General features: G+C 43.9%; 47 protein-coding genes and 1 pseudogene. 16 read left to right on the top strand and 32 right to left on the bottom strand.

The features are described 5' to 3' along the window. Positions 1-308 precede the first annotated feature (308 nt). Positions 309-3,146, top strand: coding sequence for a TonB-dependent receptor domain-containing protein (locus CXF82_RS04095; protein WP_102043711.1), 2,838 nt, complete (start codon positions 309-311; stop codon positions 3,144-3,146). 78 nt (positions 3,147-3,224) lie between these two features. On the opposite strand, the gene CXF82_RS04090 is transcribed toward CXF82_RS04095, so the two are convergent. The 4 genes from CXF82_RS04090 to CXF82_RS04075 all read right to left on the bottom strand — a co-directional run bounded on the left by CXF82_RS04090 (position 3,225) and on the right by CXF82_RS04075 (position 6,960). Further along, complete coding sequence (locus tag CXF82_RS04090) at positions 3,225-3,758, bottom strand: YgjV family protein (RefSeq protein WP_102043710.1); 534 nt, start codon at positions 3,756-3,758, stop codon at positions 3,225-3,227. Between the two features lie 110 nt (positions 3,759-3,868). Beyond that, positions 3,869-4,468: a Crp/Fnr family transcriptional regulator gene (locus CXF82_RS04085; RefSeq protein WP_145991653.1), complete on the bottom strand. Its 600-nt coding sequence runs from the start codon at positions 4,466-4,468 to the stop codon at positions 3,869-3,871. A 405-nt stretch (positions 4,469-4,873) separates the two neighbouring features. After that, positions 4,874-5,572 (bottom strand): DUF3313 family protein, encoded by a 699-nt coding sequence (locus CXF82_RS04080; protein ID WP_102043709.1) that lies wholly within the window; start codon positions 5,570-5,572, stop codon positions 4,874-4,876. 143 nt (positions 5,573-5,715) lie between these two features. Next, positions 5,716-6,960, bottom strand: coding sequence for an MFS transporter (locus CXF82_RS04075; protein ID WP_101091398.1), 1,245 nt, complete (start codon positions 6,958-6,960; stop codon positions 5,716-5,718). A gap of 186 nt (positions 6,961-7,146) precedes the next feature. On the opposite strand from CXF82_RS04075, the gene CXF82_RS04070 reads away from it, so the two are divergent. Further along, a complete protein-coding gene (locus CXF82_RS04070) occupies positions 7,147-7,863 on the top strand; it encodes an AraC family transcriptional regulator (protein ID WP_180961166.1) in 717 nt (238 codons plus the stop codon). Between the two features lie 29 nt (positions 7,864-7,892). Here the strand turns inward: CXF82_RS04070 and CXF82_RS04065 are convergent, their stop codons facing one another. Both CXF82_RS04065 and CXF82_RS04060 read right to left on the bottom strand, forming a co-directional pair. After that, positions 7,893-8,234, bottom strand: a complete 342-nt coding sequence (locus tag CXF82_RS04065; protein WP_102043708.1) for a DUF6482 family protein — start codon at positions 8,232-8,234, stop codon at positions 7,893-7,895. A gap of 231 nt (positions 8,235-8,465) precedes the next feature. Further along, positions 8,466-12,599 (bottom strand): collagenase, encoded by a 4,134-nt coding sequence (locus CXF82_RS04060; RefSeq protein ID WP_102043707.1) that lies wholly within the window; start codon positions 12,597-12,599, stop codon positions 8,466-8,468. Between the two features lie 416 nt (positions 12,600-13,015). Between CXF82_RS04060 and CXF82_RS22535 the strand changes: the two are divergent. Then, positions 13,016-13,270: pseudogene (locus CXF82_RS22535) on the top strand (hypothetical protein); the annotation flags it as partial. A 68-nt stretch (positions 13,271-13,338) separates the two neighbouring features. Here the strand turns inward: CXF82_RS22535 and CXF82_RS04050 are convergent. Continuing rightward, on the bottom strand, positions 13,339-13,860 hold the full coding sequence (locus CXF82_RS04050; protein WP_102043706.1) for a hypothetical protein: 522 nt from the start codon (positions 13,858-13,860) through the stop codon (positions 13,339-13,341). Positions 13,861-14,360: 500 nt separating this feature from the next. On the opposite strand from CXF82_RS04050, the gene CXF82_RS04045 reads away from it, so the two are divergent. Further along, on the top strand, positions 14,361-15,662 hold the full coding sequence (locus CXF82_RS04045; protein WP_102043705.1) for an NAD(P)/FAD-dependent oxidoreductase: 1,302 nt from the start codon (positions 14,361-14,363) through the stop codon (positions 15,660-15,662). Positions 15,663-15,764: 102 nt separating this feature from the next. Then, positions 15,765-17,246, top strand: coding sequence for a protein adenylyltransferase SelO (locus CXF82_RS04040; RefSeq protein WP_102043704.1), 1,482 nt, complete (start codon positions 15,765-15,767; stop codon positions 17,244-17,246). 89 nt (positions 17,247-17,335) lie between these two features. Here CXF82_RS04040 and CXF82_RS04035 read toward each other — a convergent pair whose 3' ends face one another. Together CXF82_RS04035 and CXF82_RS04030 are read right to left on the bottom strand one after the other, a co-directional pair. Beyond that, positions 17,336-17,830 carry a hypothetical protein gene (locus tag CXF82_RS04035; protein ID WP_101091403.1) on the bottom strand — a complete coding sequence of 165 codons (495 nt, stop codon included), beginning with the start codon at positions 17,828-17,830 and terminating at the stop codon, positions 17,336-17,338. A 17-nt stretch (positions 17,831-17,847) separates the two neighbouring features. After that, complete coding sequence (locus CXF82_RS04030) at positions 17,848-18,657, bottom strand: cytochrome c3 family protein (RefSeq protein ID WP_101091404.1); 810 nt, start codon at positions 18,655-18,657, stop codon at positions 17,848-17,850. 658 nt (positions 18,658-19,315) lie between these two features. Between CXF82_RS04030 and CXF82_RS04020 the strand changes: the two genes are divergently transcribed. The 3 genes from CXF82_RS04020 to CXF82_RS04010 all read left to right on the top strand — a co-directional run bounded on the left by CXF82_RS04020 (position 19,316) and on the right by CXF82_RS04010 (position 21,187). Beyond that, positions 19,316-20,065, top strand: coding sequence for a winged helix-turn-helix domain-containing protein (locus tag CXF82_RS04020; protein WP_157822918.1), 750 nt, complete (start codon positions 19,316-19,318; stop codon positions 20,063-20,065). After that, complete coding sequence (locus tag CXF82_RS04015) at positions 20,058-20,582, top strand: hypothetical protein (protein ID WP_101091407.1); 525 nt, start codon at positions 20,058-20,060, stop codon at positions 20,580-20,582. Before CXF82_RS04020 ends, CXF82_RS04015 begins: the two co-directional genes overlap by 8 nt. A gap of 398 nt (positions 20,583-20,980) precedes the next feature. Then, positions 20,981-21,187 (top strand): AbrB/MazE/SpoVT family DNA-binding domain-containing protein, encoded by a 207-nt coding sequence (locus CXF82_RS04010; RefSeq protein ID WP_101091408.1) that lies wholly within the window; start codon positions 20,981-20,983, stop codon positions 21,185-21,187. 567 nt (positions 21,188-21,754) lie between these two features. On the opposite strand, the gene CXF82_RS04005 is transcribed toward CXF82_RS04010, so the two are convergent. The 3 genes from CXF82_RS04005 to CXF82_RS03995 all read right to left on the bottom strand — a co-directional run bounded on the left by CXF82_RS04005 (position 21,755) and on the right by CXF82_RS03995 (position 24,486). Further along, positions 21,755-22,234, bottom strand: coding sequence for a YbaK/EbsC family protein (locus tag CXF82_RS04005; RefSeq protein ID WP_102043703.1), 480 nt, complete (start codon positions 22,232-22,234; stop codon positions 21,755-21,757). 169 nt (positions 22,235-22,403) lie between these two features. After that, positions 22,404-23,801: an ATP-binding protein gene (locus tag CXF82_RS04000; RefSeq protein WP_102043702.1), complete on the bottom strand. Its 1,398-nt coding sequence runs from the start codon at positions 23,799-23,801 to the stop codon at positions 22,404-22,406. Beyond that, positions 23,794-24,486 (bottom strand): response regulator, encoded by a 693-nt coding sequence (locus tag CXF82_RS03995; RefSeq protein ID WP_257982723.1) that lies wholly within the window; start codon positions 24,484-24,486, stop codon positions 23,794-23,796. Before CXF82_RS03995 ends, CXF82_RS04000 begins: the two co-directional genes overlap by 8 nt. Positions 24,487-24,683: 197 nt before the next feature. Here CXF82_RS03995 and CXF82_RS03990 point away from each other — a divergent pair, with 197 nt between their 5' ends. Next, entirely contained in the window at positions 24,684-25,910 is a 1,227-nt protein-coding gene (locus tag CXF82_RS03990) for a hypothetical protein (protein ID WP_257982722.1), read from the top strand. Positions 25,911-26,091: 181 nt separating this feature from the next. Beyond that, on the top strand, positions 26,092-26,769 hold the full coding sequence (locus tag CXF82_RS03985) for a 2OG-Fe(II) oxygenase (RefSeq protein ID WP_101091411.1): 678 nt from the start codon (positions 26,092-26,094) through the stop codon (positions 26,767-26,769). Positions 26,770-27,003: 234 nt separating this feature from the next. Here CXF82_RS03985 and CXF82_RS03980 read toward each other — a convergent pair whose 3' ends face one another. The 13 genes from CXF82_RS03980 to CXF82_RS03920 form a co-directional block, all read right to left on the bottom strand. Continuing rightward, a complete protein-coding gene (locus CXF82_RS03980; RefSeq protein WP_101091412.1) occupies positions 27,004-27,348 on the bottom strand; it encodes a TM2 domain-containing protein in 345 nt (114 codons plus the stop codon). A gap of 375 nt (positions 27,349-27,723) precedes the next feature. Further along, positions 27,724-27,969: an HP1242/YdcH family protein gene (locus CXF82_RS03975; RefSeq protein ID WP_101091413.1), complete on the bottom strand. Its 246-nt coding sequence runs from the start codon at positions 27,967-27,969 to the stop codon at positions 27,724-27,726. 240 nt (positions 27,970-28,209) lie between these two features. After that, a complete protein-coding gene (locus CXF82_RS03970) occupies positions 28,210-28,509 on the bottom strand; it encodes a carotenoid oxygenase family protein (RefSeq protein WP_257982725.1) in 300 nt (99 codons plus the stop codon). Positions 28,510-28,713: 204 nt separating this feature from the next. After that, positions 28,714-29,346, bottom strand: a complete 633-nt coding sequence (gene catB / locus CXF82_RS03965; protein ID WP_101091417.1) for a type B chloramphenicol O-acetyltransferase — start codon at positions 29,344-29,346, stop codon at positions 28,714-28,716. A 59-nt stretch (positions 29,347-29,405) separates the two neighbouring features. Continuing rightward, complete coding sequence (locus tag CXF82_RS03960) at positions 29,406-29,945, bottom strand: type II secretion system protein (protein WP_269801702.1); 540 nt, start codon at positions 29,943-29,945, stop codon at positions 29,406-29,408. A gap of 101 nt (positions 29,946-30,046) precedes the next feature. Then, entirely contained in the window at positions 30,047-30,349 is a 303-nt protein-coding gene (locus CXF82_RS03955; RefSeq protein ID WP_102043701.1) for a hypothetical protein, read from the bottom strand. Between the two features lie 235 nt (positions 30,350-30,584). Next, positions 30,585-31,238: a molecular chaperone TorD gene (gene torD, locus CXF82_RS03950; RefSeq protein ID WP_102043700.1), complete on the bottom strand. Its 654-nt coding sequence runs from the start codon at positions 31,236-31,238 to the stop codon at positions 30,585-30,587. Next, a complete protein-coding gene (torA, locus tag CXF82_RS03945) occupies positions 31,235-33,727 on the bottom strand; it encodes a trimethylamine-N-oxide reductase TorA (RefSeq protein ID WP_102043699.1) in 2,493 nt (830 codons plus the stop codon). The genes torD and torA overlap by 4 nt, the downstream gene beginning before the upstream one ends. Before the next feature lie 14 nt (positions 33,728-33,741). Further along, positions 33,742-34,920: a pentaheme c-type cytochrome TorC gene (gene torC, locus CXF82_RS03940; protein ID WP_101091421.1), complete on the bottom strand. Its 1,179-nt coding sequence runs from the start codon at positions 34,918-34,920 to the stop codon at positions 33,742-33,744. Between the two features lie 41 nt (positions 34,921-34,961). After that, positions 34,962-35,132: a trimethylamine N-oxide reductase system protein TorE gene (gene torE, locus CXF82_RS03935; RefSeq protein ID WP_101091422.1), complete on the bottom strand. Its 171-nt coding sequence runs from the start codon at positions 35,130-35,132 to the stop codon at positions 34,962-34,964. 312 nt (positions 35,133-35,444) lie between these two features. Continuing rightward, entirely contained in the window at positions 35,445-35,774 is a 330-nt protein-coding gene (locus tag CXF82_RS03930; protein WP_102038350.1) for a DUF2956 domain-containing protein, read from the bottom strand. Between the two features lie 60 nt (positions 35,775-35,834). Beyond that, positions 35,835-37,187, bottom strand: coding sequence for a heme anaerobic degradation radical SAM methyltransferase ChuW/HutW (gene hutW, locus CXF82_RS03925; protein ID WP_257982721.1), 1,353 nt, complete (start codon positions 37,185-37,187; stop codon positions 35,835-35,837). Between the two features lie 131 nt (positions 37,188-37,318). After that, positions 37,319-37,852, bottom strand: coding sequence for a dihydrofolate reductase family protein (locus CXF82_RS03920; RefSeq protein ID WP_102043697.1), 534 nt, complete (start codon positions 37,850-37,852; stop codon positions 37,319-37,321). A gap of 366 nt (positions 37,853-38,218) precedes the next feature. Here CXF82_RS03920 and CXF82_RS03915 point away from each other — a divergent pair, with 366 nt between their 5' ends. Continuing rightward, the gene (locus tag CXF82_RS03915) at positions 38,219-39,163 is read left to right on the top strand and encodes a carbon-nitrogen hydrolase family protein (protein WP_102043696.1); all 945 of its coding nucleotides are present in this window, start codon (positions 38,219-38,221) and stop codon (positions 39,161-39,163) included. Positions 39,164-39,326: 163 nt separating this feature from the next. On the opposite strand, the gene CXF82_RS03910 is transcribed toward CXF82_RS03915, so the two are convergent. From CXF82_RS03910 to CXF82_RS03880, 7 genes are all read right to left on the bottom strand, one after another. After that, entirely contained in the window at positions 39,327-39,833 is a 507-nt protein-coding gene (locus tag CXF82_RS03910; RefSeq protein ID WP_102043714.1) for a GNAT family N-acetyltransferase, read from the bottom strand. Between the two features lie 194 nt (positions 39,834-40,027). Then, on the bottom strand, positions 40,028-40,861 hold the full coding sequence (locus CXF82_RS03905) for a heme ABC transporter ATP-binding protein (protein ID WP_102043695.1): 834 nt from the start codon (positions 40,859-40,861) through the stop codon (positions 40,028-40,030). Continuing rightward, the gene (locus CXF82_RS03900; protein ID WP_102043694.1) at positions 40,862-41,878 is read right to left on the bottom strand and encodes a FecCD family ABC transporter permease; all 1,017 of its coding nucleotides are present in this window, start codon (positions 41,876-41,878) and stop codon (positions 40,862-40,864) included. Positions 41,879-41,916: 38 nt separating this feature from the next. Beyond that, positions 41,917-42,873, bottom strand: a complete 957-nt coding sequence (locus tag CXF82_RS03895; protein ID WP_102043693.1) for a heme/hemin ABC transporter substrate-binding protein — start codon at positions 42,871-42,873, stop codon at positions 41,917-41,919. Positions 42,874-42,937: 64 nt separating this feature from the next. Beyond that, entirely contained in the window at positions 42,938-43,351 is a 414-nt protein-coding gene (locus CXF82_RS03890) for an ExbD/TolR family protein (RefSeq protein WP_102043692.1), read from the bottom strand. Beyond that, positions 43,351-44,124 (bottom strand): MotA/TolQ/ExbB proton channel family protein, encoded by a 774-nt coding sequence (locus CXF82_RS03885; RefSeq protein WP_374702352.1) that lies wholly within the window; start codon positions 44,122-44,124, stop codon positions 43,351-43,353. Before CXF82_RS03885 ends, CXF82_RS03890 begins: the two co-directional genes overlap by 1 nt. 186 nt (positions 44,125-44,310) lie before the next feature. Next, entirely contained in the window at positions 44,311-45,015 is a 705-nt protein-coding gene (locus tag CXF82_RS03880) for an energy transducer TonB (RefSeq protein WP_102043691.1), read from the bottom strand. A 331-nt stretch (positions 45,016-45,346) separates the two neighbouring features. Between CXF82_RS03880 and CXF82_RS03875 the strand changes: the two genes are divergently transcribed. From CXF82_RS03875 to CXF82_RS03855, 5 genes are all read left to right on the top strand, one after another. Next, complete coding sequence (locus CXF82_RS03875; RefSeq protein ID WP_374702353.1) at positions 45,347-47,371, top strand: TonB-dependent hemoglobin/transferrin/lactoferrin family receptor; 2,025 nt, start codon at positions 45,347-45,349, stop codon at positions 47,369-47,371. 77 nt (positions 47,372-47,448) lie between these two features. After that, on the top strand, positions 47,449-47,961 hold the full coding sequence (gene hutX / locus CXF82_RS03870) for a heme utilization cystosolic carrier protein HutX (protein WP_101091433.1): 513 nt from the start codon (positions 47,449-47,451) through the stop codon (positions 47,959-47,961). A 76-nt stretch (positions 47,962-48,037) separates the two neighbouring features. Then, positions 48,038-48,586 (top strand): heme utilization protein HutZ, encoded by a 549-nt coding sequence (hutZ, locus tag CXF82_RS03865; protein WP_101091434.1) that lies wholly within the window; start codon positions 48,038-48,040, stop codon positions 48,584-48,586. 214 nt (positions 48,587-48,800) lie between these two features. Beyond that, positions 48,801-50,615 (top strand): ABC transporter transmembrane domain-containing protein, encoded by a 1,815-nt coding sequence (locus CXF82_RS03860; RefSeq protein ID WP_257982724.1) that lies wholly within the window; start codon positions 48,801-48,803, stop codon positions 50,613-50,615. Between the two features lie 123 nt (positions 50,616-50,738). After that, a complete protein-coding gene (locus CXF82_RS03855; protein WP_102043712.1) occupies positions 50,739-51,299 on the top strand; it encodes a lipocalin family protein in 561 nt (186 codons plus the stop codon). The last annotated feature ends 200 nt before the right edge of the window (positions 51,300-51,499 follow it).

Raw genomic sequence — 51,499 nt, 5'->3', positions numbered from 1 at the left:
TTTTGCGTTATAACATTTAAATGAAGCGCGAGCCTATCCCTACGGTTGTTAAGTAGAGTTCACTAAATGTACACCATTGCTGGATACGCCTCACTTTAGATGTTGATTTTTTGTTGCATTCCGAGTCCCCTTTGCTGGAAATTTAACTTTACTCACGTTTATTTAATTAAAGTCGCACTTATTGTTGACTAAATGTGTTGAGCATGTAAATTGATGGCTGTAAATGTTGAAGGTTTCACATTAAAAAATTATAAAACTCAATAAGATTAAAAAAATTGAGTACATAACTAACAAAGGGAATGTTGAATATGACATCAATAAGCAGTTTAACTAATGCAGTACGAGTTGCGTTACTTGCAACTACGAGTGCAGCGTTACTTGCAAGCACGGCAGTTTATGCTGAAGAGCAAGATGAAAACAAAATAGAACGAATTGAAGTAACAGGTTCAAAAATTAAGCGTATTGGTCAATTGTCTCCAACTCCAGTAACTATCATTACTGGTGCGGATATGATGGATATGGGTATCACTAACGTTGCCGATATCTTGAATAAACTTCCGTCATCGACTGTTGGTATCTCTCCTGAAACATCAAATAATACGATTTTTGCAAACGGGCTGAACCAAACAAACCTACGTGGTTTAGGCTCTGACCGTACTCTAGTATTAGTTAACGGTCGTCGCTTTGTTGCAGGTTCAAATGGTAGCTCAGCTGTCGATTTAAACACTATTCCAACAGCAATGGTTGCAAGAATCGAAGTGATTACCGGTGGTGCATCTGCGGTATATGGTTCTGATGCCATAGCGGGTGTTATTAACATTATTACTCGTACCGACGTAGAAGGCATTGAGCTTGATGCTTCTTATATTCAGCCAGAGCAAAGCGGCGGTGAAGAAAGCCAGTTCTCTCTTACAGCGGGCGGCAGCTTCATTGATGATAAGCTTTCTACGGTATTTAACTTTACCTATGCAGAGCAACAAGAGCTACGTAAATCAGATAGAGATTTCTTAGATAACCCAGTTAATAGTATTTATAATCCAGACACATCTGATGGTGCTCCAGCACGTATTGCTTATGAGGGGCGTAAGCCGCTATCTTGGATTAATGAAGCGGGTACTTTCTTTGCTGATGACGGTGGTCAATACACCTTCGATAAAAATGGCAATATGAAGGTATTTGATTACGGCGAAGGTCTAATTGAAGGTCCGGGTAACAATGGTAATTACTGTGGCCCAAGCTGTGAAGGTTATGATCCTGTAAACTACGGTTTAGTACGTACACCGCTAGAGCGCATGGTGTTTACGTTAAATACTGATTATGAAATCAATGACGATCATAAGATCTTCACTGAGATTACTTATGTTGATTATCAATCTAACGGTGAAAGTTCACCAGTATTCCATACTAACAACCCTATCGCAGCAGATAATGCTTTCCTTCCTGATGATACGCGTCAGCTAATGACTGACACAGGAATGACTGGCTTTAACCTTTATCGTATGGATAGAGAGTTTGGTAACCGTACTTATAACCAAGATCGCGAAACAATGCGATTCCTAATCGGTATCGAAGGTGTTATCAGCGATGATTGGGATTACTCTTTTCATGCTCAACGTGGTCAGCTAGATGAAACCACTGTATGGGGTGGTGAGATTTGGGATGCCCGTTATAACCAAGCTAAAGATTCAGTCCTTGCAGCTGATGGCAGTATCGTTTGTCGCGATACCGATGCACAAGCGGCAGGCTGTGTTCCTTTAAATCTTTTTGGTGAAAACCAAGCAAGCCAAGCAGCTATCGACTGGGTTAGTACTAGCGCAGGCCAAACTGCTAAAACAACCCAAACAACTGCTGGTTTAGTGGTTAGTGGTGCGTTATTTGATTTACCCGCGGGTTATGTTAGTGCTGCGTTCAGTGCTGATTACCGTAAGGAAGAGTCAGAAACAAACCCAGATCAAGCGTTAGTCGATGGTACTATTTTTGGTAACAATGCTAACCCTATGAAGGGTGAATATGATGTAACCGAGTTTGCAGCTGAATTTAGTATTCCACTATTGTCTGATATGTTCCTTGCACATGACTTAGGAATTGACCTTGCTTATCGCTGGATGGATTACAGCACAGCGGGTAATGACGATGCTTGGAAAGTCGGTTTAAACTGGGCACCAATTGAAGATCTTCGTATTCGTGCAACAAAGTCAAAATCTGTGCGCGCACCAAACATTGGTGAGCTATTTAGTCCTGCTGGACAGACATTTGAAAGCTTTACTGACGTTTGTGACAAAATCAACGTCGAGTTAGGTCCAAATGACAATCGTAAAGCAAACTGTCAGGCTAGTGGCTTACCAGAAGGTTGGAATCCAAGTGATTCGTTTTACCAGAGTAATACCCCTGGTAGTAATGCAGGTAACGCTGATCTAAAAGCCGAAACTTCAAACGATTACACAGTCGGTGCTGTTTATACGCCTAGCTATCTTGAAGGTTTCTCTATCACAGTTGATTACTGGGCTTTTGAAATTTCAGATGCAATTGAATATATCGACGTAGATGTGGCAGTTCGTTATTGCTACGACTCTGAGTCGTTAGATAATGTTTATTGCAGCCGATTTACCCGTGATGGTTCGACTGGCGATATCGTTGATTTCGTCCAGAGCCCTGTAAACTCAGCTTCGTTTGATGTTAAAGGTGTTGATATTGAAAGTCAGTACGATATCCCAACTGACAGCTTTGGTGACTTTAAAGTTCACGTTATCGCAACGTATCTAGAAGAGTGGCAAACTAACCCGACTGGTTTTGCTGAAGATTTACAGGTTGATGTTGGTGAGTATACCGACCCTCGCTGGAAAGCGATGTTTAGCCTTGGTTGGAACTTAGATGTACTTAATCTAGAAGCAAGAGCAAACTATCGTCATTCATCAGTTGCTAGTAATGATTGGCAGCCAGAGAACAACAACTATAACGATATTCCATCGTCTACAGTTTGGGACTTTACTGGTTCGTATGCTTTCACTGATTCATTGTCTGTACGCTTTGGTGTGAAGAATGCGTTCGACTTAGCGCCACCACGTAACCCATATGTTTATGATGGTGCTGGTTTGTATGACACTACCGGTCGTGCTTTCTTCCTAGGTGCTAACTATAAGATTTAGTAGTAACTTAAGATAGCAATGTCCTAAATGGACATTGCGAATTAATTGAAAGCCAGTAGTTAATCACTACTGGCTTTTTTATGTTTTATCACGAACTTTGCTCAATCTTTTTTTATTTTTAACAATCAAACCATAATAGCGATGGTAAGCAATAAGATTACTCCCAATAAAGAGCAACTCCATTAACACTGCAGCGGGTGAACCAACGAGCATATTATTGATAAGCCATATACTGGTACCTATGAGCATAAGTTGCCGCAGACGTTGATCGCTTTGACAAAAAGCTGCCATGGTTTGAATTGAGCTGCCGGCAAAGCTCAGTAAGCTCAACATTCCGGAAAAAGTTAGCATCATTACGAGTGTGTTTAAAGATAGAAAAATATACATTAAGCGTTTTGAGTGGCTAAAAATAGTGACGAAATATCTGATGGTTGCGAGTAACATTAACGCTGTGGCCGTCCATTGTTCAAGTAGTGCAAAATGGCTGGTTATGAGTACGCCGGAAACAGATAAACAGGCCACTATTTTTTGTTTTTGTTTAAATTGAAATGAAAGAATATCGAACACAATTGCGATAGCAATTAAGCATTGTGACAGCATAAAAGCAGACATACTGCAGCCTTAATATTATAAGGCTTACGGGTTGTAAGCCTTTCATTTTTTTAAGACTATATTGAATCGCAGCGACAGTAATTAACCTAAGTTCATTAGGGGGATTAAACTTAGCTTTGCTCGAAAAGTCGTGACTTTAACCGAGATAAACTCACAGGACTGATACCAATGTAGCTGGCTAACTGAATATTATTGAGTTTTTTAACCCAAATAGGCCGATGTTCGATTAAGAATTGATAACGCTGCTCAGGGGTATTAAGTAACAAGAAAGCTTCTTTTTGTTCTTTATAAATTAGTTGCTGGCTAAGTAATGCTATTTTACCGGTTTGCCATTGTGGTTGAGACAGCAAACTTAAAGGTATTTGCAGTAGTTGTGCGGTTTCTACTACTTCTATTTGATATTCAGCTACATGTCCGGTTAACCAACAGGCGTAAAGGAAGCAAAGCTCATGCGTAAAATAGAACTCCTTAGATAAGTCAGCGCCACTCCCACTATAATGACAAGCTTTAAGGATCCCAGAAACGATAAAGTAGGCGTTATTCTGTGGTTGACCTTGGCGTAATAAAATCTGGCCACTACTGGCATTAAAACACTGACATTGAAGTAACGTTTCATCAATAGCGCTTTGATCGAGGCCCAATGTGTTTAACGCGGTGGAGAGCACCTTTAGACAGTTATCAACTTGGATAGATTTTGAATCGATATTCATAGCGTTCATCAATTAATTATTACACTCACTCTAGCCAAGCTTCTCATTGTTTTATATGTCTTGAAAGCGCTTCCGATCAAAAAGCGTACTAGGCAAGCGCCAAGGTTACATGGCCAATATCTCCGAAGCTACTCCCACTAAATGGTATTGAGAGAATTAAGTCTCAACGTCAGTGATACGAATCAAAATGTATCTTCAACAAGCCAGCAGTGCACGTCATTAAAGCTTGGAAATAGTGCCATAAGATTGTGAAGGTGATCCAGTGTTAAATCCTAAGGCGCGATTTTAGCTTGGATAACGCTCAATGACCCAGAGAATGGCAGTGATCAGACCCAAATGGGCCCAAATGATGGTAACTCTGACTCTCACTGTTCATTTATTTTTAGCAACAACCATTTACCATCGTTAATGGGCAGGCGCTTGGCGTGCTTCATAGGCCGCAGACTGAATAAAAGTACGGATTTCACCTTCTAGTCTGGCGACATTGTATTGGATTTGATTGTAATTAAGCTCAGCATAGTCACCTTTTATCGCCCCAGTGGCTTCGATGATTGAGATCCGCTCCGCTAATAGCTCTTTTGAAACACTGTCTTTAATCTTGGCTTCAATGATGATTTTAGCTGTTTTACTCTCATTTCCTGTAACGCCTTTTAACAAGGTAAGTGCAGCGCCAACTGGCATTAGTTGTCTGAGTTTTAGATCGGCATTGACCACTGTGGCACGACTCACTCTGATTGATAACACTGCGACATGTTCACCGGCTTTATCGACCACATCAATCGATGGCGATATGTAATCACCTAGTTTACTGGTGACGTTAATCGCTAAATCATTGAGTACCGACAGCGGGATCTGCGCGTCATAATGGGTATCAGGTGTTAGCTCAACTCGGGACACTATAAGTGAGTGGTAGTAATGAGGCTCTATTTTGTTAGAGACCCACTGCACCCCTTTATTACTATTTCCATAATTAACTTCATGAAACTGGCGGTTAGTCGGTAAATCTGCAGTGGAATAATCTGGCGAAATTGGGGCATTGCTAGCGCATGCGCTCAGTAGTAATACTAAACTTGTGCACAGTATATGAGCGGGAGAAAAATTCATCAGTCGTTACCTTTAAGAAAGAAAGCGCTAAACACGAGTGTGCTTAGCTTCAGTCTCTGCAGTGTATTGATTTAAAGGAGCGGCGTTATCAAATCGAGATAAGCTTTATATAAACGATATATATTTAGCGTTATATAGGCTGATTATTTACTCATGACTCGCGGTGCTAAAGGCAATGTTGCTGAGGTGATCAGCTTGCTCTTAGAGGCGAGAACGGAGAATGTACTCCAAACAAGCGCCACGGCTGCACAGACGATTAATGGTTGCTGCCAACTGCCAGTGTCCTCATGAATAGCACCCATTATAATGGGACCCGTTGCTGCAAAAAGATAACCCAGAAACTGTGCCATTCCTGACAATGTAGCCGCTTGATGAGCGCTAGAGGTACGCAAACTGATCAGCGCTAATGCGACAATGAAACCACCGCCAGCGCCAAAACCAAACATCATTCCCCAAATCATTGCGTGGGCGGGCGCAAGGATCAAGCCTAAGATCCCAATAAACGCCATGAGGGTTAAGCCGAAACTCAAGAGTCGCTTATCGTCGATTTTAGCCATTAACGGGATAAGTAGTACGGCGGGCACTGCGGTGAACAGCTGTAACGTGCCATGAATAACGCCCGCTTCATGGTGGCTGTAGCCCTGTTCGACCAAGATTGTTGGTAACCAGCTGATGAAGATGTACATCAAAAATGAGTTCATGGCTAAAAATAGGGTGATGTGCCAAGCGTCAGCATTACGCCAAAGGTAACTATGGCTATCAAGTTCCATTGCATCTTTTGTTGGAGCTGTATGGTTACGCAATTGCGGCAGCCATACCAACATCGCAATGATGGGAAACAAAACTAGACTGACTAACGAAAAGGCCCAATTGGGGATAAAACTAATAGAGAGTGAATCTGCGAACTCAGCCAGTGGTATTGCCGAACCAGCACTGAGGGCCGAACCTGCCCCCATCATCAATACGTAGATTGAAGTCATGGTGGCAATTTTATTAGGGAAATCTCGTTTCATCAAGCTTGGTAACAGCACATTGGCAATGGCAATGCCGGCACCTATGATTACCGTGCCACTAAAGAGGCCTAATGTATTGCCCAATGAGCGGATAACCAGGCCTAACGTGATTAATAACAGCGATAACATCAGTGCTTGTTCAAGCCCGCGTTTGCGCCCAAGTCTTGCCGCTATAGGGGAGAAAAAGGCAAATGCAAGCAGTGGTAAGGTCGTGAGCATACCTGCTTGAGTGGCGGATAGATTGAGCTCAGCGCGAATGGCGTCGAGTAAAGGGCCTATTCCTGTAATGGGGCTGCGTAAACTCACTGAGATCAGTAAAACACCCAGCATTAAAAAGGCGCTGCTGGCCAGAAAAGGAGATTTGAGCTTTGCCATTGTGTGTCCTCGAGCAAAAAAGATAACTGCTTTACAGTAAAGTGCGCAGCTTACGCTTCATTATGCTTACTGAATTGAGCTATAGTGACTTTTTATTGCTTAAAACGGTCAAGTATTTTGTTGAACATTCATTCTTTCCCGGTATTTGATTCTGATGCTTTCCCACAGAAAGTGGTGGCTTTGAAAATGACGGGCGGGGAACGCGACGCAGAAACCCCGCAGCACCAGCACCATAAGTGCCAGTTGGTGATGGCGTTAAGTGGTTACATTAAGTGTAAGATTGCGGATGCGATTTGGATGGTGCCGCCTAACTGTGCGGTATGGATCCCAAGCCAGGAGTTACATGGTAATTTGATCTCTAGTAACGCCAATGTATGTATGCTGTTTATTGATCCTGACGTTCAAGGTATGCCTGAAAAAAGTTGTACCTTATCAATCTCTCCACTGATAAGAGAGCTAACAGTACATTTGACCAGCTTAGAGCAAAATTATCTGCCTAATACTGCCACCGCGAGGTTAGTAGAAGTGTTAATTGACCTGCTCAAACAGATGCCGACACAGCATTATGATTTCCCGACACCAGTGGAGCCGCGTTTAAAGGCGATAGCTTCGCAATTGCTGTTAACGCCAGATGATAGACGGTCGATAGCCACGTGGGCCAAGGATTATGCCATGAGTGAGCGAACACTAACGCGATTGGTTAAGCACGAAGTGGGGCTTACTTTTGGCCGTTGGCGCGGTCAGTTGCATATTGTTTTAGCGTTGCAAAAGCTAGCCAGTGGTACCTCGGTACAGCGCATTGCAGAAGAACTCGGTTATGAATCGGCGAGCGCTTTTATCACCTTTTTCAAGAAGACCTTAGGTAAGTCACCCAAGCAGTATATTCAGCAACATGATCTGTAGCTAAATCCTTAGAATTTAGAGTTTAGAGTTTAGAGCTTAATCGTTTCATGATAATTACCACAGCTCGACAGTCCACACATCTCATCGTATGCCGTCTGGTATTCGAGTTGCGCGACCCGGTAGTGATGATTGCGCAGTAGCTGTTTTGCTTGTGCTAAAGAACTTACACAAACAATGCAGCTCTCTTCAGTGAGCTCGATAAAGTTGTTGTTAGCATCGCTAGCGCCTACCAAATAGTGGGTTGAATCAGCTACGCCAATAATTTTAGGTAAGTATGGCTGTCGTTGCTGAGTGATATTGTTGTCCACTATATCCAGATTGTTCGTGCTTTCAATTGCCGCAATAGTGGCAACTTTATTAGATGTACCCATAGCAGAATGCTCCCTTTGATTACTTTCCATTACGTTCAAAGAGGCGAAAGAGTTCACTGTTTTACTTTGCCAATGGCATTTGCGGCTGAGCTCAAGCCATGTGCGCTTGGTGTTGCCAAAATGCCGGTTGATTTAGTCTGTTTGATATAACAGGAAAAAGGCAAACCTGATGGTTTGCCTTTTTTAGTTCTATGCCAGTGTTAGTGCTGGTTTAGCTTACGACTAACACACTTACTTAAGTGTCACTTTTAAGGTGACGTCCTCACTGCTAGGTGTACTTTGAACTGTGATGTAGTACCAACCTGAGTTTGGCTGCTGTACGGTCACTTTTTCCTGAGTACCAAGGTTTGTCGAGATACCAGTATTGTCGTCTGCGTTAGGCCAACTCTCACCGGTATAAAGTGCTAATTCACCGCTGCCATGACCCGTTTCAGCGGTTAAGCTTTGGGTGCCAGCAGGCACATTGATATAGAAAGACGAACGACCATTCTTTACACAGATGGGCACACCATTGCTAATGCTGCCGTAATCTTGAGGCAATGTGCTATCACACATATTGCTCAATGCTGATGGAACTCCGGGTTCAACTGGCTCAACCGTTGAGCCGTCGGTTAAACTCACGGTCATCGACACGCCATTGTAGCTCGTGCTCGAATTGATGCTAATGTAGCGCCAGCCCCGATTTGCAACGACATGCAATTGCTCGCGATTGCCACTTGCTTCTGACTTAGATTGTGCATTGGTCGAAGACGCCCAAGTATCGGCATTGAAATAGATATTCGCATCTCCATCGCCCCCTTGAGTCGAGATGTATAGGTCGGTGTTGTCTGCGTCAACCCACACATAGTAGCTGCCTTTTCCACCGCTAATACACTCTTCTTTTTCTAAGGTTAACTTGCCAGAACTGATGGTTGCTGCGCCGCAGCTGATGATCACGCTATTGTCGGGGTCTGTTGGGTAAGCATCGCTATTGTCGCCAATGCCGTCGCCATCAGTATCAACCGTTTCAGTTGCATCAAATGGGAATGCATCGCCATTATTACCGACTCCATCACCGTCACTATCCATTGATTCGGTACTATTAAATGGGAAGGCATCGCTATTGTCACCCACACCATCGCCATCACTGTCTAGGGTTTCAGTGGCATCATTTGGAAATGCATCTTCGCTATCGATAACACCATCGCCGTCTGAATCAATGGGTGAGGTATCGCCACTATTAACTAACTCGTCGGTGATTAGATAATCGTTGATATCATTTTCTTGTGACATCACCGCGACACCTAAACACTGGTTGTTTACGTCGGTAATTGCTGCGCGGCGATGACCAAACCACTTCCAGGTTGTTGCACTATCGTAGGTTTCACCATTCTCTAGAGTAGTAAAGCCAAAGCTTTCACTTAGCTCTCCCGTTTCATTGTCGACACGGTGAACTCGTACAGCGGTGTTACTGTTGTTGGTAAAAGAAAAATCAGCTTCAAATGGGCCGGTTAGATGTTTACCCTTAAGATCGCAGCTTCCAATGGTATTAGCTTCTGGAATAATCTCAGGCTGTGCAGCATTGGCAATGGTTGACTCATCAATCGTAAAGTTAGCCGTTGGATTGTTTAGTACACCAACGCTTAAGCAGTTGAGGCGTGCATCGGTAACCACAAAACGACGGTCTCCATACCAGATGTCAGCGCTATAGCTTTCGCCTTTATTCAAGGTACCGTAGCCAAAATCGAAACCAGTGGCAGCACTTGCGTATTTAGGCTTGCCTGTTAGATTATCAATACGGAATAAACGTACTGGGTAGTCAGTTGTGTTGGTAATGGTAAACTCATGGGACTCATCTTTTATTAGGTGAGGTCTTACAAGTTCACAGCTACCCAGCATGTCTTGTGCTGGCAATACTTCAGGTACTACATCTTTGACAAGCTCTTCATCGATAGTAAAGCTATTACTGTCGTCGGTCATGACGCTAACACCGAGGCAGTTCATGGCATTATCGCTTAACATCAATCGATCGCCCTGACTCCAATTCGTTGATGTATAGCTATCACCCAGATTTAGTGTTTTGTAGTTCTTAGCAAAATTGGCAGTTCCCTTGTTATTGTCTATCCAAAATAGTGATACTGGGACATCGGTGGTATTGGTAATGGTGAAGTCAATTTTTGCTGCATCAATATGGCGAGCGTATTGCTGAGTTAGCGTGCATTCACCAATAACATTGGTATCAGGAATGGTTGCTGCTGGTGGTGCTATTACATCGGCATTCGCCAATACAAAAGCTTCAAATCCTGCTTCTGTGCGTGCCGCAACACCTTTTAGTACCTCTGTGTAGGCATCTTTATCACCCACTTGCAGTGCTTGAGTTATCTTGACGATTTCATCGTTATGTTCTTCTGACAGATAACGCATCGCATAATAGCTCCATGGATAAAGTTCATCATATCCATAAGCCATAAATAACAAATTGTATAACGGCGGAATGGTTTTACCTTCCAGCGTATTATTGGTTCTTGTATGATCGTTACCATTGGCCATGTACTCAGCCATCCCCTCTGACCAAGAGACGTTGTAATCGAATGAACCGTATGAACCTTTCTTGATATAGCGACCATCTAAATAGTGAACGAATTCGTGTCTTAAGTTGTAAATTTGATCTTCATATTGACAAGAGTTACCCACCCAAGCGTCAGGGCACTGCATTGCAATAAATCGTGGTTGATTACCAACAACTTCTGGAGAACCTTCAAGGTACATCCCCCCATTATCAGTGCTTATCCCAAAGAACTCTGGTGCGTATTTTTCATAATCTTCAGGCGAAGCAAATGAGACCACCTCAAGAACGTCGTTAACATCGCCTTGAACAGGAATAGAATTGGTGTTGAAAAAAGCGTGGAACTCGGTTTCTTGCAGTGATAAATCAGCACAAGATTGGTCGAGTGTCGCTTGCGAAATACTGCTTTGAGCACGAATGATGAGCTTATCGGTACACTCATGGCGAACGGTTAAAATGTCTTCCTCTTTTGGCGGTACAATACAGTGACCATAAAGCGGATCACTCGCCTCACACTGTCGCCCCGCAGACTCCAAGTAATTCTTTGTCACAATGGTTTCAGTGGTTTCAATTGATATGTCATTAACTAACTTATCGCGGGCTTCAATAATAGTGCTATCAAAGCGTGCTTTAGCTTCGTCGGTAGCAATAGATGAAATTTTACCTAGCGCGATAAAGCTATGGGGGATAATCCATTTTTTATCAGCTTCAGTAGACCAGCGCATATCAAGTGACGTTTCGCCTAGATAGGCAAACGAGCGCATCACAGATAAGACATCCAACATATTAGCGTTATAAGCCGCTTTAGTCGCGGAGTCTCCATAATACGCGGCTGAACCCACGGCTTTAAGTAACGCCATGGTCGCGTCGCCGGCATTGTTACCTGCAAATGGATCTGTTTGCTCTGAATAGTATTGAATAGTCGCTAATAGGTGCGGCAATAAATCTTTAAAGTACGCGGCGCCGGCGCCACGCTCAAAATTATTAAGTGCACCTGCGTAACCTTCTTGAATCACTCCGCCAGCATCGCCGATAAAACCGGTCATTTGAGTCACTGCCTGTAGTGCAATACTGAGGTTTAGTGCTTCAGGCTCCGTCATCGCTGCGGCGTAATATTTATAAGAGGCAAGAAAATACAATAGTTGGTTTAAATCTGGGTCATCTAAATCATCGGTGCTAGCAAGGTAATGCAGTGCGTCGGAAACGTCAGCGATGGGGTCCTGGCTTGCAGCCGCAATGGATTCAAAGTCGCTGTAACTTGCAGCGAGAATAGTCGCAATAGTAGCGCCGTACTCAGACTTTGAAGAAATAGCGGGAGCAGGGACCGTGACATTGATATTGGTATCGAAAACAATGTAATCGCCCATAGGTGGTGGTATGTCCCCGCCAGTAATATTGACTCTTAAGTTGGTTTCTTGGATATTGCCATTGATTTTGAAGTAACGTTTACCTGCTCGAGAAATAAATGAAATACTCTCATCGTTAGTACCTGCTGTATTACTGACAAGCTGTTGATTTCCACTCCAGTCATCACCGTCATATAAGATGATATCTGCGTCGGTGCCGGTATAACTTCCACCGGAAGTGGTAATTGTGACATCACTGTTTTCATAGGGGACATTGATATAAAGATAGTGACCGTAATCAGTAATGCAATGGTCTTGGTTAGCGGAAACTTCTCCTTGCCTATCTAAGGTTTTTTCACCACACATTTCAGCGGCTTGTACAGCTCCTACATTTAACGAAGCTAGAATTGCGATTGTTAGAACTGATTTGCGTGAAATGACACAGGGTAAACTATTTTTAATCTTTTTTATCATATTGTGTAGCCTCAATGGGGGAGGGGGTATTGAAGCTAGGCTGCGACCGCCATCACTCCTTCCTCTATTTATTTCTACTTAAATAAACTCAATTACTCGGCAATGCTCTGTTGCGAGAATGTTAAACTTGGAGTTATTTTTACAATATAATGTATGCAATGTCAAAGTGCTGTTGGTTTTTTTACGAGTATTGGGGAAGGGGAAAAAGAATTTTTATCTAAATATTATAGCTTTGGATCAAGCTTGGTAGTTTGTTATCCTTCTGATATAAATGGCTAAAAATAGGAATTAGTTGTTAATTTGCAGGAAGATTAAATATATTTAAAAGTTTAGAAGGAAGTCTCTGGATATACTATTGGCTTAGCTCACTCGCTAGTAGTTTGCTGGAGGAACAATATGTTGTAGTCCCTACGGTTATGTTATTTGGGCTAAGTGGTTGCGGTTATTTCGGTGGTGATGAGAAGCAGAAATTGGAGTAAGCATGGCTAGCCAAAGATGAGCAATTGCTATTACAACAAATTGTCGAGCAGATCCGTAGTCAAGGTATTGAAGCGGTAGCTAAAGGCACCGATGTTGACAGCGTTAGCGCATGTGTGGCGGAAAAGCTAAAGACGGATCCCCTCGTTGAATTGGTTAACGTTGAGGGGGCATTGGCTGAATCCGCCCAAATTAACGCTGATGTAACAGATGAAAGACCACTGTTAACAGGCCTTTCATTATTGACTTTTATACTAATGAATCACTCAAGATCAATGGTGATGACGTTGGTGACACCAGAAGCCAGTTGCAGCATACCAGTGGTGTAGAAATCGCCACTTTGAGCGTGTGCTTTCAGGTAATATTGACCGCTATTTAGCATTTTTGTTCTGGTATCAAGCGTAAGGATTGATTTCTTGTTCATCCAACCGTTTTCATCCATTGAATATAAATATTGGTTACTCTCTAATGCCGCACCGCTATCGAGATGAAAGGCAACAAAACGCACCATAGTCATGCCTTTAGGGTTTTTTTCTGAAGAAATCGAACGGATAACACCGTAGTCTCTATTGGTTTTCCCTGTGCGATGAGCGTTAATATTCTCAGATTCATTGGAATATTGTGGCTTATTATGAGTGTAATCAGTACTCGGTGAGTTAGTGGTCGTTGTCGTTGATGAGCCTATACTGGCTATATCTGAAACCGAGCTTGTGATATTGCGTATGTCAGTGCTTTTACATGCACAAAGGCTTAATAGTGCTGCGCATAGGAGTACTTTTTTCATTTTTTAGTCCATTAATTTGAGCTTCAATCCATGACCAAAATCATAGTTAAATAAGGTTGCTAGTTTGTTACAGTGCTAAAATACCAATCACTTGGATTAGAGTCAACTTAGCTATCTTTATGAGCTAAATTATTTATATCGTTCTATAAAAGACTCTAATAGAGATTGCAGGGGTAAAACCTATTAATTAATCAAATCCGATTCCGCAGTATTTGTGTTGCTAGCGCAGCCTCGGCTTATTTTCATCTAATGATGCTTCTTAGGCTAAATGGGAACCTTGTGCCAGGGGGTAACTCTTAATGTTATGGTTTTTAATGGTTGCATTCACTATTAAATACAATAATTACAGCTTAATTAACTGCCTTTACTGTTAAGTCTGATTGTAATCACCATGACTTTATTTTTTGTTTCAGTCACTATAGAAGACGCTAAATAAGCGCTTTTGAATTAAATGCTTATTTACAGTAACGGTAAATTCAATCAAGCGCTAAGGGGAAGTTGTGATGTTATCATGTCCAAAAATTGTGATTGTCGGTGGAGGAGCGGGTGGACTAGAGCTTGCAACTCAGTTAGGTCGTAAGTTAGGTAAAAAAAACTTAGCACACATCATACTTGTTGATAGAAACCGCACTCATATTTGGAAACCGCTACTGCACGAAGTCGCAACGGGCTCGTTGGATTCGGATCTTGACGGCGTTGTCTATTCAGCCCACGCGGCAAAGCAGGGCTACCAATTTCAGCTAGGGACTTTTTGTGGGCTTAACAGTGACGAGAAGTCGATATCAGTCGCGCCAATAACCGATGATATGGGTAAGGTGTTGCTTCCCGAACGTCAAATACAGTACGACAAATTGGTGATTGCTATTGGCAGTGTCAGTAATGACTTTAATACGCCAGGCGTTCAGGAAAACTGCTTTTTTCTCGATTCACACCAGCAGGCAAATCGTTTTCATAATGCATTGCTTGATAGTTTCACTCGGGTGCATCAATCGGACTCTATCAATGAACTCAATATCGCCATAGTGGGCGGCGGTGCCACTGGCGTGGAGTTGTCAGCCGAGCTTTACCATGTGACCGATCTATTAAAAGTGTATGGCTTAAGTAAGATGACAGCAGACAAACTCAATATTCATCTAATAGAGGCCGGTCCACGGATCTTACCTGCATTAACTGAGCGTATCGCATCATCGGCTCGACACGAGCTGAGCCAGCTAGGTGTGTCGGTGATGGAAAATACCCGAATTAGTGAAGCGACAGCAGCAGGTTTTGTGACCTCAGAAGGTCAGCTTATCGCAGCGAACTTAATGTTATGGGCTGCTGGGGTAAAAGCGGCAGACTTTATTAAAGAACTGCAGTTTTTTGAGCTCAATCGAGCCAATCAAATCAAGGTTCAAGCTAATCTTAAAAGTACCGTTAACAATGATATTTATGTCATTGGTGATTGCTGTGCGTTTGAGCAAGCCGATGGTAGCTTTGTGCCACCAAGAGCTCAGTCTGCTCATCAAATGGCGCAGTGCGCCGAGAAGAATATTATTAAAGAGATGAATGCTGAACCGTTGGTCGATTATGTTTATGTGGACCATGGCTCGCTGGTTAATCTATCTCGTTACAGCACTGTGGGTAGCTTGATGGGTAATTTGACCAAAAGTAGCATGTTTGTTGAAGGCAAAATTGCCCGTTTTGTCTATATATCGCTGTACCGAATGCATCAACAAGCAATTCATGGCACCTTCAAAACGATAGCACTGTGGCTAGCTGAAAAACTGATGCGAGTAGTGCGTCCGAGAATGAAGCTGCATTAGCATTGACGCATCAAGGCGCAGCAGGATTATCGTTCTATAGTCGACTAAGGTAAAGTAAGCACAATAGGAATTTGTTATTTTTCGCAACCAGATGGATATTCGATGAGCAGCACTGAGATTGACTTAGGCGTAAGTTTCGACAACAGCTACGCAAATGAACTCAAAGGGTTTTACGTCTCCGCTAAGGGAGATAAAGCGCCAACGCCGGTGCTGGTAAAGTTCAACCAGGCATTAGCTGAGCAGCTAGGTATCAGTAATAGTAATACTGAGCAGCTGGCCGATGTCTTTTCTGGAAGTGAAGCGCCTCTTGGTTCTGCGCCATTAGCCCAAGTTTATGCCGGCCATCAGTTCGGCGGATTTAGCCCACAACTTGGTGATGGTCGTGCCTTACTATTAGGAGAGGTGCTGGATGAGTCAGGTCAACGCCTCGATATTCAACTTAAGGGGTCTGGTCGTACGCAGTTTTCTCGCGGTGGTGATGGTAAAGCGGTTCTCGGCGCTATTTTACGTGAATATATACTGTGCGAAGCGATGCATGCCCTTGGCATTGCCACTACGCGTGCGTTGGCTGTCGTCACCACTGGCGAGCCCATCTACAGAACGCGATATTTGCCGGGCGCGGTATTAACCCGAGTGGCCACAAGCCATTTACGGGTGGGAACTTTTCAATATTTTGCCGCTCAGGGTGAAGAAGACAAACTCAAACAGCTGGCCGACTATGCGATTGCACGTCATTACCCTGAGCTAAAGCAAAGCCAACAACCTTACTTAGATCTCATCTGTGCAGTACGAGATAAGCAAGCCGAATTAGTCGCCAAATGGATGTTAGCCGGTTTTGTGCATGGCGTGATGAATACTGACAACATGACCATCAGTGGCGAGACTATCGACTACGGCCCTTGCGCGTTTATGGACAACTATGACGCCAATGCCTTGTTTAGCTCTATCGATCAAGATGGTCGTTATGCCTATAGCAATCAACCCGCAATGGCGCAGTGGGATCTAGCGCGATTAGCCGAAACACTACTGCCTTTTATCAATGAAGATTCTGATGATGCGATAACGCAAGCAACCGATGTGATAAAAGGATTTTGGGATGTATTTAAGTCTCATTGGCTGCTAGGAATGCGCGCAAAACTGGGCATGACAACTGAGGTTGAGGGTGATTATGCACTTTGCGAGCAGTTGCTTGAGTCAATGCAAGCTCAAGCAGTAGATTACACTCAGCTATTTCGTCAACTCGCGGTAGATTTAACCTCCGATAGCAGTGATGCTGAAATGCTGTTTTCTGACCCGAGTCTATTCATTCAGTGGAAAGTGCAGTGGCATGAAAGGCTGAGAAAAGAGCCGCTAGCCACAGCAGAACGTGTCACTATGATGAATGCGGTTAACCCTGTTTACATCCCGCGAAACCATCTGGTTGAAGCTGCGATTGAGGCCGCTGAAGAGCGTAGTGATTATCAGCCATTTGAGGCATTAATCTCGGTGCTTGCTAATCCTTATACGATGCAAGCAGGCAAAGAGGAGTTCAGCCTTTCTGCGCCCGCAAGTTTCGGCAAGTTCACCACTTACTGTGGAACGTAATTTACATTTTCAATAAAAAAAAACACGCAATGAATTGTCATTGCGTGGTGGTCGAGTATTGATTACCTAACTATTATTTGGGTGAGGTATCAATCTAGGAACGCTAACTCTAGGTGAGCTTTTTCACCTTTAACTTCTACTGCGACGCGATAGTTGTCGATGGCATCTTTCCATTCAATTGCATCTAACTCTAAGTTGTAGACCCCAGGTTCAGCTTCAGTGACAGCCAGAGTGCACTCTTCATCTTCAATACAATTTGAATTGTTGGCCTGATGCCAAGCAAGCTTATATTTAACGGAAGAATCGCCTTCTTTTGGATAGCCCATGATGATTAAGTTAAACCCGCTAGCATCTGTCACTAGTTTGTCATCATCGCCGGTGAGGGTTAACGCAACGTTGCCACTTGCACCGTCAACTGCTTTCAAACTAACACTCAAAGTATCAGTTTCATTTATGCCAATAGTAGTGACGGGTGGCACTGGTGGCTCAATAGGCGGCTCTACCGTTTTGTTATCATCACTGCCACAACCGAATAGTAGTAACGAACCTAGGCCGAACGCGCAGTATAATTTAGAATGTTTCATAGTATTTCTCCCTGCATTTAGTGGCCAGTGTGGCAGGTATCACATGACATATTAGTCTGCACGCTTGGTGCAAATGTGGACTCTGAAGTGTGGCAAGATTGGCATCCGGCAACAGTGTCAGAAATCGGATGGTCATTTACTGTTTCACCATCAAATGCTTTATTAAGCATGACCACTAATTCATAAACGACAGAGGCGGATAGCTGCTTACAACGCATGCCTTTTTGGCTAAACGACTTGCCATTTTCTCTCGCCCAAAGGCTGATAGAGGAGTGGCATAAGATGCTGTTTGCAGAGGTAGGAGTGCCGACCTGATCTAATGTTTCGGTCATATCTGCGCCAATGCCCGTAATGAACTCAGCCGTTTGCAGCGGTAAGGCTTGGCTTTCGTAATAGCGCATTGTTGGGCTTAAAAGGGAGTTAGCAGACTCTCCGTTAATTGATAGCAAGTTAGCAAGCATGCCAGTCGCGTTAATATTACCGCAAACTGTCCCTTCACCTAACATGCCAGCATAACCGTATTTGGCCAATGCAGTAGGCACTAAGGCAAATTTCTCTGCATCTGGTGAACCTGATAACGCTAAACTTTTGATGATGCTGTCAAACACTTGGAACATACAGCCGTTGCCCGTTTCATAGGCAAGTTTAGCTACGGTCATAGGGTCTAGCTTGGCGTAAGCGAGTCTTTCATCTACTGCTAGTCTCCACTCACCAGTACTGCCGGTGACTGCCGCTAGAACTGGGTTAGCCACTAAAGCACTACCTGCGGCTACTGAGGAAATGCCAATAATACGGTGTATCGCTTGTCTTCTATTTAGTGTTTTCATCTTAATCACGTCCCATTTTTTTGTATGTCACTCAATACTTATGCTGAGTGTTTTGAATTAGCTGCATACAGTTGAAAAGTTGCCCTTATTGAAGTGCAATTCAATGCTGCAGTGGCTTGAGATAAGAATGACAGGGCTGAAAAATGCTGATGAGAGCTACTTCAAAGTAATTTTCACGCAAACCTTAGCGGTATCCTTTGGGTTATCTTTCGATGTTATTCACTGCTTTTTGATATCATATTGGAGGGTAATGCTGAGGCGTGGTTCTTGTAACAGTTATAATGCTGATTACCACTTTTTATCCACCTTATTATTACTAGCGTTTATTGATCTAGATCTAATGAATGGTTGAATCACTTATTAAATTAAATATTAGCCATTTATTTTATTGCGTGGGGCATAGAGTAAATGAACTATTTTTGACGGGATGAGTCAGCAGTGATACCGAAGTGGGCTTTATTTCGGTTTAGCGTCATACACAATAAGAGCTAGAGCTAATAAAATCATTGATATGGTCTACATTATGACTATAACATTAGATCTATTGCATGTTTGGTGATAAATAATATCGAGCATTACCAAATTGTGATTGGCTGGATGTTTGTGTTGTGTTAATTCCAGTAAAATAGTTCAACGATTTTATATGGACGCTATTGATATGCGGTTAAAAATCTTTGAATTTGATATTGCTAATAGTCAGTTATTCAATAGTGAAACTCAAAGCTCATTTCATCTAACACGCACCGAATGCCAAGTACTTGAACAGTTGGCAGCTCACCCAAACCAAGTCATGAGCAAAGGGCAGCTTGCTTGCGCGGGATCGCAAACGGCAGTGATGAGTGAATCAGCGGTGGCCAAAGCTGTTTTTACCTTGCGAAAGTACTTTGGCGAAGCTCATGCTGAGTTAATCGAGACATTTCCGCGCAAAGGTTACCGCTTAAATATTACCCCGCCGAGCGCGAGTTGGTCCCAGCAATCTAAAATACGTAAAAACTATCTTATATTAACGGTAACCGTGCTGTTTTTGAGCTGCATTGCGGTGGTGACGGCGATGCATCAATACATCTTATTTAAAGAGATTGATGCACCGATTAAAACTAACCGCAACATTGTGTTGGATAACGGCCAGAAAGTGATACTGACTTGGCTGGAGTCACCGAGGATAAGATTGCGCCAAGAAGTCCCTATTGAAGCAAGAGTTATTTCAGCGCTAAATATGTGCCCGCATTTAACATGGGAACGAGTGTACTTGGCGTTTTCAAATGATATGCAAGTGCTTAATGTTTCGATGTTAGGAAAAACGCCAAACGGGGGCACATTAATGAGAAATATAAAAACCAGTGACTTTAGGTTAAGCCCTGAATTTATTTCAGACGATTGGCTCGAGGAGGTATCACTCTGTGATTAAACAGCTAAAAATCGTGTTAAGTAGTGGGCTGCTGGCGCTAATAATCGGGATTATTGTTTATCAACACATTAAAGCCACCGAAGTGGATATCGTATTATCATGTCGCAATGAATTGGTGGCGACGAACCCCAAAACACACGTCATTGAACATCACTCTCTTATCGCTGATTTTGCCCTGCAAAAACGTTCAGCGAGTATTAGTTATCGATACTTCACATCCGACGGCATTCCAATCGCAACTCTGCATTTAAAAGGTGATGTGTTGAGTGCAAATAAAGACAAGGATATTTATATCCTCAATTTGGTCAGTAGTGAGCTTATTCGACATAACAGTGAGTTGTCATTACCCTTGCATGCCAAACATTTAGAAGCTTTCGCCAGTCGTAATATTACTAAGGAGGGAGTGCATAACTTAACGATACAAATCGCCAGCCGTAATCAAACTAAAAATACCGCACTACTGTACTTTTTACCCAGCACTAATATCTGCGCCTGTAGTCTGGTGACCATGGGGTAGTGAATAATCCAAATGACTAGCGCTAAGCTAGGGCTAGCCATTTAAGCAGGTACACTATTCTCTTACGACTAACTCTCCCTTTTGTGTTTAGTCATGGGAATGGCTATGCTGCAAATTTCATGATGAATGTAGTTCACTAAAACTGAATTTTACGTGGAGTGAAGCAAAAGCTGATTGCTGCAGCAGCAAATCATGCCGGCACCGTAAGGTTTACCATGCAGGCGGGAATGTCGCGTTATCAATAACCAACCACTATTCACTCAATCGCTTATCTATGACATTGCAACGCCTAATCCAGTGCTCGCTAAATCAACTATAATTTTAACTAATTGGTTCGCTCTTACATCTTGGTTAGTTGTACCGAAATCACAGTGTGAGACGTATGTATAGGTAGGATTATGACAGAACTTAAGGTTAAAAATGTGGGGAAAGGGCTAGGGGTTGAGTTGCCGCAAGAGATTGTTGAACAGCTGCATCTTGGTGCGGGAGATAATATTAGCTTAGAAAGGATGGCTCACGGCTGCTATCGACTCACCTCCCAAAGTGATGGGGTGTCGGAGCAGATGGCATTAATTGAAGGTTTTATGCATGAAGAAGATGCTTAACTTTTCGCTGTGTTAATTCGTTCACGTCGAGTGATACAAGTAAGGGGGAGGGGGGCTAATTTTATCCCTTAAAGCTGATGCTCTTGAACATAGGTAATGGGGTCCTAGTGGAGGTGTTAAGTTTTGGTATGGGGAATTAAGTCATTTGCTGGCTAAGCGCTATCACTTATCAGCAAAAATCCTGATAGGCTCATCTTCCCTTTGTCGGCTTTATTGTCTTTACCTTCAAATTTACATTCAGCATTTAAGTTAATTGAAAAATTGCTGATTTTAGTTTTATCAATCTTATCCCATTTTTTTTCCAGAAGTTGAATAGACGGTAATTATTGGCGCCTTACTAAAGCTATTGGGTGCAGAAATTGACTCTTTTTCAATAAATTGGCGTTAGCATTGCTAATGATGAGGGCAAGCAGTAACGCTACTATTATCAATAACGAGCTTGGACGAGAGCACTGCATAACAATATTCTTTACCGAAGAAGCTTATCACTAGCATGTACAGGTAAGCGTTCAGTGCTAAGTATCGGCATAGAGAAGCTTGAGCATGACTCAATGCTCAAGCAGGGCTTTAATGCACGCTTTGATGACTGAATCTTAAGTGCTTGGCATCTTTAATCAACTTGATAAAGTCATCTCGGTTCATGCGTACTAAGTTGCTATGATCCCCAGCCTCAAAGTAGATCTCTTTAGCTTCAACCAATAGATCATCATAAACAGCCTCTAAGTTATAAGCTGCACCTAGGGAGGGGATGGCGCCATGCTGACAATCGTCGAACATCTGATAGATCTCTTGCTCCTTAATTAAGTGAAGCTCTCGATTTAGTTTATCACCGAGCGAACGCAAACTAACTTTATGGTTAGCGGGTAATACGGCCATCACCTTGCGGCTTTCGTGATCTTCCAAGATCACGGCTTTGGCGAGTTGTGTGGGGGATATGTGCGCAGCAACAGCTGAGCTAATAGAACTTGCACTGCGAGGGTGGGGCAGGAGATCGTACTTTACGTCATTATCATCTAAATACTGATTTAATCGGCTTGAAATAGTCATAGTATTACCTCTTTTTGCGATATGACTTTAGCCTTAATTATAGTTCAATCGTATTGATCTTGTCGGTGGTTAAAGACGGTACAGCGGTCAAGTATTTAGTGAGTGTGGAGTGAATTTGATAGCGTGAAATTTAAGCCATTGGTAAAGGTAACCCAACGGCTTGGTATTCTTAGTTTTGTTGCTTGGGGTTATAGGCTAGTTGGCAGCTAAAGCTGGCACCGCCTAAGTGGCTGCGACCGACAAGCAATTTCCCCTGCATTCGTCTTGTTGCTGCTTTGGCAATAGCCAAGCCTAGTCCCAACCCTCCCGTTTGTTGGTTACGACTTTTATCTAAGCGGGAAAAAGGCAGAAAGATGGTTTCAAACTGATGGCTATCAACGCCAGGCCCATCGTCGTCAACACTGACTACAACGAGGCCTTTTCCGCAAGATTTGCGGCTAGAGCTGACTGTGATCTCAACTTGAGAACTTGCGTACATAAGTGCATTGTTAAATAGATTATCAAACATCAATCGTAAGTATGCTGGCTCACATTCAAGCTCAAGTGGCTGCAGATTTAATTTAACGGCGATAACATTATCGGTAGTTAACTGCATTATTCGGCTCTGCAAATATTCATCTAGTTTTATTCGTTGTGTGTTTTGGCTATCATCTTGGCCTGTTACTGCATTTAGCTTAGAAAAGGTGAGTACTTGGCGAGTTAACTTTTCGATATCATCGATATAGTTATCGATATTATCTAGTAATTCTAGCTCTTCATTTTGCAAACTACGTTGACGCAGTAAACCTGTTGCCAGCTGAATTCTACTCAGTGGTGTACGTATTTCATGGGGCACCGCTTGGGCAAAAATTTGATTCTCTTTTACCGTTTCAGTAATGGCATTAGCCATTCTGTTAAAGCTGTCTGCCAACTCATTAACGGGCTCAGAATAGGTCTGGCGAGCACGAATGTTGAGCTCGCCCTGACCAAACTTTTTATTTATATCAACCAGTTGGTTAATCTGTTTTTGTAGCCGCCGAACTGAAACGTATAACGTAGTACCTAAGGAAATAATCACTACAAGCAGCAGTAAATAGGGAATAAACTCAGAAGGGTCGTCACGTAATAACTCTATAAAACTGCTGCTCTGTTGTTTATTGGTTCTATCAAAAAATAAACTATTTGGCAGCCTATCTGAGATTAAGATAGTGCCATTAGTTTGGTAAAGTGGATAAATGGCTAATAGTTGCTCGTCAGATAATTGATATATTGATATTCCTCCGATATTGCTTAAAAACTCACAATCAGAGCAGTCTTGCTTAGCATTCCAATTTGCTTGCCAAGTAATATTAAATTGAAGATGTTGCCCTTGATAGCTATTAATATATTGCTCTGCAGACAAGTGCGTACGCTGCATGCCTGAGGTGGCTTCAATAAAGATTTGATAGCTATCATCATGGAAATCGACCACATCACTTTGTTCTAAATACTGCTCACTCAAGTAGAATGTTAGGATAATGCTGGCAAACAGCGCCGTAAGCAAACTCAAGTAAAGACGCGTAAAAAGAGGCGGAAGATAGTTAGCCATTGATCAACATGTATCCTTTGTTGCGTATCGTTAATATCGTTTTGTAGGGGGGCATGTCATCATTGAGTTTTCTTCTTAGCCCTGAGATCCGCATATCTACTGAACGATCATTGAAATCATAATCAATGCCTCTTAATGATCGGCAGCAACTCTCTCTAGAAACAATGCTGCCAGCATGGGAAGCTAGTAGCAGTAACATATCGTACTCAGCGGTAGTGAGCACAAGCGTAAGATCGTTATAGCTAACGATTTGCCTGCCGGTATCAATAGTGAGTTGTCCAACGTGCAATTGGTTGTAACTCGGGGTTACGGGTCGACTGCGTCTTAGTAAAGCTTCAATTCTGGCAAGCATGACATGTGGCCGCACTGGCTTAGTGAGGTAATCGTCGGCGCCAAGTTTGAGTAGACTGACTTCGCTAATATCGTCGCAGCAGGCCGTTAATACCAAGATAGGGCCTTGATAAAACTTGCGTATCTGTTTGCACACCGATACCCCATCTAACCCTGGTAGCATTAAATCAAGAATGACTAAGTCGGGCAGCTCCATCCTTACAGCGCCTACTGCTTGTAAGCCATCCGCAATCACGCGCGTACTGTAATCTTCAGCTTCAAGATACATGGCGGTTAAACGAGAGATCTCTTTATCATCTTCAATAATGAGTATATTTGCTTTACTCACAACCATTTACCTTAATATTTAGTCTACCAACGTTTGATAGAAACACCTGCTCAATCAATCTGATTTTACAGATTATTGTTACTAATAACAGTTTGCTTACACCTGCTTACATAGCATGCCGCTTGCTTACTTTCTCTTACCCTATGAATTTAATGGTCATGTTAATTTTATGGCTCAAATCAAAGAGGTTTTAGGAGCAGTATATGGTAGCTAAAGTAGTATTGGCAGGGGTTGTCGCAGTAAGTTTAATGGCCTTAACGGCCTGTAATTCTGATTCTTCAACCACGGCAGTAGCTGATAATAACAATAATCCTGGCTCTGGATTGTCAGCAGAAACAAAAGCACTCGGTATCGAGACAGTGCCTGCGTCACTGTCAACAACCTATAGCGCAGCGCTGAAGTTTAATCGCTACACGCAAATAAAAGCGCCTAATGGAAAATCTATCCATATTATTGCGCAAGACTTGATTAGCGATAACCAGATAGTGCGTGCACGCGCTATCTTGAGCCATTACTTGACCAATTTACCGGGCTCTGAATTTGGTAATGACAAATCAGCAGTGACCAATAAGATAGCGGACAATGGCGCGATCTTATTACTCCTTAATGGCAGTGACGATGGTACTAATCCTGCTACAGAATTAGGCGGGCAACCGCTGTATCAAAATGAAATTCAAGTAGAAGGTGGTGCTTGGTATATCAATCAAAACTATGAAGAACATCGCGATGCTAGTTTTGAAGAGATCCTGCATATGATGCATGACTACGGTATCGGCGTGGATCAGAATAGTGAATTCATCGGCGCCTTGCCTGGCTATCAAGCTGAAATTAGAGCGGCTCAAACCACAGCGCTAAATGATAAATTATGGGGCGGAGATCAAAGCTGGATCACTGAACTCACCGCTGAAAATAGCTTAACTCAAGAATACCTCGCGTCAGTTATCGATGCTTATTATGGTTTATGGGGCGCATGGAGTGGCAGTGAAACCCACAGTATGTGGGGCGGATATATTGCGAAAACACGTGCTGAAATGAGCACTGAAGATCCTCTCGGTGCTGAGTTGATGAATAATAAATTCTTTCATTCGTACCTGACCTATAATGCGCGCATTGATGCGAGCTTTATCGGTGACTTTAGCCTAAAGTTCAATCGTGATATTGGCTATACGCATCACTCGCAATATCTTAAGGATGTGACGTTAACTGGCAGCCTAAACAGCAATGTGGTGGTTAATCAGCTTGATAATAATATTACCGGTAACAGTGGTCAAAACGAGGTGAAGTTTAGTGGTAAGGCATCGCAATACAGCATCGAAAAGCAAGACAATGGTGCTACGATTATTACCGATATGGTGAGTAATCGAGATGGCGTTAATACCTTGACTGGGATTGAGAGTGCGGTATTTAGCGGCAGCAATGTCACACTATAAATAGCCACTAATACGTTTAACATTTAAGCTGCTTATCGAAGTAGCTTTTCTGTCACTTATTACTGCTTTTGTCGTGAATCTATATTAATGACTATATTGATTGTTATAGGTGTATGCTGGTGGTCTCTGTTTATAAAAGTAACTCATCAATGTTAATTTTAACGCCTAAGACTGGATGTAGTTGATCTTACCTCGCACCTCTCAAACAGGTGACGATTCCTCCCTTTTTGCATCAATTGCAAATGACATCGCAAACAAAGGCTACAGCATTAACCCTGCTGCTCTGCCACACGATTTAACCCATTTATTAGCCTCACATATTACCACTATGCCCGACGCTAATTTTAAGCGCGCTGGCATTGGTCGCTCAGTTGATCATAAGATTAATGACTTTGTGCGTACCGACGCGATTAGCTGGATTAATAATGACAGTGAAGCGGGCACGGCTTGGCTTGATTGGACTCAGGCGCTGCAAGTGTTCTTGAATAGAAGACTCTTTTTAGGGCTATTTTCGTTTGAAAGCCACTTTGCACATTACGCTGAAGGTGATTTTTATAAAAAGCACAAAGATGCCTTTATCGGTGAGGGGAATCGAATACTTTCTGTGGTGGTTTATCTTAACCAATCTTGGTCGAAAGACGATGGCGGAGAGCTGGTGATATATCAAAATCAACAATCAACATCTGCGATTATTGATGACCATACGGTTCGCGTTACACCCGGTTTTGGTACCGTGGTGGTCTTTTTAAGTGAAGAGTTTCCCCATGAAGTGCTAGCCGCAAAACGTGACCGTTTCTCTATCGCGGGTTGGTTTAGGCTCAATTGCAGCATTGCCAATAACATCGACCCACCAAGTTAATGTTACTTATCTAATTTTGGACTCATGGCTCAGTGAAAGAGTGATGTCTGCAGTGCCTCATGCTGCACAGAGGTCGTAGCGATCACTTAATGGCGATAGTCACGTATGCAAGCTTCATCAGCGATGAGGTGTGTCTGTAGAGCGGCATTAATGTAAATAAGCATCAACTTCTACTGCCGTGGGCGGTATATTGTCATAAAGTGTTTAACTCATTTTAAGCTAAGCTGCCTATGGCTAGACGTAGTAGTGACTCACTTTTCGACAATAACGTTGCTGAAAATTGAAGGGACTCATTTTCATGGTGCGCACCGCATCGATCCAGCCAACAATCATCGGCACTAAGGTCCAGCTAAAGATTAAGTACAAGCTGCCCTTTAGGTGTTGACCTAAATAGAACTTATGTACGCCCAGCCCACCGAATAAAAGGCTAAACCATATCGTGAGTTTTTGATTTTTAATACGAATATAAGGATCAACTCCAGAGAGTGCCTCTAACCCTTGAACGACATGGCACTGGGGGCAGGTCACCAGATTAATGTCGATTTTTTGGCTGCACTGTGGGCAATCTATTTCTTGCATCGCAAACTCCAATAGTCAATATTGCTAATGAGCCATTATGCGTACAAGCGTGCGCTGAAACATAGGTGCATAGTTCACATAATTAAAATAAACCCGAACGTTAGCGGGGCAGCCATATCATGGGAGGTGGTGAATACTCAATACTGAGTACGATTATCTCGCTTCACTGTGAAGTTAACGGAAGCATCGTTTTCCATTTGAACGGTGAGATGATTTTTAATGAAGTGCTGCAATAGCCATTTGGTTCGAGAGATTCGGCTTTTTATAAAAGAGTTAGCGAAAAGAGGAGGAGTGATGTTCTCCTGCTGAGCTCTTTTGCAAGCTGTTGGCCAGACTGAGCATACTCATGACTGGCCAGCTCGTAGTATACGATTGTTAGGCGTGGTGCTCTTTTAATTTCAGGAATAGGACGTCTTTTAAATTAGCGCGCTGTAATTTTAGCTGATGCATATGCTCGTCATCGGTGGGACTACCGTCAATTTCTAGCTGACGAATTTCATAATCTAATAAATGATACTGTTTGGACAGTTCTTGGAATGCTTCGTCTTTATGATTCAAATAAACAATGTCTTGTTTAAATTCTGGGAAGTCAAAAATAAGTGCATGATTCTCATTTAGCATAGGTACCCCTGAATGGTGAACTGAAAATTATTCTGTTTGTACTACCAACACTACAGCATTATGGATTTTAACAAAGGGGTATATCTAGGTATTTTAGCGATCTAGTTAACAAAAAATCGCAGATTCTACTTGTTTTAAGCACTGAGGGCCGAGTCAAGGTATAAAATACTAATCTGACTCTGCTCTATTTTCGATTAACACCGCAGCAGTCGCCCTCAATTTAGAGTGCCCCAGCACTGATTAATTTGCTTGAAAGTGACCATGAAAACCGAGAGGTAGATGATAGGGCAGCCAAGCCCGTGCCATGGGGCCTGAATTGATATCGTTGGCGGCAAATATGTTAAGACAAGTCCGCTTACTGGGCACATGCAACGCGGTACCAATGAGGTATCCAGTACCTTCAACTGCTTTAGGGCATACGCTAATGTGTTCTTCCACTAGATAGTCTTTGCCAAAATTGAAATGTTGCTCAGCACCGCTATTGATTGATGATACAGCGTCACTCCACAAGCTTTGCTCATTGCTCGATAAATGATACAGATAATCGTAGATTAAGTGGCTATATCAGCGAATTAGGTCAGTGTGACAGATGAGAACTTGGGCTCGCCTGTTCATTTTATGAGAAAAATAAGCCAGTCGGATAGCTAGTCAAGAGAAGCGCAGCAGACAAAGAGGGAAGCTACAGAGGGCTGGTCGTTTACATGTAAACCGAGTTCGCCCCGTAGCTGACTAAAACAATGAGTATTACTCTTGCTTCAAAGTCTGCCAGTAATCGTATAGGCCATTGATATCAGATGAGCACATTAATGCCATGGCACTTTTTAGCTGTATATCACTCCATAACCACCATTGCATCTCAAGTAGTTTAGCGATCTCTGTTTCAGGAAAACGAAAACGAATATGTTTCGCTGGATTTGAACCAACAATAGAGTAGGGCGCGACATCTTTAGTCACCACAGCACGGCTGGCGATAATGGCGCCATCACCGAGCTTAACGCCACTCATAATCATAGCTTCAGTGCCAATCCATACATCATTGCCTATAACGGTATCTCCTGAACGTTCAAAGCCATCTTTAGCGTCAGTAAAGTGTTCGTTTTCTTGGTAGAAAAATGGAAAAGTGCTCACCCAATTATTCTGGTGCCCTTGATTACCCGCCATCATAAATACTGCACCTGAACCAATTGAGCAGAAGCTACCAATAATGAGTTTATCGACATCAGTTCTATCGGGCAGCAAGTAACGGGCACAATCGTCGAAACTATGGTTGTGATAATAGCCAGAATAATAGCTGTGTTTTCCCACAATGATATTAGGGTTTGTCACTTGCTCTTGCAGTGATTTGCCGACAAAGGGGCTGTCAAAATAATTGTTCAAACTCAATATCCTCTATGAAGTACTTAACTGGTGCATGATGTTAACTCGTTGTAATTTTGCTAGCAGTCCGTCATCACTGTGGTGATTGTTGGCTCACCTGATGTTTGCCAGTGATACTGAAAATAGCAGTTAGTCGCTTTAACCTCTGCGGCACTAGGTTCACTTTTATCTAAAACACTTTTAGGTGCAGCAATAACGGCATAGCTAGTGGGTACGTAAATACGGTAAGCCCATTCGTTAACATCTAATCCAGCACCTTCAAATATTTCGGGTGGAGAGGAGTAATCAGATAAAAATCCACTTGCAGTAGCTGTTGCAGCCCATGGTTGATAGTTACTGCCTTTTACGCCAGAAAACTCGACCACATCAGTAAAAGTATTACCTGAAGTCATGGTTTTGGCTTTAAATAGCGATACTGCGGTTTTAATTGAACCCACGGCCCCTTTAATCACAGCAACGTTTGCATCTGATTTCATATTGATAAATTTGGGCAATGCCGTAACAGCCAAAACACCTAAAATAATAATAACGACAACCAACTCTATGAGGGTGAAGCCTGAATTGTGGGGAAGTGATGCATTTTGTTTATTCATATTCATTTTGAGTAACGCCTGGTTATTATTTACAAGTTTGTCGAGTAGCTGAATAGCTGAATAGCTATCATCTACTGTTGAAAGAGTGTGGCAATGCAGACGCAGCGTTAGTTGCTTTGTCTCAATGGCGACGCTGTTTTTGCGGCGAGTCTGTTAATTATGCCGTGCGCTTCTTTCAAGCTTGCACCGGTATCTTTGCGATAAAGCCTGATAGCAGTTAGTTTTTTACCGAGAGTAATGGCAGTTAATACTTCTTTAGATACATTGATGTTGTTATGAAAAAAAATACCGTTGTTTTTTAACAAGGAGTCAATTTTGTGTTCGATGACTCTCAACCGTTTGTCGGTTGACCTCTGTGTGTTGAAGCTAACAATCAGTATGAATAAGCCTATAATAAGTAATTCGTCCATGATATAAAATCTCCATTGTGGTATCGCACTCTCGTTAGAGAGAGTAAAGCAGTAAAGTGCTCTTTTATCCTTATTGATAAGGCGAGTATGTAACATTAACTTATGAGTCTACAAATTTAATGTGTTTACAACAAGTGTGCAGCCTCACATTCACGATACAAAAAAGCCGATAATGACATAATCATTATCGGCTTTTTTACGGTTGTCTTTCAGAGTACCAGTTGCTCAGTCTGTATTAGCTTTCGTTTTCAAGCCATTCAATATCTGACTCCACCCAAGCTAACGTGAGCTGCGCTAATGCGATATAGAACTTACCGGTATCGACATTGGCGACTTTAGCGACAAGCTTTGGTAACCAGTTAGCTAGGTAGTTGCGGATAAACAGCAGTTGCTCTTGGTGACGGCTATGCATACTGATATGTGCTATATAGGCCAATATCACCGCGAGATGATCTGCGGGCTCGGGGAACTCACTTTGCACCTGCAACTGACTCTGTTTTAAAAACTGTGTCATCTGCTGGTGCTGCTCACCAAAGAGTAATGGCTCATTGCCTTTTGTGACAGGTTTATCACTTGAGCTGTTATTTAAATAGAGGCTAGCGTATGGCGAGGCACTGTGCTTGGTACCGACTAAAAACAAACCACAATAATCAGCCGAAAGCTCGAGTAGCGCTTTGTCGCTATTAAGCTTTGCGAGTTCAGCTACCAGCACATCAACATCTGCTTTAAAATCGGGCTCACTAGCAAGTTGAGACCAAAATGCTTGTGCTTGAGTACAGGTCAATTCATGCAATGTTTTATGATCTACCTCTTTCGCAAACAATGATGAAAGTAGCTGATAAATCGTGCTTCTGACTTGATTTACGGGGTTAGCTGTTACTGCGCTCATAGTGTTATCTCAACGGGTCCGCTAAATGAACTTACAACAGGTACTTTACCTTTATACTTTTCAAATTCAACTAAACAAGTGTAAGCAGAGCACGCTTGAGCAAGCTTTGAAGTACCAATATCTTGCGTCAGAGTATTTGGATCCCCGTAGCTACACAGTGCGCCAATTTCTGCGCCGCCCTCTTTGCTGCCATCTTCGCCGACGGGACCATACCAAGCGCCTTCGTGGATACGAATAACCCCTTTAGGGAAGTTATTTGAAACCACTGCACCAGCAAGCAGCTGACCGCGGTCGTTAAACACCCGCACCACATCGCCTGCTTTTATGCCGCGTTGCTTGGCGTCATCAGGGTTTAAGTAGACGGGCTCACGCCCCTTAACAGTGTAAGTTTCACGGTACTCTTCTGACTCGCACATTTGTGAATGCAAACGCTTATCAGGGTGGCAAGACTGCATCCACATTGGGAATTTGTCTGAACCTGGACCGCCATGGCTGCGTTCTGATTTTTCCATCCAAGTCGGGTGACCTGGGCAGTCATCGTACTGGTACTGAGCTATTTTACGGCTGAAGATCTCAATTAAGCCAGAAGGAGTTCCTAAAGGATTGATCTCAGGGTCTTCTCTAAAGGCTGCGTGACGTGTCCAAGGTTTACCTTCACCGAAGTGAACGTAACCCTCTTTCCAGAACGCATCAAAGTCTGGCATGTCAAACTTACCCGCATTGGCATTTTTACAGTCAGTGTAAAGCTTGTTTAGCCAGTCACGTTCCGTCATACCACGGGTGTACTCTTTTTCTTTACCCATTAGGCGGGCAAAGCGAGTGAAAATTTCGAAATCTGACAAGCTGTCAAACAGCGGTTCAACCATCTTCTGCATCGCCAGTACACCGCGGTTAGCATAACTGCCGTAGACGTCGATGTCGTTACGCTCAAACGTGGTACACGCTGGCAGAACGATGTCTGAGAAGCGACAGGTCGCAGTCCAGTTCATATCGATAGTGACCACACACTCAAGCTTTTGGAACGCTTGCTTCATGCGGTTACGATCTTGGTGATGGTTCCAAGGGTTATTACCGGAAAAAACCATCATCTTGATATCTGGGAAGGTGACTTTTGAACCGTTAGAGTCAATGGTTTTGCCTGGTTCTAGAATGGCATCAATCCAACGCGCAACTGGTATGGTGCTGCTAGTGCCTTTAAAGTCATTGCTATCGAACAGTGGCTTTTGGTCTTCGTCCAAGTTACGTGGGAAAGCGCCAGGTGCTGCTGCACCTGATGATGGCACGCCAATGCTTGAGTAGTGGTGACCATAGCTAATACCGCCGCCAGGTAGACCAATTTGGCCTGTCATAGTGGCAAGTACCGCTGCCATCCAATAAGGTTGTTCGCCGTGCTGCTGGCGTTGAATACACCAGCCCATGAGCATTTGAGTGCGACCTTTAGTCATCACTTTTGCGAGATCGCGGATGATCTCAGCGGAAACTCCTGTGATCTCAGCAGCCCATTCAGGTGTCTTCTCTACACCATCAGTTTCGCCTTGGATATAGGGTAGGAATCTATCGAATCCTAAGCTGTATCCTTCAATGAATTTAGTGTCATGCAGATTTTTAGCCACCATTTCATGGGCGATACCTAGCATTAATGCCACATCAGTTTGTGGATTAACATACAGCTGCTCACAGCCTAAATACTGCTGCGTTTTGGTGACAACAGGATCGATACTGATAACGCGTATTTCACCCTTAGCCACTTTCTCTTTCAGCTGCGCAAGGTAAGCGTATGACTCATGCGTTTCAGCGTTCCAACCCACTTGTAAGTTCTTGTACGGATCGTTTGACCATAAAATAATGGTCTTAGAATTTTCAAGAATAAGCGGCCATGATGTGCCTTGGGCATACACTTCGGTTGAACCCAAGATGTAAGGCAAAATGGTTTGTCCTGCCCCTGTTGAGTAGTCGCCAACCTTTTTAACGAAGTTGCCATGCATGCCTACGGCGCGTTGCATATGGCTCGTGCTTGAGTGCAGCTGGCCTGTTGCGCGCCAGCCAGTTTGGCCAGCATGTAGCCCTGATGGACCATATTTAGTTTGTACTTCATCAAGCGAGTCTTTAAACAAAGACAGCGCTTTATCCCATGTCACTCGCACAAAGCGGAAGTCGCCTCGTTGCGTGGTATCGCTTTTGTGACCCTTGAGTAAGAAGTCTAAGCGCACCATAGGGTAGCGTACACGCGACGGGTTATAGACCAAGCCTTTAACACCGTTAATCATGTCGGTTGGATACTTGTCTCTTTCAAATGGAATGACTTGATCTATCACGCCATTTTTGCGCTTCATTTTAAAAGCACCAAAGTGCGATCCTGTGGTGAGCCAACCTTCGTTAGTCTTGGCTGCTGAAGCGGCTAACGCATTCAATGGCGCAAGGACTGACGACCCGCTAAGTACAACATAAGATGTGCCGACTAAGCCTTTTAAAAAGTCTCTTCTTTTCATAATGTGATGTCCTATTAGTGAGCCGACTTATTGAAAGTTGATGAATGCTCTTGTAAGTACTTTTGCACTAAAGCTTGAGTATCTTGGTCCATATTGACGAAGGCGATCATGCCTTGGAACATACCAGGCCATGTGTTGGCGTCAAAGTGACTCTCGTCCGGTTGGGTATGGCATACGCTACAGCTGGTGCTATATGTGCTACGCGCATAATCCCAAAGTGGCTGTAGGTCGCTGAGTAGGTAGTCGGTATCTGTCCAGATTACGGTTTCTACACGTTGCCATTTAAGGCCTGTCATTGGGTCTTCTTTCTCTTCGAAGGTGGTGATTACACCCTCTTCAAGTGCTGCATCTTTGGTTAGCTGAGCCGATAGAATATTTAAGCCAAAGTCGTAGTAGATAACGCGACCTGCACCAATTTTCTTTCTCCAACCGTTGATACCAATCTTGGCGCGGTTGCCTTTAAGTTCTAACACTTTCACTTTAGTGGCGATGTTTAATGTGCCAGCCTCAACATCGGTTTTTTCGTTGAAATAAACAGGTTTAGTCAATGCTGAAAAATAGGTTTTGTTAACCTCTAAGCCGTTAACGCCGGAACCGACTTCTGCAATTAACTCTGGTGCACGAGCGGTGCCCATATCGGGAAGCTTATGGGCGATACCTTTATGACAATCAACACAGCTTTGGTCGAGTTTAGCTGCGCGTTTCATCTGCTTTTGCGCTAGCTTAGACATGCTGTCCCATTTCATTGAGTCGTAGTTGTGGCAGTTTTTACACGCTAGAGAGTTATCACGGTCGAATCGTTTCCACTCACGGCTGGCCATTTCTAGACGTTTGTCTTCGAATTTTTCAGGTGTATTGACGGTTTGCAGTAACCAGCCCCACATATCGTGAGAGGCTTCAATTTTGCGGCCAATTTTACGGCTCCAATCATGGGGTACGTGGCAATCTGGGCAGGTTGCGCGAACGCCGGAATGATTTGACCAATGCACTGTCTCTTGCAGCTCTTTATAAGGCATGCTTTCCATGCTGTGGCAGCTAATACAAAACTCTTCAGTATTTGTTGCTTGAAGTGCAGTGTTAAAACCACCCCAAAAGATAATGCCCATAATAAAGGCTGAAACACTGACTGAGCCCAGTGTGAGGTATTGTGTCGGTTTGTTTAATGTGCGCCAGATGTTAAGCAACCATCTCATAATCGCATCCTCGTAATAAGTTTAAAAAGTGGAAAAGGGGATTAGTGAGCGACAACGCCACCAAATGCTTGGATCATCCAAATGATGAAGCCATAGGTACTAACAAAAGCGATGCTTAATGCAGGAAATAAAATAAAGATGATAAAAAATAATGCTTTAAGTTCATCCTTCTTATTACTAGTGTATTTTTTTGTGGGGTTTTGATTCGTCATGACTATTTAGCTCCAGCTAACCCTTTCTTTGATGAGGCCATTATAAGGAGAGGTTGTGAACAGCGATGTGGGTAACAATGAACAAGTTAAGACAAGTTATGACAATATATGAACAGAATTATGGTGCAGTATTTTGGTAAGTTTTTATAGTTTAATATCAGGTGTTTACTGTGTTTTTAGTCAATTGGTGTAGACCCGGTTTTGGAGGCGTGAATGTCGAAGTGCAGGTTAAAACAGGATGATGGCTCAATAATAACGCCGCGCTGAAAAGTGCGCGGCTAAACGGTGATGATTAATCGACAGTATTGTGGATTACTTGCTGATGACGATATAGCTGATAAAGCCAATCCAGCTGAGGGTTAATAATCCCCAGGGTAAGTAGGGGCTGGCCGCGCGATCTTCTATATTATCCTCGACATCATGTTCGTTTTCAGTGGTACGGGCTTTAGCACGCACTTGCTGTTTTTTCTGTTTGTCGCGAACACGTGCTTTGCCTTTTTGCTGTTTTTTATACTCCGCAATGCCTTTTTCAATTCCTAGCGCAATGAGCTTCGTTTGCTCTTTAGTTTGCCCTGGTTTTTGAATTGATTTTGCCACTTTTACGGCTTCGTTTTTAGTTTCGTCTGAGATCGGCTGTGCCATATTTTATGAATGCTTAGCTAAGAATAAGCTCACTATAACATGAGCTCATTTATCATTTACTTACTTATTTTCAGCCAAAAACTCAAACAAACCCGTTTGCATATTCACGTTCCAAAAGCGCCCTGCCAAGGTCAAAGTAAGGGCGTCGTTATTAAGTTGCGCCAGACCATTGGTTTGCCATGCATGAAAGAGTGGCTGTAACTGCTGCAGTAAGCTGGCCTCTAGTTGAGAAAATTGCAGTGTTCCACCGTCTAGGCCGCGTTTAAAAATCGCATCGAGTTCGGCTGATGGATTTGGGCTCAATGCCATTCCGGGCACTTTAGTGGGGGTTGCCTCATCTATAACGTCAGTGGGTTGTGAGTGGGCTAGGTGCCAGTTGGTTAAGCTGCGGGCATTCATTACCCCATGGCCATGGATACTGCCACCTGCACCGGCGCCAAACGGTAGTATTTCGATACCGCTTTTGGCAAGTGAGTTATAGATGCTGCGTTCACGGTTGTCGCGGCGCCAGTGGCAGCTGGATAACCGTTGCCACTGGTTTGATTCGAGTAAGTTGGCGCCATAGGCGTACATCTGCGCCCGCATTTGGCTATCGGCCTGAAATTCACTTTCGTCGGTGCCAAGTATTTTGCCTTTCTCGCTAGCCCGGTCGATGCGAGTGCCGCCGAGGCCTATCAATTGATAGAGATCGACCCCATGTACACCACTGTCGATAACGGCTTGCAGATCTTGTTGCCAAATATCTAAGGTTTGGCCGGGTAGCCCAAAAATAAGATCGATGACGATACTGGCACTCGGATGTTGGCTCAACTCATTAAGGCGGCTGAGTAAGGTGTCTTTATCATCAAAGCGTCCGGCGGCTTGGCGTACATGAGTATCGAAGCTTTGCACTCCAAACGAGAAGCGGTTAAATCCGTTATCTAACGCACTGTGCCATTTGTCATCATCAAAGCCATTGAGACGGCCTTCGAGCGACACTTCGGCATTCTTTATCAATGGGAATTTGCTTATCGCTGCGCCTAACATCGCGATCTCATCGGCCTGCATATCGGTAGGCGTGCCGCCGCCAACATAGACGGTATCAAATGGCTGACTTTGGGCTAAAGGCGTGTCTGCAGCAATCCTTAACTGTTCGCAGAGGCGGCTAACATAGCGGCTAATTCGCTCAGGATTAGTGCCATTTTCAAAGAAATTACAGAAGCTACAGCGCTTACGACAAAAGGGAATATGGATATACAGTGCCCGTTGGTTACTCTTGCTGGGTTGTTGCCACCATTGATGCCAAAGTGCCGGTGTTAAGTTGACAGGGCGACTGCCACTGCGACCGGCATGGGGAACACTTTTGACTTTAAAGGCATTTTGCAATGGTTCAGGACTTGCTATGCCAGTCATGGTCGGCGTTAGGATCATCATTACTCTCAAATCGTAAAATCAATTCAAAGGCAATGATAATCATTATCAAGTAGCACTTTGGTGCGATGGATCAATATCTGTTGCTTTGCATTGTAAATCTAAGCTTTGGATGTTGTGTTTGCGAGTAGAAGTTATCGCACTCTAATAAAACTATTTTGTACCAAGTAATCAATAAAGGGTTCTGACTTTACATGCTTAAACTTAAGTGGTGCGACCAACCCGCCAAATAATGAGATCCCGCCGCCCAAGAGTACTGGAATAGTGGTGATAATCAGCTCATCAATCAAATCTTCTTTTAAGAAGCTCTGTATGGTCAAACCGCCATCAATATAGAGGTTGTTGTAACCTTGACCGTGTATTTTCGTCATGACCTCTGTCAGTGGGCCTTTCACTAAAAACACTTTATCTTCGAGTCTTGCCGGTACCGCCTTCATGGTATTGCTGAGCACAAATACGGGTTTAGTATAGGGCCAGTCAATACCGAAGCTGAGAACGGTTTCTAGGGTATTTCGGCCGATGACTAACGCCTGTACTCGCTCGATAAAAGCGTTGTAACCGAGATCAGAATTATCAGGGTTTGGGATTTCATGGAGCCAATCGACTTTATTGTCTTTGTCTGCAATGAAACCATCGAGACTGGTGGCGATAAAAACGATATTGGTCATGGTATGTCTCCAGTATAGAAAGCTAACGCTTTGAGCTGAAAAGTATTATAGATGAAGGTAAAAATTGATGCTGTAAGAGAGTGCCATTAATGATGTTGTTCTGGTTTATGTCGTGGAAAATTCATTTTTCAGATTTCCTATGCTGGCACTTCATCGTCATGGATGATGATTTTTAGCTTAATTTGTTTTTTAAGATGAGCCACCAAAGAAACTTAAAGGCTTCTATTATTTAAGTGCACTTAATGATTGTAATGGCAATTCTCAGCGGTGTTATTTAACAATCATTAGCCAGCTAACGTTCTGGACTTACTCTTTTTTTCGAAGTTTTGAGCGCTAATTAAACGACTTGTCGAAAGGGAGTTAATGATGAAAAAAATCGCACTTATTCAAGAGTCTCCTTACGTTCTTGATAAAAAACGTACCATAGAAAAAGCTGTAGAGATCATTAATTCCGTCTCCGCCAAAGGGGCTGAACTGATTGTTTTTCCAGAGGCATTCATAGCAGGATACCCTGCTTGGATATGGCGGCTTAGACCTGGTGGTGACTGGGGGATCAGTGAAGAGCTACATGTTAGATTACTCAAAAATGCGATTGATTTAAGTTCGGACGATCTCAACCCTATGCTAGAAGCAGCCAAAGACAATAGCGTTACAGTCGTATGTGGTATTAACGAACGAGATAATGCTAATAGCCAATCCACAATATATAACTCAGTAATAACCATTGATACTCAAGGTCAAATTATCAATCATCATCGAAAACTCATGCCCACAAACCCAGAGCGAATGGTATGGGGGTTTGGAGATGGGCATGGTTTAAATGTTATTGATACTCCAGTCGGTAGAATTGGTAGCCTAATATGCTGGGAAAATTATATGCCTCTGGCAAGGTACTCTCTATATTCGCAAGGGATAGAAATATATATTGCACCAACCTATGACAGTGGTGATGCTTGGACTGGCACTATGCAGCACATTGCTCGGGAGGGTAAGTGTTGGGTTTTATCTTGTGGTGTTGCTTTAGAGCGAAAAGATTTACCTACGGACTTTCCAAATATAGATGAAATTTACCCGGCTGATGAAGAATGGATTAACCCCGGAGATTCGCTTGTGGTATCGCCTAGCGGTGAAATAGTGTCAGGGCCATTATCTAAAGAGAAAGGCTATATCATTTTGGATATTGATGTTGATTTGGCCTCAACTTCTAAGCGTGCTTTGGATGTCGCAGGGCACTACTCAAGACCTGATGTATTTAAACTGGAAGTAGACAAGACTAGACAATCACCCATTCACTTTAAAAACAGTCGTTAACAAGGTGCTGCAGCTGGACTGGCATTATTGCTACTTCATATACTTCAGTCTGTTTTATCTATTACTCGTTTTGCTAAATCTAAAACGCACCGAGTCGGTGCGTTTGGCCAGCTCAAAACTAGCCTTGCTTATCCAAGGCTACCGTTATCATTTTAAGCTCGGCTTAACGAGTTGCTGAGAAAGCGCTGTGGTAGTTTACGATGCCGCGAGGCTCTTTATCGGAGAAGGTCAGTTGCAGAAAATAGGCTGCTGGCACGCCCTCAAGTACGATTAAAGCATTTGCCGTAAAGCCAAAACGACTGTAAAAATCGGGCTCGCCTAGCAATACGCAACCGTTAGCACCGAGCTTTTTTAGTTCGCTCAATGCTTCACTTATCAAGCTTGAACCGATGGCTTTATCTTGATAGTCAGGCCTGACCGAAATAGGGCCAAGACCATACCAGCTTACGCTGCCGTCGGAGATAGTCACTGGCGACAGCGCGACATGGCCAATAATCTCGCCATTTGTTTCTGCAACTAAAGACACACTCAATGCGCTTGCTTCTCTTAGGCGACGAACAATAAAGTGCTCGGTATGTGTTGAATGCTCGACATTAATAAAAGCGAGCTGAGTTAACGTATCAATGGCGTCGATATCGGCTTCGCACTCTTTGCGATAATTGATCCGCATGACCTTTTCAGCGTTGATGTTATTGGTTGTCCGGTTAAATTTATAGAGCGTCATCATCCACCCATTTAGTTCGATATCAATAAATACCTATAAGTTGTTGATATTGATTCTAGAACAAACTCTGACATATTGTTTATACCAATTACTTTAAATACTGCTTATAAAGCGGCTTTAAACTTTTTAGGAAGCGTAGTTTAAAATAATAGTGGTGTCAGCTGCCCGGGCTCATTCACTACAATAGGATCGTATTGCCAAACCTGCCTTATGGTTACAGGGGTTAACGCCTCGTGCGGTGGCCCATCACTGACAACTTCTCCTTGTTGTAAAATCACCAATCTGTCGGCATAGCGTGATGCTTGATTAAGGTCATGAAGTACCACTACGACGGCATAATTTTGTTCATAAGCTAACGATTTTACCAGCTTTAATACTCTGTGCTGCTGGGCTAAATCCAGTGCAGAGGTGGGTTCATCCAACAGTAAAATTGGCGGCTTATCTGATTGAGCTAACTGGGTTAATACTCGGGCTAATTGCACTCGCTGTTTCTCGCCGCCCGAGAGCGTAGGGTAGCTGCGGTATTTTAAGTGGCTCAAGGCAACCTGTTCCAATTGTGCATCAATCAACTGCTCACCTTGTCGCTGGTTGAGCGTTAACGGATATAGCCCCATTTCGACTACTTGATGAACTTGAAATGGAAACGTCAGTGAGGCGTGTTGTGGCAGTACCGCTAACAATTTTGCCAGTTTTTGCCTATTCCACATCGTCAGTGGTTGCTGGTGAATGTTAATCCGGCCTGCTTCAAGCTCAATTTCCTGGCATAAGCTTTTTAGTAAGGTTGATTTACCGGCCCCATTAGGTCCTAAAAGGGCAGTGACTTCGCCGGCTTTTAATCTGAGGTTTATGTCGGTTAATACTGGTTTTTGACCAATACGCACTGAAAGATGCTCGATCTCTATGACTGTAGTTCTGCTTGCATTCGATAGATGATCCGCTATACCCGCTGGCTGTGACTGAGTTGAATAATTCATTTAGACCAACTTACTGCGTTGTTTGAGTAATAACACGATGAAGAATGGCGCGCCGATAAGCGCTGTGACCAGCCCCACGGGTAGTTCTGATGGCGCAACAATGGCGCGAGCACCGATATCGGCCAGCACGAGTAATGCAGCGCCGAGTATGGCACTGAGTGGCAGTAGCTGTTTATGATCAGGCCCCACCATCATCCTTACTAAATGCGGCACGACTAGGCCGATAAAGCCAATAATGCCAGTGGCGGCAACCGATATTCCCACGCCAATAGCGCAAAGTACGATGAGCTTGAGTTTTAACTTATCAACATCTAAGCCTAAATGACGCGCTTCAGCTTCACCCAGTAATAACGCATTAAGCGCCTTCGCTGAGCAGTTAAACTGCCAACTAACAACGGCTAAGGCGATCAAGCTTAATATGACGTAATGCCATTGCGCGCCGGCGATAGAACCGAGCTGCCACAGGGTGAGATCCCTCAATGCCATATCGTCGGCCATATAGGTGAGTAGACCTATGCCCGCGCCAGCAAGTGCTGCCACGGCTACGCCAGATAACAGCAGTAATACAACCGAAGTCCCGCTAGGGCTACTGGCTAAACGGTAAACCACTAAGGTGGTTATCAACCCGGCTAGAAAGGCACTGATTGCCACGGCGTATTCACCGCCTTGGGGAAACAGCACAATGCAGATAGCGGCGCCAAAAGCGGCACCTGACGACACCCCAATAATACCGGGATCTGCCAGTGGGTTTCTAAACAACCCCTGCATCACCGCGCCACACTGAGCCAGCACAGCCCCCACAGCTAACGCCAACAATGTGCGCGGTAGGCGGACTTGGTCGATCACTAACTGTTCGTGTGGGGCTACACTGCCTATATCAATTTGAGTCGCCCAGTTAATGACGGCACTGAAGCTCACGCTAGGGCTAATTTGCAGTGGACCTATGCTGACAGACATCAGGCTGGTGATGACCAAAGCGGTCAACAAACAGGGCCAAAGCCAATGACGATTATCCATTTACGAATCCCGTTAAATAATGGCGTAGTGAACAAGGTTTAGTAACGCTTTACGCTAATAAAATCGCTAGCAAGTTTATCTGCCGCTTCGATAGCACTAATTCCAAGGCCGCCTATCAGCGCTTGCGGGTTAAGATTTTGGATCTGCTCATTCTTGCCTGCGGGAGTATGTGCTAGCAGTGGCATTTTCTTCAGTAGCGAACGTACTGGGTTTTCAGTCTCTTTATCAGAGCGGTTTGAGATCAAAATGACGTCTGGTTGTAGTGCAAGAATGCCCTCTTGAGAGACACTCTTATAGCCAGAGAAACCAGCGATGTTGTTGCCACCAGCCAATTTGATAATGATATCGGCTGCGGTGTCATCGCCACCAACACGCGCAGGTCTGTCGGCCTGTAACAGTAGAAACAACACTTTAGGGGCATCGCCTTTGTTAGCAATCTGTTGTTGCTTACGCTCAAGGTCGGTAAATGATTGCTGTAGTTCGGTTTTAAGTTGCTTAGCTTGTGTTTCACGCTTTAGTAGCTGGCCCATAGCATCGATATTGCTAAACAGTTGAGTTTGAGTGTTGGCATGAGGCAGCTGCACGACATTAATCTTGGCTGAACTTAAAACATCTAAGGTCGCTTTAGGCCCCATAGCGTCAGAACCCAGCACTAGGCTTGGGCTAAGCGCTAAGATACCTTCAGCAGAAAGCATGCGATGGTAGCCAAGCTTGGCAATGTCTTCTTTGTCTTTAGGCAGTTGGCTGGTGGAATCGACTGCCACAAGTTCGTCACCCGCATCGAGGGCAAAAACCAGCTCGGTCATACCCGCGCCTGCGCTGATAACTCGCGGTGCTGATGATTGTTCATGCCCATTAACGTGCTCGCCATCATGGGCGTAGGCCGAAGAACTGATTAGCGCCAAGATACTGAAGATGGCTGTGGCGCCCATCTTAGAAGTCGTTTTAAAGCGGGTTGATAATTTAGTTTTTAAATGAGTTTTACAGTTGAACATTAAAAAGCTCCAAAATAATAAAAAGGAATGCCGTAAGCAAGTCGATATTGCTCGTTTAAGGTTGTTAGGGTTCCATCAAAATCTGGGTATTGCTGATCTGTTGCCGTTGCATTAGCGCTAACACATTCATCAGCGGTTGCACTGGCGCGGCTTTGTCGGCAGCAACAATGACTTTAGCTTTCGGGCTGGCTTTCAAGGCGCTAATAAATGCCACCTCAAAATCATCAAACTTCAGATAACTCACGCCATCAATCGCCCAGTGTGGCTGATCTGTCATGATATTTATCGCGACATGTTTATCTTGCGAAAGGGCATTTAAACTGGAATCTGCTTCGGTGGGAACATCCACTGGCAGGCTCAATAATTGCGTATTGGCGGTGAGTAAAAGAAATACCAGTACGATAAAAATGATGTCAATCAGCGGCGTTAGATCTAGGCCAGAAAGTGCAACGCTGTCATTCGTGTCACAACCAATCATCAGCTTGGCTCCGCCAGCGTTGTCGCTGATTGGCAGCTGGCTTCTTTACAGGTGGCCGCTTTGCTGCATAGTTGCGCGGCGGTATCGCTGCCGATACTTAAGGCTTGATCAAAGCCCTCAAGCCACAAATTAAGTAGGTTCAATACGTGAGTGATTTTATTGCAGCGTCTCTCGGCCCAAAGGGTCAATAGGTGCGCCATAGTGATCGCCGGAACCGCAATAATAAGACCAGCAGCTGTGGTGTTCATCGCTAAGCCAAGACCTGATGCAAGCTGCGATGGAGTGACTGGACCGTCCGATAACCCAAGCTGGTTGAACATCTCAATCAGCCCGAGCACCGTCCCTAACAGCCCAAGTAGCGGGGTGATAATTCCGATAACCTGTAATATTTTTAGGCCAGACAAGAGTTTACTTTTTTGCTTTACCAACCAGAGACTGACGATCTCTTCGCGCATTAGGCGGTTTTGATCGCTATGGCTTAGCAGTAGCGCGGTGCCTTTAGCCAGCATGCTGCGGCCTTGGCTTATCTGTGCCATTAATTGTTGGCGCTGCTCTGGGGTCGCACTGCTTGCTTGTTGGCGTAGTTGAGTCAACCAACTATCCCGTTTAGGCAACTCATATAGCACAAGCGCGAGCCGTTCGAGAATGATCATTAAGGCTACAAAAGCGCAGATAAACAGCGGCCAAGTTAGGTAGCCAAGTTGTTCTGAAAGTTGTTGGTATAAAGGCTGAGACAACCCTTGAGACAGTGATGGCGTTAGCGGTTGAGACATTTACTTTTCCTCTGCGATAAGCATTTATCGCCTGGTATTAACGGTGTTGGTGGCATGTCCCTAAAACGCACGGGTTAACTTTAATCACACTGCGATTGAAGTTAAGCGGCCTCTCACTCCTAGAAGGGCAGTTGGAATAAGCTGTGCCTAGCGCGATGGGTTTACACGCTCGGCTTGAATTCAGATTTAGTTCAGCTCAAATTTAACCGGTACTCGCACGGTATAGGCGTAAGCGGTTTGCGGTGAGGGCGCAGAAAACTGCCACTTTTCTACCGCGTTAAGCGCAGCTTTATCGAGTAATCGGTAACCTGAACTATCCACCAAGGTGAGTGACATTTGCTCGCCGACCTGATTGAACATCACTTCGATAGTCGCAGTGCCTTGAAAACCGCGTTGACGGGCTTTCTTAGGGTAATGGGGCTGAGTGGGCGGGGCGGCAAAAGTCGGCTGGTTTAGCGCAACGGATTGCTTGCTTACCCCTTGCTTGGCCTCTGCTTGAACTTGATTGTGAGCCCATTGCTGGCTGCTCTGCTTCTTCGGCTGTTTCTCAACAACCTTTTCACCTTTGCTAGCTAGCTTTTTTGGGGTTTCCGTCGGCGGTTGCTTGGCAACGGGTTTACGCTTAGCCGCGATTTTTGCTATCGGTTTTATAGCCGTCTTTACGACGGGCTTTGGCTCAAGCTTTTTAACCGCCTTAGCCTTAGGTTTAGCCGTTTCACTTGCTGGCGCTTGGCTGGCTTGCATCGCAATAGACAGATTAACCGCCTGATTGGAACCCATAGCAGAGCCTGAGCTTAGCTGGATTGTTGCTTCACTATTTTGCGAGGCGAGTACACCACCTTGGATCAATAGGGTTAAGCAACCAAAAGCAAAATATCGTTTAGGAGTCATGGCCGTTTTTCTTTTTCAATCATCACTACTGCCATAACCCTGAGTGTTTTTTTATGCTGCAGTAAACTTTACAAAGCTTACAATATACATAATTTACAAAAGGTTACGCTTCATAGTTTTAACAAGTTACCAATACGATATACGAATCTTAAGAAGATCGCAAATGATAATGATTTTCATTTGATCTATGTTTTTTTCTCAGGTAAAGTGCCGAAAATAATAGAAAGGGTGTTCGAATCTACGCAATTAATGGACTAACTGAGTTGTTGTCGCTACCCCATAAACTTACTTTGAGGATTGAAACATGAACAAGAAGCCGCTCGTCGTCGCTATGGCAATGGCTCTTAGCTCCAGCGTATATGCAGAGCAAGTACAGCAAGTTACCGAATTTGATGAAGTATTGGTCTCGGCCACTCGCGTGAGTGAAAAAGTGTCTGAAACCAGCCGCTCTGTCGCAGTGATCTCTGAAGAGCAGTTGCAGGAACAACAACCTGCATCGGTTGCGCAGGCGCTTAAGAATGTAGCCAATGTTAATGTTTCAAATGGCCCTCGCGCATCATCTCAAGGGGTTGAAATTCGTGGTTTAGGCGGGCAGCGAGTATTGCAAACAATTGATGGTGCACGCCAAAATACCAGTTCTGGTCATCGGGGCACTTACTTTATGGACCCTGAACTACTCAGTTCCGTTGAAGTGGTGCGTGGCCCTGCAAGTAGCCTTTGGGGCAGCGGTGCCATTGGCGGTGTTGTGGCGCAAAATACTAAATCTGCACAGGATTTTCTGGAAGAGGAAGACACCTTTGGTGGCTATATCAAGCAAGGTTTCGAAACCAACGGCGATCGTGCTAAAACCAGTGGTGCAATCTATGGCTTAGCAGATACTGCTGATGCTGGAAGCGTTGATTGGTTGCTAAACGGCAGTTATTACGACAGCAACAACATCAAAGTGGGTAATGATCAGACGCTTGAAAACAGTGCTTCAGAGGGAACTAGCGGCTTGGCTAAATTTGGTTGGCAACCGTCCAATGATCAACGTCTGCAACTTTCTACCCGTTTTTCTAAAATTGATGAACTGGTGCCGAGTAATCCGACGACGGATGTCGGCAGTTCAGTGCCTTTGGTTAAGCGCAAAACCAATGATCAAAATGTGACCTTGGATTACAGCTTAAACCCAACGGATAATCACTATCTCGATCTTAATGCTACCTTCTATTGGAATGGTACCGATTACGATGAAGACAGGGTTACTAAAAACCAAGTTGATAGCACCGAATACGACACGCTTGGATTTAGTATCAATAATAGCTCTAAATTTGCCAATACCGTGCTGACTTATGGTGTTGATGGTTACAAAGATTCAATTAAAACAGTACGTGATGACAGCGGTCAAACTGGCCAACGCCCGAATGATATTGACGGCGAAACCACGGTCTGGGGCGCCTTTACCCGCGCCGATATCAGCTTAAGTGAAAACTGGTCTGTTGACGCCGCAGTGCGTTACGACGCGTTTACAAATGAAAGTAACAACCTTAATGCGCAATCTGATGACAATGCATTTTCGCCGTCAATAGGATTGGTTTGGACCACCACCGAATGGTTAACCCTAAGCGCGCGATTTGACCAAGCGTTCCGTGCCCCAAGTATTGAAGAGATGTACTCAACCGGTACGCATTACTGTATCCCTCCTATCCCGGGATTCTTGCCTGGTGGGCTATGTAATACTTTTGAAATCAATCCAGATTTGCAAGCTGAAAAAGCCCAGAACAAGGAGATTAAAGCTGATCTTCGTTTCACTGAACTTGCCGGAGATGATGAACTCGCAATGACATTAAGCGTGTTTAGAAACGATGTTGATGATTTTATCGAGCAATCTGTTTCTAACCCATTGATGGGCATTCCTGGCTTTGAGCAAACAACCTCATGGGACAATGTTGATGAAGCTAAACTCACAGGTTTTGAATTTACTACTCGTTACCGTTATGAGCAGACACGTGTCACCTTAAACTATGGTCAAACCGAAGGTAAAGATAAGACGGAAGGAGATTACCTCACTAACGTTCCAGCTAAAAAGCTAGGGTTCGACTTGTCGCAAGCCATCATGGAAGGTGACATGAAGTTTGGTACTCGTTTTACCTACGTAGCAGAGCAAGATCAGTTGCCTAGTGATTACACTGAGTCATACGATTCTTACAAACTGTGGGATCTGTACGTGGCATGGGAACCTGCCATGGGCACTTTTGAAGGGTTAAGAGTCGACTTTGCAGTAGAAAATATCGGTGATGAGCAATATCAACAAGCGTGGCAAACCCTGTATGAACAGGGACGGAACTATAAATTGTCGGCGCGTTATAGCTTCTAAACAAAGCTAAACAATTAACCCTGAGGCTAACAGCAATGATTAGCCTCTTTGCCATTTTAATATTTTGGAGATATTCCATGTCAATGACCATTGAAACCATCCGCCAGCATTTAATCGATAACCCCGCGGCAATGCCCAGCCAAATTGCCGTAGAACTCAACATTAGTGAGTTTGAAGTGGTGTCAGCATTGCCGGTCGATCAGCTTGCGCTACTGCCTATCACTGAAAAAGACAGCTTATTAACGTCGCTGCCAGAGTGGGGCAACATGACCACGATTGTGTCAGTATCTGGCAGTATCTTTGAGTTTAAAGGTGCTTTCCCGAAAGGGAAGTATGCCCATGGTTATTACAATCTCATCACTAAAGGCGAGGGACTACACGGGCATTTAAAGCTGGATGACATTAGTGCAATAGCATTGATAAGCAAACCGTTTAGAGGTAGCGAGAGCCATTCCATTAACTTCTTTGGTGCCAAAGGCGAAGTGGTGTTTAAAGTGTATTTAGGCAGAGATAAGAAGCGAGTGTTATTGCCTGAGCAAGTGGCCCGCTTTAATGCGCTTAAAGCAGAGTTACAAATCGCTACCGCCTAGAACCTCGCCGGTCGTCAATATGACCTAGCACCTGATATGTGGCATCTAGCCCCTTAAAAAATAAGAGAGCCGAGCAATGACTACTGTAAAAGAGCAAAGATTACGTGAGAAACTATTACCTGAAATAGAAGCGTTTAAAGCTGCCCGTTCAACCCTGCAGTTAGCGACCCAAGATGCCAATGGCGTGCCCAATGCCAGCTATGCGCCTTTTGCCTTGGCTGACGATGGTTTTTATATTCTGGTCAGTGAGCTTGCACGCCATGGCACTAACCTTAAAGCATCTAATAAGCTGTCTGTTATGTTGCTTGAAGATGAAGCAGAGGCAAAGTCAGTATTTGCCCGTAAGCGACTGACCTTTGATGCCACAGCAGAGCTTGTTGCACGAGATAGCGAGACCTTTACCAAAGGCGTAGCGGCATTGTCTGCCCGCTTTGGCGAGATGATTGATAATTTAGCGGCCCTGACCGACTTTAACTTGTTTAAACTTAACCCTCATCATGGATTATATGTAAAAGGATTTGGCCAAGCCTTTAGTCTTTCTGGTTCAGAGCTTTTAGATGTCAATTGGAAACGTGACGGCCACCATGGCACGCCTAAAGCGGAACTTGCTGACACGATAAGCTAATGACGAATGCGGCAAATGCCGTGCAGAGATAAGCCTTAAGCGCAAGTTTAGAGGAACATACTCTCATACAAAGCTTTTCTATAAACATTGCCCGCTCTCATGCGGGTTTTGTTATTCTAATGTTGTTTACATTCAAATTTAGGACACTTCATTGAGCCAATCAGCATCTTCTGTCTCATCAAAGACCGCCGAGACCACTGCGCCAAGTCAAGCGCTGCTTGAAAACACTGCGACGAATAAGCCACATGTTAGCCATCGCGCTGTTTTGCCATGGATTGGTGCTTTTTTAAAACCCTATCGCGTTAAGGTGATAGCCGCGATCATCTTCCTCTTTATTGGTTCACTCGCTTGGCTGTCACTGGGTCAAGGCGTGCGCTTAATGGTCGATGAAGGCTTTTTGCAAGACAATGGCTCACGCCTTAATGAAATTATTCTGCTGGTGGTTGGGATCACCGCCCTCAGCAGTAGCGCCATTTTTTGCCGTTTCTACTTAATGACTTGGTTAGGTGAACGCGTTAGCGCCGATATTCGTTTGAAAGTGTATGACCATCTACTCAAGCTCTCGCCTGGATTTTATGCAAAACTGCGCACCGGTGAGGTTATTTCACGTTTTACGGCCGATTCTACGCTGTTGCAATCGGTGGTAGGACAAAGTTTGTCGATGGCACTGAGAGCCAGCGTGACTGTGATTGGTGGCATTGTCATGATGGCAATAACCAGTCTTAAAATGACAGGATTAGTGTTACTCGCAGTCCCAATGGTGTTGGGCCCTATCTTCTTTTTCGGCCGTAAGGTGCGCGACTTGTCGCGTAAAAGCCAAGACAAAGTGGGTGACTTAGGCGCTTATGTTGATGAAACACTACATGAGATCCACACCGTGCAGGCCTATTCCCATGAAGACAGAGATCGAGCGCTATTCAATGAGCGGGTTGAAGCGATTATGGACGCCGCTAAAGGGCGAATAAAGTATCGCTCTATTTTAATTTCGTTAGTGATGTTTTTGAGCATCTTGGCGATAGCGTTAGTCACCTGGGTTGGTGCCCACGATGTGATGAATGGCAGTATCACCAGCGGTGAGCTATCAGCCTTTATGTTTTATGCGGTAATGGTGGCAGGTTCTGTGGCAACCATTAGCGAAGTGATCGGCGAAATTCAACGCGCTGCTGGTGCAACTGAACGCCTTATTGAGTTAGTGGAAACTCCGATTGATATTCCGACTGTAGCCGAACCGCTGTCTTTACCTGCAGTGGTGCGCGGCGAACTGCAGTTAAAGCAGGTACGATTTGCTTACAGCAATATTCGCGAGGGCGGCATTGAGCATGACGGAGAGAGTGATGTCATCCAAGGCTTGGATATTCACATCAAGCCAGCCGAACGTGTAGCATTGGTCGGGGCGAGCGGCGCCGGTAAAAGTACCTTGTTCGAACTACTGCAACGTTTCTATGAGTTAAAAAGCGGTAACATTGAACTAGACGGCGTTGATATCGCCAAATTAAGCCCTCAATCCTTGCGCCAGCAATATGCCTTGGTGCCACAAGAGTCGGTTATTTTTGCCAGCAGTGTACTGGAAAACGTGCGTTATGGACGTTTGGATGCCACCGAAGCTGAAGTGAAACAAGCCTGTATTGCCGCCAGAGCCGATGAGTTTATAGCTGAGTTTACCGACGGCTATCAAACCTATCTAGGTGAACGTGGTGTTCGTTTATCTGGTGGGCAAAAGCAACGCATCGCTATTGCTCGCGCTATTCTTGCCGATCGACCGATTTTACTGCTGGACGAAGCCACGAGTGCACTCGACGCCATCAGTGAGCAAAAGGTAAAACAAGCGCTAGACAGGCTAATGGTGAATAAAACCACTTTGATTATTGCCCATCGATTGGCAACGGTTATCAATGCTGATCGTATCTTAGTGCTCGAGAAGGGGCTAGTAGTGGCAAGTGGCACGCACAAAGAGTTAATGCAAAGCAGTGAGCTTTATCGTGAGTTTGCCAGTCTACAGCTACTTACAGATGATGCTGCAACGATTTAAAAAAGATTGCTGGTGAACTTTATTTTGGTGGTAAACGTACTGGTTTTTAACGCGTTTATCGCTAAGCCTTAATCGCAAACCTTAATCACCAAAATCGAAAGGGAATTATTTATGCGACTTTCAATGTCTTTACGTAAGTGCTCATGCCTGCGGTCAATTAAACACTTTGTAAGCAAATCACTACTGGTGTTAAGCGTTTTGCTATTGTCAGCATGTACCAGTTTGCCCAAAGGTATTGAAGCAGTAAATGATTTTGAGTTACCAAAATACTTAGGTACTTGGTATGAAATCGCCAGGCTCGATCATAGCTTTGAGCGCGGATTATCTCGGGTGACTGCAGAATACGAGATGAAAGATGATGGTGGCGTTAAAGTCACTAATCGCGGCTTTTCTGAAGCAAAGCAAAGCTGGAAAGATGCCGAGGGCAAAGCTTACTTTGTTGATGCTACTGATATTGGTCATTTAAAAGTATCTTTCTTTGGGCCATTTTATGGTTCGTACGTGGTGTATGAGCTTGATAAAGAGGGTTACCAATATGCCTTTATTACCAGTTATAACCGTGATTACCTTTGGTTTCTATCACGTACCCCAGAGGTGAGTGATGCGCTTAAACAGCAGTTTACCGAGCAGGCTAAGCGGCTTGGGTTTAGTATTGAGCAGATTATTTGGGTTAAACAGGTTTAGGTTTATGCAAGCGTGCATGAAATTACTCTGCTTTTAAAAAAGTCAAAGTCGTGGCGCTTCGCTCACACCCGAGCAAGAAGGACTGCTCGTCCTTATCCTCCTTGCATCCACCATGACGCCCCGACGAAGTTACATGCATTGAGTACAGACCCCATAGTCCAACAAAAATCGCCTAACGGCTCAGATGGGACATCCATGTC

Source organism: Shewanella sp. GutDb-MelDb (genome assembly GCF_002836075.1).
GTDB lineage: Bacteria > Pseudomonadota > Gammaproteobacteria > Enterobacterales > Shewanellaceae > Shewanella.
The sequence above is the reverse complement of the archived record's forward strand: the minus strand, read 5'-3'. Positions and strand labels throughout refer to the sequence as shown.

Excerpts from the sequence above, each read along its gene's own strand:
- CXF82_RS04095 (WP_102043711.1), top strand. The coding sequence starts at position 309 with ATGACATCAATAAGCAGTTTAACTAATGCAGTACGAGTTGCGTTACTT.
- CXF82_RS04090 (WP_102043710.1), bottom strand. The coding sequence starts at position 3,758 with ATGTCTGCTTTTATGCTGTCACAATGCTTAATTGCTATCGCAATTGTG.
- CXF82_RS04085 (WP_145991653.1), bottom strand. The coding sequence starts at position 4,468 with ATGAATATCGATTCAAAATCTATCCAAGTTGATAACTGTCTAAAGGTG.
- CXF82_RS04080 (WP_102043709.1), bottom strand. The coding sequence starts at position 5,572 with ATGAATTTTTCTCCCGCTCATATACTGTGCACAAGTTTAGTATTACTA.
- CXF82_RS04075 (WP_101091398.1), bottom strand. The coding sequence starts at position 6,960 with ATGGCAAAGCTCAAATCTCCTTTTCTGGCCAGCAGCGCCTTTTTAATG.
- CXF82_RS04070 (WP_180961166.1), top strand. The coding sequence starts at position 7,147 with ATGACGGGCGGGGAACGCGACGCAGAAACCCCGCAGCACCAGCACCAT.
- CXF82_RS04065 (WP_102043708.1), bottom strand. The coding sequence starts at position 8,234 with ATGGGTACATCTAATAAAGTTGCCACTATTGCGGCAATTGAAAGCACG.
- CXF82_RS04060 (WP_102043707.1), bottom strand. The coding sequence starts at position 12,599 with ATGATAAAAAAGATTAAAAATAGTTTACCCTGTGTCATTTCACGCAAA.
- CXF82_RS04050 (WP_102043706.1), bottom strand. The coding sequence starts at position 13,860 with ATGAAAAAAGTACTCCTATGCGCAGCACTATTAAGCCTTTGTGCATGT.
- CXF82_RS04040 (WP_102043704.1), top strand. The coding sequence starts at position 15,765 with ATGAGCAGCACTGAGATTGACTTAGGCGTAAGTTTCGACAACAGCTAC.
- CXF82_RS04035 (WP_101091403.1), bottom strand. The coding sequence starts at position 17,830 with ATGAAACATTCTAAATTATACTGCGCGTTCGGCCTAGGTTCGTTACTA.
- CXF82_RS04030 (WP_101091404.1), bottom strand. The coding sequence starts at position 18,657 with ATGAAAACACTAAATAGAAGACAAGCGATACACCGTATTATTGGCATT.
- CXF82_RS04020 (WP_157822918.1), top strand. The coding sequence starts at position 19,316 with ATGCGGTTAAAAATCTTTGAATTTGATATTGCTAATAGTCAGTTATTC.
- CXF82_RS04010 (WP_101091408.1), top strand. The coding sequence starts at position 20,981 with ATGACAGAACTTAAGGTTAAAAATGTGGGGAAAGGGCTAGGGGTTGAG.
- CXF82_RS04005 (WP_102043703.1), bottom strand. The coding sequence starts at position 22,234 with ATGACTATTTCAAGCCGATTAAATCAGTATTTAGATGATAATGACGTA.
- CXF82_RS04000 (WP_102043702.1), bottom strand. The coding sequence starts at position 23,801 with ATGGCTAACTATCTTCCGCCTCTTTTTACGCGTCTTTACTTGAGTTTG.
- CXF82_RS03995 (WP_257982723.1), bottom strand. The coding sequence starts at position 24,486 with ATGGTTGTGAGTAAAGCAAATATACTCATTATTGAAGATGATAAAGAG.
- CXF82_RS03990 (WP_257982722.1), top strand. The coding sequence starts at position 24,684 with ATGGTAGCTAAAGTAGTATTGGCAGGGGTTGTCGCAGTAAGTTTAATG.
- CXF82_RS03980 (WP_101091412.1), bottom strand. The coding sequence starts at position 27,348 with ATGCAAGAAATAGATTGCCCACAGTGCAGCCAAAAAATCGACATTAAT.
- CXF82_RS03975 (WP_101091413.1), bottom strand. The coding sequence starts at position 27,969 with ATGCTAAATGAGAATCATGCACTTATTTTTGACTTCCCAGAATTTAAA.
- CXF82_RS03960 (WP_269801702.1), bottom strand. The coding sequence starts at position 29,945 with ATGAATATGAATAAACAAAATGCATCACTTCCCCACAATTCAGGCTTC.
- CXF82_RS03955 (WP_102043701.1), bottom strand. The coding sequence starts at position 30,349 with ATGGACGAATTACTTATTATAGGCTTATTCATACTGATTGTTAGCTTC.
- torD (WP_102043700.1), bottom strand. The coding sequence starts at position 31,238 with ATGAGCGCAGTAACAGCTAACCCCGTAAATCAAGTCAGAAGCACGATT.
- torA (WP_102043699.1), bottom strand. The coding sequence starts at position 33,727 with ATGAAAAGAAGAGACTTTTTAAAAGGCTTAGTCGGCACATCTTATGTT.
- torC (WP_101091421.1), bottom strand. The coding sequence starts at position 34,920 with ATGAGATGGTTGCTTAACATCTGGCGCACATTAAACAAACCGACACAA.
- torE (WP_101091422.1), bottom strand. The coding sequence starts at position 35,132 with ATGACGAATCAAAACCCCACAAAAAAATACACTAGTAATAAGAAGGAT.
- CXF82_RS03930 (WP_102038350.1), bottom strand. The coding sequence starts at position 35,774 with ATGGCACAGCCGATCTCAGACGAAACTAAAAACGAAGCCGTAAAAGTG.
- hutW (WP_257982721.1), bottom strand. The coding sequence starts at position 37,187 with ATGATGATCCTAACGCCGACCATGACTGGCATAGCAAGTCCTGAACCA.
- CXF82_RS03920 (WP_102043697.1), bottom strand. The coding sequence starts at position 37,852 with ATGACCAATATCGTTTTTATCGCCACCAGTCTCGATGGTTTCATTGCA.
- CXF82_RS03915 (WP_102043696.1), top strand. The coding sequence starts at position 38,219 with ATGAAAAAAATCGCACTTATTCAAGAGTCTCCTTACGTTCTTGATAAA.
- CXF82_RS03910 (WP_102043714.1), bottom strand. The coding sequence starts at position 39,833 with ATGCGGATCAATTATCGCAAAGAGTGCGAAGCCGATATCGACGCCATT.
- CXF82_RS03905 (WP_102043695.1), bottom strand. The coding sequence starts at position 40,861 with ATGAATTATTCAACTCAGTCACAGCCAGCGGGTATAGCGGATCATCTA.
- CXF82_RS03900 (WP_102043694.1), bottom strand. The coding sequence starts at position 41,878 with ATGGATAATCGTCATTGGCTTTGGCCCTGTTTGTTGACCGCTTTGGTC.
- CXF82_RS03895 (WP_102043693.1), bottom strand. The coding sequence starts at position 42,873 with ATGTTCAACTGTAAAACTCATTTAAAAACTAAATTATCAACCCGCTTT.
- CXF82_RS03890 (WP_102043692.1), bottom strand. The coding sequence starts at position 43,351 with ATGATTGGTTGTGACACGAATGACAGCGTTGCACTTTCTGGCCTAGAT.
- CXF82_RS03885 (WP_374702352.1), bottom strand. The coding sequence starts at position 44,124 with ATGTCTCAACCGCTAACGCCATCACTGTCTCAAGGGTTGTCTCAGCCT.
- CXF82_RS03880 (WP_102043691.1), bottom strand. The coding sequence starts at position 45,015 with ATGACTCCTAAACGATATTTTGCTTTTGGTTGCTTAACCCTATTGATC.
- CXF82_RS03875 (WP_374702353.1), top strand. The coding sequence starts at position 45,347 with ATGGCAATGGCTCTTAGCTCCAGCGTATATGCAGAGCAAGTACAGCAA.
- hutX (WP_101091433.1), top strand. The coding sequence starts at position 47,449 with ATGTCAATGACCATTGAAACCATCCGCCAGCATTTAATCGATAACCCC.
- hutZ (WP_101091434.1), top strand. The coding sequence starts at position 48,038 with ATGACTACTGTAAAAGAGCAAAGATTACGTGAGAAACTATTACCTGAA.
- CXF82_RS03855 (WP_102043712.1), top strand. The coding sequence starts at position 50,739 with ATGTCTTTACGTAAGTGCTCATGCCTGCGGTCAATTAAACACTTTGTA.